This is a genomic window from Agromyces sp. NPDC056523, assembly GCF_042794545.1.
In the GTDB taxonomy this organism is placed as follows: domain Bacteria; phylum Actinomycetota; class Actinomycetes; order Actinomycetales; family Microbacteriaceae; genus Agromyces.
The window spans coordinates 54,648-111,718 of the sequence record NZ_JBHTTM010000002.1; the positions used below are offsets into that span (position 1 = coordinate 54,648).

55 protein-coding genes (2 of these 55 cut by a window edge) are annotated in these 57,071 nt (G+C 71.3%); 38 read left to right on the top strand and 17 right to left on the bottom strand.

What is annotated here, in order from left to right:
• Both ACFQ58_RS07225 and ACFQ58_RS07230 read right to left on the bottom strand, forming a co-directional pair.
• On the bottom strand, positions 1–545 hold the 5' portion of the coding sequence (locus ACFQ58_RS07225; protein WP_376951102.1) for a GTP pyrophosphokinase family protein. The gene continues 97 nt to the left of window position 1, outside the view; the window shows 545 of its 642 coding nt (coding positions 1–545); its start codon is at positions 543–545; its stop codon lies off the left edge, out of view.
• A 184-nt stretch (positions 546–729) separates the two neighbouring features.
• Positions 730–1,140 (bottom strand): YchJ family protein, encoded by a 411-nt coding sequence (locus ACFQ58_RS07230; RefSeq protein ID WP_376950405.1) that lies wholly within the window; start codon positions 1,138–1,140, stop codon positions 730–732.
• Between the two features lie 174 nt (positions 1,141–1,314).
• Between ACFQ58_RS07230 and ACFQ58_RS07235 the strand changes: the two genes are divergently transcribed.
• Positions 1,315–2,160 (top strand): hypothetical protein, encoded by an 846-nt coding sequence (locus tag ACFQ58_RS07235; protein ID WP_376950406.1) that lies wholly within the window; start codon positions 1,315–1,317, stop codon positions 2,158–2,160.
• A gap of 21 nt (positions 2,161–2,181) precedes the next feature.
• On the opposite strand, the gene ACFQ58_RS07240 is transcribed toward ACFQ58_RS07235, so the two are convergent.
• The 9 genes from ACFQ58_RS07240 to idi are packed head-to-tail and all read right to left on the bottom strand — an operon-like array spanning position 2,182 to position 8,624.
• A complete protein-coding gene (locus tag ACFQ58_RS07240; RefSeq protein WP_376950407.1) occupies positions 2,182–2,475 on the bottom strand; it encodes a GNAT family N-acetyltransferase in 294 nt (97 codons plus the stop codon).
• A 23-nt stretch (positions 2,476–2,498) separates the two neighbouring features.
• Complete coding sequence (locus tag ACFQ58_RS07245) at positions 2,499–2,870, bottom strand: RNA-binding S4 domain-containing protein (RefSeq protein ID WP_376950408.1); 372 nt, start codon at positions 2,868–2,870, stop codon at positions 2,499–2,501.
• Between the two features lie 31 nt (positions 2,871–2,901).
• The gene (locus ACFQ58_RS07250; RefSeq protein WP_376950409.1) at positions 2,902–3,807 is read right to left on the bottom strand and encodes a prenyltransferase; all 906 of its coding nucleotides are present in this window, start codon (positions 3,805–3,807) and stop codon (positions 2,902–2,904) included.
• Complete coding sequence (locus ACFQ58_RS07255) at positions 3,804–4,151, bottom strand: lycopene cyclase domain-containing protein (protein ID WP_376950410.1); 348 nt, start codon at positions 4,149–4,151, stop codon at positions 3,804–3,806. The genes ACFQ58_RS07250 and ACFQ58_RS07255 overlap by 4 nt, the downstream gene beginning before the upstream one ends.
• A complete protein-coding gene (locus ACFQ58_RS07260) occupies positions 4,148–4,534 on the bottom strand; it encodes a lycopene cyclase domain-containing protein (protein ID WP_376950411.1) in 387 nt (128 codons plus the stop codon). Before ACFQ58_RS07260 ends, ACFQ58_RS07255 begins: the two co-directional genes overlap by 4 nt.
• Positions 4,531–6,156: a phytoene desaturase family protein gene (gene crtI, locus ACFQ58_RS07265; RefSeq protein ID WP_376950412.1), complete on the bottom strand. Its 1,626-nt coding sequence runs from the start codon at positions 6,154–6,156 to the stop codon at positions 4,531–4,533. The genes ACFQ58_RS07260 and crtI overlap by 4 nt, the downstream gene beginning before the upstream one ends.
• Entirely contained in the window at positions 6,153–7,046 is an 894-nt protein-coding gene (locus ACFQ58_RS07270) for a phytoene/squalene synthase family protein (RefSeq protein ID WP_376950413.1), read from the bottom strand. The genes crtI and ACFQ58_RS07270 overlap by 4 nt, the downstream gene beginning before the upstream one ends.
• Positions 7,043–8,089 (bottom strand): polyprenyl synthetase family protein, encoded by a 1,047-nt coding sequence (locus ACFQ58_RS07275; RefSeq protein ID WP_376950414.1) that lies wholly within the window; start codon positions 8,087–8,089, stop codon positions 7,043–7,045. Before ACFQ58_RS07275 ends, ACFQ58_RS07270 begins: the two co-directional genes overlap by 4 nt.
• The gene (gene idi, locus ACFQ58_RS07280; RefSeq protein WP_376950415.1) at positions 8,082–8,624 is read right to left on the bottom strand and encodes an isopentenyl-diphosphate Delta-isomerase; all 543 of its coding nucleotides are present in this window, start codon (positions 8,622–8,624) and stop codon (positions 8,082–8,084) included. Before idi ends, ACFQ58_RS07275 begins: the two co-directional genes overlap by 8 nt.
• Before the next feature lie 173 nt (positions 8,625–8,797).
• Here idi and ACFQ58_RS07285 point away from each other — a divergent pair, with 173 nt between their 5' ends.
• The 5 genes from ACFQ58_RS07285 (at position 8,798) to ACFQ58_RS07305 (ending at position 11,779) form a co-directional block, all read left to right on the top strand.
• Positions 8,798–9,265, top strand: a complete 468-nt coding sequence (locus tag ACFQ58_RS07285; protein WP_376950416.1) for an NUDIX domain-containing protein — start codon at positions 8,798–8,800, stop codon at positions 9,263–9,265.
• 9 nt (positions 9,266–9,274) lie between these two features.
• Positions 9,275–9,895 carry a CDP-alcohol phosphatidyltransferase family protein gene (locus ACFQ58_RS07290; protein ID WP_376950417.1) on the top strand — a complete coding sequence of 207 codons (621 nt, stop codon included), beginning with the start codon at positions 9,275–9,277 and terminating at the stop codon, positions 9,893–9,895.
• Positions 9,896–9,912: 17 nt separating this feature from the next.
• A complete protein-coding gene (locus tag ACFQ58_RS07295) occupies positions 9,913–10,413 on the top strand; it encodes an FHA domain-containing protein (protein WP_376950418.1) in 501 nt (166 codons plus the stop codon).
• Positions 10,410–11,102, top strand: coding sequence for a MerR family transcriptional regulator (locus tag ACFQ58_RS07300; RefSeq protein ID WP_376950419.1), 693 nt, complete (start codon positions 10,410–10,412; stop codon positions 11,100–11,102). Before ACFQ58_RS07295 ends, ACFQ58_RS07300 begins: the two co-directional genes overlap by 4 nt.
• A 122-nt stretch (positions 11,103–11,224) precedes the next feature.
• Positions 11,225–11,779, top strand: a complete 555-nt coding sequence (locus ACFQ58_RS07305; RefSeq protein WP_376950420.1) for a MerR family transcriptional regulator — start codon at positions 11,225–11,227, stop codon at positions 11,777–11,779.
• A gap of 76 nt (positions 11,780–11,855) precedes the next feature.
• On the opposite strand, the gene ACFQ58_RS07310 is transcribed toward ACFQ58_RS07305, so the two are convergent.
• Complete coding sequence (locus ACFQ58_RS07310; protein ID WP_376950421.1) at positions 11,856–12,698, bottom strand: ParA family protein; 843 nt, start codon at positions 12,696–12,698, stop codon at positions 11,856–11,858.
• 79 nt (positions 12,699–12,777) lie between these two features.
• On the opposite strand from ACFQ58_RS07310, the gene ACFQ58_RS07315 reads away from it, so the two are divergent.
• The 3 genes from ACFQ58_RS07315 (at position 12,778) to def (ending at position 18,167) form a co-directional block, all read left to right on the top strand.
• Positions 12,778–16,182 (top strand): pyruvate carboxylase, encoded by a 3,405-nt coding sequence (locus ACFQ58_RS07315; protein ID WP_376950422.1) that lies wholly within the window; start codon positions 12,778–12,780, stop codon positions 16,180–16,182.
• Between the two features lie 35 nt (positions 16,183–16,217).
• On the top strand, positions 16,218–17,588 hold the full coding sequence (locus tag ACFQ58_RS07320) for a MinD/ParA family protein (RefSeq protein WP_376950423.1): 1,371 nt from the start codon (positions 16,218–16,220) through the stop codon (positions 17,586–17,588).
• Positions 17,589–17,675: 87 nt separating this feature from the next.
• Positions 17,676–18,167: a peptide deformylase gene (gene def, locus ACFQ58_RS07325; RefSeq protein ID WP_376950424.1), complete on the top strand. Its 492-nt coding sequence runs from the start codon at positions 17,676–17,678 to the stop codon at positions 18,165–18,167.
• Between the two features lie 91 nt (positions 18,168–18,258).
• Here def and ACFQ58_RS07330 read toward each other — a convergent pair whose 3' ends face one another.
• The gene (locus ACFQ58_RS07330) at positions 18,259–20,127 is read right to left on the bottom strand and encodes an AMP-dependent synthetase/ligase (protein ID WP_376951103.1); all 1,869 of its coding nucleotides are present in this window, start codon (positions 20,125–20,127) and stop codon (positions 18,259–18,261) included.
• Positions 20,128–20,246: 119 nt separating this feature from the next.
• Here ACFQ58_RS07330 and ACFQ58_RS07335 point away from each other — a divergent pair, with 119 nt between their 5' ends.
• From ACFQ58_RS07335 to ACFQ58_RS07345, 3 genes are all read left to right on the top strand, one after another.
• Complete coding sequence (locus tag ACFQ58_RS07335; protein WP_376950425.1) at positions 20,247–21,200, top strand: ROK family glucokinase; 954 nt, start codon at positions 20,247–20,249, stop codon at positions 21,198–21,200.
• A 52-nt stretch (positions 21,201–21,252) separates the two neighbouring features.
• Positions 21,253–21,942 carry a lysophospholipid acyltransferase family protein gene (locus tag ACFQ58_RS07340; protein ID WP_376950426.1) on the top strand — a complete coding sequence of 230 codons (690 nt, stop codon included), beginning with the start codon at positions 21,253–21,255 and terminating at the stop codon, positions 21,940–21,942.
• 122 nt (positions 21,943–22,064) lie between these two features.
• Entirely contained in the window at positions 22,065–23,393 is a 1,329-nt protein-coding gene (locus tag ACFQ58_RS07345) for a class II 3-deoxy-7-phosphoheptulonate synthase (protein ID WP_376951104.1), read from the top strand.
• 55 nt (positions 23,394–23,448) lie between these two features.
• Here ACFQ58_RS07345 and pknB read toward each other — a convergent pair whose 3' ends face one another.
• Together pknB and ACFQ58_RS07355 are read right to left on the bottom strand one after the other, a co-directional pair.
• Positions 23,449–25,362, bottom strand: a complete 1,914-nt coding sequence (gene pknB, locus ACFQ58_RS07350; RefSeq protein ID WP_376950427.1) for a Stk1 family PASTA domain-containing Ser/Thr kinase — start codon at positions 25,360–25,362, stop codon at positions 23,449–23,451.
• A 97-nt stretch (positions 25,363–25,459) separates the two neighbouring features.
• On the bottom strand, positions 25,460–26,560 hold the full coding sequence (locus ACFQ58_RS07355) for a LysM peptidoglycan-binding domain-containing protein (RefSeq protein WP_376950428.1): 1,101 nt from the start codon (positions 26,558–26,560) through the stop codon (positions 25,460–25,462).
• 135 nt (positions 26,561–26,695) lie between these two features.
• Between ACFQ58_RS07355 and ACFQ58_RS07360 the strand changes: the two genes are divergently transcribed.
• The gene (locus tag ACFQ58_RS07360) at positions 26,696–27,034 is read left to right on the top strand and encodes an Rv2175c family DNA-binding protein (RefSeq protein ID WP_092670357.1); all 339 of its coding nucleotides are present in this window, start codon (positions 26,696–26,698) and stop codon (positions 27,032–27,034) included.
• 15 nt (positions 27,035–27,049) lie between these two features.
• Here ACFQ58_RS07360 and ACFQ58_RS07365 read toward each other — a convergent pair whose 3' ends face one another.
• Positions 27,050–28,162 (bottom strand): polyprenyl synthetase family protein, encoded by a 1,113-nt coding sequence (locus ACFQ58_RS07365; protein WP_376950429.1) that lies wholly within the window; start codon positions 28,160–28,162, stop codon positions 27,050–27,052.
• Positions 28,163–28,237: 75 nt separating this feature from the next.
• Here ACFQ58_RS07365 and ACFQ58_RS07370 point away from each other — a divergent pair, with 75 nt between their 5' ends.
• The 24 genes from ACFQ58_RS07370 to ACFQ58_RS07485 all read left to right on the top strand — a co-directional run bounded on the left by ACFQ58_RS07370 (position 28,238) and on the right by ACFQ58_RS07485 (position 55,257).
• A complete protein-coding gene (locus ACFQ58_RS07370; protein ID WP_376950430.1) occupies positions 28,238–28,630 on the top strand; it encodes a DUF3040 domain-containing protein in 393 nt (130 codons plus the stop codon).
• A 370-nt stretch (positions 28,631–29,000) separates the two neighbouring features.
• Positions 29,001–29,432 carry a division/cell wall cluster transcriptional repressor MraZ gene (mraZ, locus tag ACFQ58_RS07375; protein WP_376950431.1) on the top strand — a complete coding sequence of 144 codons (432 nt, stop codon included), beginning with the start codon at positions 29,001–29,003 and terminating at the stop codon, positions 29,430–29,432.
• A 103-nt stretch (positions 29,433–29,535) separates the two neighbouring features.
• The gene (rsmH, locus tag ACFQ58_RS07380; protein ID WP_376950432.1) at positions 29,536–30,489 is read left to right on the top strand and encodes a 16S rRNA (cytosine(1402)-N(4))-methyltransferase RsmH; all 954 of its coding nucleotides are present in this window, start codon (positions 29,536–29,538) and stop codon (positions 30,487–30,489) included.
• A complete protein-coding gene (locus tag ACFQ58_RS07385) occupies positions 30,486–31,103 on the top strand; it encodes a hypothetical protein (protein ID WP_376950433.1) in 618 nt (205 codons plus the stop codon). Before rsmH ends, ACFQ58_RS07385 begins: the two co-directional genes overlap by 4 nt.
• A gap of 37 nt (positions 31,104–31,140) precedes the next feature.
• Positions 31,141–32,949, top strand: coding sequence for a peptidoglycan D,D-transpeptidase FtsI family protein (locus tag ACFQ58_RS07390; RefSeq protein ID WP_376950434.1), 1,809 nt, complete (start codon positions 31,141–31,143; stop codon positions 32,947–32,949).
• Positions 32,950–32,961: 12 nt separating this feature from the next.
• Positions 32,962–34,506, top strand: a complete 1,545-nt coding sequence (locus ACFQ58_RS07395; protein ID WP_376950435.1) for a Mur ligase family protein — start codon at positions 32,962–32,964, stop codon at positions 34,504–34,506.
• Positions 34,503–35,915: a UDP-N-acetylmuramoyl-tripeptide--D-alanyl-D-alanine ligase gene (gene murF / locus ACFQ58_RS07400; protein ID WP_376950436.1), complete on the top strand. Its 1,413-nt coding sequence runs from the start codon at positions 34,503–34,505 to the stop codon at positions 35,913–35,915. The genes ACFQ58_RS07395 and murF overlap by 4 nt, the downstream gene beginning before the upstream one ends.
• Complete coding sequence (gene mraY, locus ACFQ58_RS07405; RefSeq protein ID WP_376950437.1) at positions 35,912–37,006, top strand: phospho-N-acetylmuramoyl-pentapeptide-transferase; 1,095 nt, start codon at positions 35,912–35,914, stop codon at positions 37,004–37,006. Before murF ends, mraY begins: the two co-directional genes overlap by 4 nt.
• Entirely contained in the window at positions 36,991–38,547 is a 1,557-nt protein-coding gene (gene murD, locus ACFQ58_RS07410) for a UDP-N-acetylmuramoyl-L-alanine--D-glutamate ligase (protein WP_376950438.1), read from the top strand. The genes mraY and murD overlap by 16 nt, the downstream gene beginning before the upstream one ends.
• On the top strand, positions 38,504–39,760 hold the full coding sequence (gene ftsW, locus ACFQ58_RS07415) for a putative lipid II flippase FtsW (protein WP_376950439.1): 1,257 nt from the start codon (positions 38,504–38,506) through the stop codon (positions 39,758–39,760). Before murD ends, ftsW begins: the two co-directional genes overlap by 44 nt.
• Complete coding sequence (locus tag ACFQ58_RS07420; RefSeq protein WP_376950440.1) at positions 39,757–40,857, top strand: glycosyltransferase; 1,101 nt, start codon at positions 39,757–39,759, stop codon at positions 40,855–40,857. Before ftsW ends, ACFQ58_RS07420 begins: the two co-directional genes overlap by 4 nt.
• Before the next feature lie 43 nt (positions 40,858–40,900).
• The gene (gene murC / locus ACFQ58_RS07425) at positions 40,901–42,307 is read left to right on the top strand and encodes a UDP-N-acetylmuramate--L-alanine ligase (RefSeq protein WP_376950441.1); all 1,407 of its coding nucleotides are present in this window, start codon (positions 40,901–40,903) and stop codon (positions 42,305–42,307) included.
• 10 nt (positions 42,308–42,317) lie between these two features.
• On the top strand, positions 42,318–43,358 hold the full coding sequence (locus tag ACFQ58_RS07430) for an FtsQ-type POTRA domain-containing protein (RefSeq protein WP_376950442.1): 1,041 nt from the start codon (positions 42,318–42,320) through the stop codon (positions 43,356–43,358).
• 182 nt (positions 43,359–43,540) lie between these two features.
• The gene (ftsZ, locus tag ACFQ58_RS07435) at positions 43,541–44,749 is read left to right on the top strand and encodes a cell division protein FtsZ (protein WP_376950443.1); all 1,209 of its coding nucleotides are present in this window, start codon (positions 43,541–43,543) and stop codon (positions 44,747–44,749) included.
• A 31-nt stretch (positions 44,750–44,780) separates the two neighbouring features.
• Positions 44,781–45,452, top strand: a complete 672-nt coding sequence (locus tag ACFQ58_RS07440; protein ID WP_376950444.1) for a YggS family pyridoxal phosphate-dependent enzyme — start codon at positions 44,781–44,783, stop codon at positions 45,450–45,452.
• A gap of 32 nt (positions 45,453–45,484) precedes the next feature.
• Positions 45,485–45,964, top strand: coding sequence for a cell division protein SepF (locus ACFQ58_RS07445; RefSeq protein WP_376950445.1), 480 nt, complete (start codon positions 45,485–45,487; stop codon positions 45,962–45,964).
• A gap of 10 nt (positions 45,965–45,974) precedes the next feature.
• Positions 45,975–46,292 (top strand): YggT family protein, encoded by a 318-nt coding sequence (locus ACFQ58_RS07450; RefSeq protein ID WP_376950446.1) that lies wholly within the window; start codon positions 45,975–45,977, stop codon positions 46,290–46,292.
• Positions 46,293–46,410: 118 nt separating this feature from the next.
• Positions 46,411–47,088 (top strand): DivIVA domain-containing protein, encoded by a 678-nt coding sequence (locus tag ACFQ58_RS07455; RefSeq protein WP_376950447.1) that lies wholly within the window; start codon positions 46,411–46,413, stop codon positions 47,086–47,088.
• Positions 47,078–47,689 carry a signal peptidase II gene (gene lspA, locus ACFQ58_RS07460; protein ID WP_376950448.1) on the top strand — a complete coding sequence of 204 codons (612 nt, stop codon included), beginning with the start codon at positions 47,078–47,080 and terminating at the stop codon, positions 47,687–47,689. Before ACFQ58_RS07455 ends, lspA begins: the two co-directional genes overlap by 11 nt.
• A gap of 1 nt (position 47,690) precedes the next feature.
• Positions 47,691–48,611, top strand: a complete 921-nt coding sequence (locus ACFQ58_RS07465) for an RluA family pseudouridine synthase (RefSeq protein WP_376950449.1) — start codon at positions 47,691–47,693, stop codon at positions 48,609–48,611.
• 229 nt (positions 48,612–48,840) lie between these two features.
• Positions 48,841–52,311 (top strand): DNA polymerase III subunit alpha, encoded by a 3,471-nt coding sequence (gene dnaE, locus ACFQ58_RS07470; protein ID WP_376951105.1) that lies wholly within the window; start codon positions 48,841–48,843, stop codon positions 52,309–52,311.
• Between the two features lie 44 nt (positions 52,312–52,355).
• Positions 52,356–53,663: a histidinol dehydrogenase gene (gene hisD, locus ACFQ58_RS07475; RefSeq protein ID WP_376950450.1), complete on the top strand. Its 1,308-nt coding sequence runs from the start codon at positions 52,356–52,358 to the stop codon at positions 53,661–53,663.
• A gap of 30 nt (positions 53,664–53,693) precedes the next feature.
• A complete protein-coding gene (nrdR, locus tag ACFQ58_RS07480; RefSeq protein WP_376950451.1) occupies positions 53,694–54,167 on the top strand; it encodes a transcriptional regulator NrdR in 474 nt (157 codons plus the stop codon).
• A 34-nt stretch (positions 54,168–54,201) separates the two neighbouring features.
• The gene (locus ACFQ58_RS07485) at positions 54,202–55,257 is read left to right on the top strand and encodes a quinone-dependent dihydroorotate dehydrogenase (RefSeq protein ID WP_376950452.1); all 1,056 of its coding nucleotides are present in this window, start codon (positions 54,202–54,204) and stop codon (positions 55,255–55,257) included.
• 48 nt (positions 55,258–55,305) lie between these two features.
• On the opposite strand, the gene ACFQ58_RS07490 is transcribed toward ACFQ58_RS07485, so the two are convergent.
• On the bottom strand, positions 55,306–56,364 hold the full coding sequence (locus ACFQ58_RS07490; protein ID WP_376950453.1) for an App1 family protein: 1,059 nt from the start codon (positions 56,362–56,364) through the stop codon (positions 55,306–55,308).
• A gap of 104 nt (positions 56,365–56,468) precedes the next feature.
• Here ACFQ58_RS07490 and ACFQ58_RS07495 point away from each other — a divergent pair, with 104 nt between their 5' ends.
• Positions 56,469–57,071, top strand: the 5' portion of a protein-coding gene (locus ACFQ58_RS07495) for a TetR family transcriptional regulator (protein WP_376950454.1). Its footprint extends 51 nt past the window's final position; 603 of the gene's 654 nt are visible here — the first part of the coding sequence; the start codon lies at positions 56,469–56,471; its stop codon lies beyond the right edge, outside the window.

A 57,071-nucleotide genomic window follows, 5' to 3' on the forward strand; every position in this document is an offset into this window, starting at 1 on the left:
GCGGCGTCCGTGAGCTGGTCGAGCAGTTCGCCGGGGACGACCCGGTCGTACTTGTAGTAGATCTTGTGCTCGAGGCTCGCCCAGAAGTCCATCGCGATCGTGCGGATCTGCACCTCGACGCGGACGGGATGCGCGCCGGTCGACAGGAACACGGGCACCTCGACGATCAGGTGCAGGCTCTGGTACCCGTTCGCCTTGGGCTCGGCGATGTAGTCCTTGACCCGGATGACGCGAACGTCCTCCTGTGCGGTGAGCAACTCGGCGATCCGGTAGGCGTCCGAGACGAAGCTGCACGTGACCCGCACGCCGGCGATGTCGGTCACCGTCTCGCGGATCGCGTCGAACGAGGGTTCCACGCCCTTCCGGCGCATCTTGTCGACCACGCTGTCGAGGCTCTTCAGCCGGCTCGAGATGTGCTCGATCGGGTTGTAGGCGTGCGCCTGGCTGAACTCCTCGCGCAGGATCGAGAGCTTGGTGATCACCTCGTCCATGCCGAACTTGTAGCGCAGCATGAACCGCTCCGTCTCGTCGCGGAGTGCTCGCATCTCGTCGAGCGTGCTGCCGTCGATGCGGTCGAGCGTGCGCTGCGCTCGGGCCGTCAGCATCGAGGGCGACGGGTGTCGGGCGGGCGGGGTTCCGTCGAGCGGCGTCACGGCGTCCACGGTACGTGGCCAACCTCGGGGTTGCCTCTGTGCCGCCGATGCGTCCGCCATGACCGGCTGCGCCCGTTCAGGCGATCCCGTCGACGTACTGCCATCGATCACGGCGGACGAACCGGCTGGTCTCGTGGAGCACGCCGCGCTCGCCCTCGTCGGCGTACCGTGCGGCGAACTCGACGACGCCCTCACGATCGAGGGGACCGCCCCCTTCGGTACGGATGATCTCGAGCGAGCGCCACGTGAGGTTCGGGTCGAGCTCGAGCGATGCCGGCCGGGTCGACGGATGCCACGTGGCGAGCAGGTACGCCGTGGCGCCGACCACGTACGCCGTGTACCTGGGTCGCATGAGCTGCACCGCGGTGGGTGCCGGTGCGCCGCCGAGGAACGGGGCGCAGCACTCGGCGAAGGGGTGTCCTGAGCGGCACGGACAGCGTTCGGCGGGCTGGAGGACCGGGAAGCCGGAGCGGTCGGGGAGGGGCATGCACCCAGTGTGGCGCACGGCATGGCGATCACCGTCTGCCCAGCCGAAGCCGAGGATTCATTCAGAATCATGGGGCAGGGTGGTGGGCTTGTGTGCCAGGGCGTCCTCGCCCGGGCCCGTCCATGCCCCTGCTCGGAGGGCCCCCGACCCCCGGATCCGAGCCCTTCGAACGCTATGCAGATCGACGCTCACACCACCCCCATCACCCCCACCACCCCCCGGCCCCGAGTCTCCGCGCCCACCCCCGCCGCCTCACGGCGAACGCTGCGCCGCCGTCGCAACGGCCGCCGTCGCCTCGTCGTCGGCGCCGTCCTCGCGACCGGCCTCGTCGCGGGGACCGGCCTCACCGTGCAGTCCGCGCTCGCCGGGCAGCGCGTCGCCGAGACCACCGCGATGACGGAGGCCACCGGCCTCGCCACCGACCAGCTCGGCGCGTACGCGGGCATCGCCGCCGCGAAGACCCACGCCGAGGCAGAGGACACCCTCACCCTCGCGGAGGACACCCTCGCCGCGGTCGAGGGCAAGGTCGATGCCGGCGACCTCGCTTCGTCCGTCGCCTCGCTGGGCGACTACGAGGCACTGCCGCTCGACGACGTCCGCACGCTGACCGCCGAGACCGAGGCGAAGATCCAGGCGGCGATCGACGGAGCCGCCGCGCACGACCGTGCCGCTGCCGCACGTGCCGCCGCCGACGCGCTGGCGCGTGCGAACACGCCGGAGGGCGCGAAGCAGACCGCCCGGGAGATGGGCGCCGCCCAGTACGGCTGGGGCGAGGGCGAGTTCCAGTGCCTGGTGCAGCTGTGGACCAAGGAGTCGGGCTGGAACTACCAGGCGACGAACGCCTCGAGCGGTGCCTACGGCATCGTGCAGGCCTGGCCCGCCGAGAAGCTCGCGACCGCCGGCGCCGACTGGCGCACGAACGCGGCCACCCAGATCAAGTGGGGCCTCGACTACATCTCGCGCGGGTACGGCTCGCCGTGCGCCGCGTGGGGCCACTCGCAGTCGCTCAACTGGTACTGATCGGCTCGTACTGATCCACGCTCACGCCGTGCGCGGGTCGAGCAGGTGGCGCCGGTCGGGATGCCGGTCGAACCACTGGTCCACGTACCAGCAGCTCGGCACGATGCGCAGCTGCGTGCGCTCCTCGACGTCGTCGACGGCGAACCGCACGAGCTCGGCGGCGAGGCCGCTGCCGCGGTAGGGCGGGTTGGTGAAGGTGCGGACGAAGGCGACGGTGTCGCCCAGCTCCCGGTAGTCGAGCACGCACGCGACCTGGCCGTCGAGCCTGAGGACGTACCGGCGGAGTTCGGGTTCGTGGGCGAGGTCCTTGGTCACGGTCTCAGGCTAGCCCTGCGCCGTCACCGTCCGCGCAGGCGGTCCAGGTCGCGGCGCTCGCGCTTGGTCGGGCGTCCGGCGCCACGGTCGCGCACCGCGACGGTCGGCACCGCGTCGCGCGGCGGGGGAGGCGGGGTCCGGTCCTCCGCGGCGGTCGATGCGACCTCGGCCGAGACGCGCTTCACGAGCGGGCGTCGCACGATCAGGATCCGGTCGAACCCGTGCAGGCGCACGCGCACCTCGTCGCCCGGGCGGACCGGCTGCGCGGCCTTGGCTCGATCGCCGTTCACGCGCACGTGGCCGGCGCGGCACGCGGCGGTCGCGGCCGACCGCGTCTTGCACACGCGCACGGCCCACAGCCACGCGTCCACCCGTGCCGACTCGAGCTCCGCCATCCCACCAGCGTAGGCCGGGTCGGGTGGCCGCTCAGCGGATCAGCGCCCACCAGATCATGAGCATCGTCACGGCGAAGCCGACGAAGTAGTTGATCAGGATGAAGGACCGCCATCCGCGGTTCGACTCGCCCGATGCGGCATCCGTCACCGAGCGGTACGGCCACGCCGCCCAGAGATACGGCAGCACGAGCAGGGCCGCGAGCGGACCCGGCCACGGCGTCGCGAGCATCAGCAGGCTCGCCGCAGCCCACAGGCCGAGCGCGAGCCGGACCGTCGCCGCAGCGCCGAACGCGGTGGCCACCGAGGCGATGCCCGCCGCACGATCGGGCACGACGTCCTGCACCGCGCCGAAGGCATGGCTGGCCATGCCCCAGCAGAAGAACGCCGCGAGCAGAGCCACGAGCGGCCACGTGAACTCCGCGCCCGCGACCGCGAGTCCGTAGACGGCCGGGCTCACGAAGTGCGTGCTCGAGGTGATCGAGTCCAGCAGCGGGCGTTCCTTGAATCGGAGACCCGGCACGGAGTAGGCGAACACGGCGAACAGGCTGACCGCCAGCACGACCCACGACCATGGCTCGCCCGTCCCCGCCAGCCACAGCATCGCGATGAGCAGCGGCGCGGACGTGAGCACGCCCGCCCACACGACGGCGCGATGCAGGCTCGGATCGAGCAGGGCGCCCTCGGCGCCGCCCTTGCGGGGATTGCGCAGGTCGGACTCGTAGTCGAAGACGTCGTTGATGCCGTACATGAGCAGGTTGTACGGGATGAGGAAGAACAGCGTGCCGACCACGAGGAGCGCGTCGACCTCGCCTGTGGTCAGCACGTACGCGGCTGCGAACGGGAACGCCGTGTTGATCCAGCTGATCGGACGCGACGAGAGCAGCACCTGCCCGGCGCGATGGCGGAGGCCGCCACCATGCGTCGACGCGCCGCTCACCGGTCGGCGTCCGCTCGATCGGAGGTGGGGCGGCGCGGCGCCCATCGACGTGCAGCGCGGTCGAACAGCCCCGGCAGCAGGAGCACGCCGGCCAGCGGGTACAGGAAGTCCTCGATCGGCGCGAGGCCGATGGCGAGACCCAGTCGATGCGCGTCGTCGTAGGCGACGATCCCGGTCGCGACGATCAGTGAGTCGAAGACGGCGGTCAGCACGACCAGCACCACGGCGGCGATCAGCATCGCGAGCAGGCGGCTGCGCCTCGCGGTGCGCTCGCGAGGGCGCCACGCCCACGCCCCGGCGCCGGCGAGCCCGAGGAAGGGCAGGCTCATGAGGAGGTAGGTCATGGGCGGCGCTGCTCCTCCTCGCGGGGCGCGACCGTGGTCGAGCCGGATGCCTCGTCCGCGCGGACCGCGCGGGCGCGCAGCATCTGCTCGACCCCCAGCACCAGCACCAGCGTCAGGTAGCACAGGAAGGCGAGGAACACGGGCTCCTCGAGCGGCAGTTCGGGTGCGAGCTCGATCCCGGTCACGATCTCGGAGCGGCCCCGGAAGAACACGCCGAGCAGGATGCCCGCCGCGTCCCACGCCAGGAAGTACACCACGCCCGACACGATGGTCACCGCGGCCGCGATCGGCGCCCGCCAGAACGCCAGCCGCCAGCGGGCGTCGATGAGCGCCATGCACGCGATGGCGACGAGCAGGCCCCCGAGGTAGGCGAATCCCGTCATGCGCGCGCCGTGCCCGAGGTCGCGCTCCGCGCGGCGACCTCGAGCGTCGCGTCGGGCGACGGCTCGGCCACCGGCCCGGCGGAGCGGTCGCCGCGCACGCGCTTCAGCACGTTCTCGGCGCTGATCAGGCACATCGGCAGGCCGATCCCCGGCACCGACGACCCGCCCGCGTAGTACAGGCCGTCGACGCGCCGCGAGCGATTGGTCCCGCGCAGGAACGCGCTCTGCCGCAGCGTGTGCGCCGGGCCGAGTGCGCCGCCCTGCCACGAGTTCAGGTCCTCGGCGAAGTCGGCAGGCCCGACGGTGCGGCGCACCACGATCCGATCGGCCAGCGCGTCGCCGCCCGCCGCCTCGGCGATCCGCGCGATCGCCCGGTCGACCGCCTGCTCCACGAGGCGGTCGCCCGCGCCGTCCAGCCCACCCCGGCCGATCGCGGGGTCGGCCGGCACGGGGACGAGGACGAACAGGTTCGAATCGCCCTCGGGCGCGACGGTCGGATCGGTCGCGCTCGGCATGCACACGTAGAACGAGGCCGGATCGGGGATGTGCGGGTCGGAGCCGAAGATCGCGCCGAAGTTGCGCGTCCAGTCCTCGGTGAAGAACAGCGTGTGATGGGCGAGCCCGGGCACGGGCCCTCGGATGCCGAGCATGGCGAGCACCGCCCCCGGGCCTGACGTGCGGCGGTCCCACCACGTCTCGGGATAGGTCTGCGCGGCGCGGGGGAGCAGCTCGGTCTCGGTGTGGTGCAGGTCGGCGGCTGAGATCACGCGATGCGCCGGTGCGACGACCGCACGCCCGGTCGCATCGCGGAAGCGCGCACCCGCCACGGCGGGCCGCGCGTCGCCCGACAACTCGATCGCCTCGACGCGCGCGCCCGTCACGATCTCGACGCCGGCGCCGATCGCGATCGCCGTGATGCGTTCGATGAGCGCCGAGAACCCGCCCCGCGGGTAGAACACGCCCTGTTCGAGGTCCATGTGGCTCATCAGGTGGTACATGGCCGGCGTCGCATCGGGCGACGAGCCGAGGAACACCGCGGGGTAGCCGAGCACCTGGCGGAGCCGCCGATCGTGCACGGCGTGCGCGGCGAACCGGTCGAGCGGCGTCGCGAGCAACCGGGCCAGCCGGCCCGAGCGGCGCAGCACCTCTCCGGTCAGCAGGGTGCGCGGATCGTCGAAGTTCGTGTACAGGAACCGGCGGCGCGCGATGTCATAGGTGGATGCCGCGGAGTCGAGGTAGCGCTCGAGCGCCGCGCCGGCGCCCGGCTCGACCGACTCGAACAGCGCGACGTTCTCGGCGCGCGTGGGCCGGAGGTCGAGCGGGTCGTCGTAGCCCTCGGCGTGGACCCGGTAGCCCGGATCCAGCCGGACCAGGTCGAGCTGCTCGGCTGCGCTCGTGCCGAACAGGCGGAAGAAGTGGTCGAAGACCTCGGGCATGAGGTACCACGACGGGCCGGTGTCGAAGCGGAACCCGTGGCGCTGCCAGCTGCCCGCCCGGCCGCCGAGTTCGTCCCGCGCCTCGAGGAGCGTCACCCGGTGCCCGTCGCGCGCGAGCAGTGCGGCCGTCGCGAGGCCGGCGATGCCCCCGCCGATCACGACCATGCGCTCGGACGCGCCGATCATCGCCTGCCTGCTCCGGTGCCGAGCGCCGAACGCACCGCGATGGCGAGCTTCTCGCCGTCGGGCACGCGGATGCGCGTCGCCATGATCTCCGCCGCGGGGGTCGCTCGGCATCGCGCGGTGAGGCTCGCGAAGAGGCCGTGCGCCGCCGACACCGCCGCTCGTGCGCGACGCGGCAGGTCGGGGAGGCTGCGACGCGCGACCTCGAGGTCGCGATCGATGTCGTCGAGGATCGCCGTCTTGTCGGCCTCGGTGAACGCGTCGGGGTCGATGGCGGGGAAGTAGTTGCGGCCGAGTGTCTGCCAGTCGACGGCGAGGTCGCGCAGGAAGTTGATCTTCTGGAACGCGGCGCCGAGGTGGATCGCACCCTGCTCGAGCCGTGCACGCCGGGCGTCATCGGGACGAGCGGGCTCGCCGACGAGGAAGACCGCGAGGCACATGAGGCCGATCACCTCGGCGGACCCGTGGATGTACGGCCCGATCTCCGAGTCGGAGAAGGGCGCGGGATCGAGGTCGCGCCGCATCGACGCGAAGAAGGGCTGCGTGAGCTCGGAGCCGAAGCCGGCCTCGCGGGCGACAGCGGCGAAGGCGTGCACCACCAGGTTGGCGGAGTACCCCGATGCCACCGCCTGCTCGACCTCGGCCTCGAGTCCGTCGAGCACCGCCTGCTGCTGCTCGGGCGAGAGCCCGGCCTCGGCCGCCGCACCGTCGACGATCTCGTCGGCGACGCGCACGAGCGCGTAGATGGAGCGGACCCTGCGCCGCGCGTCCGGATCGAGCAGGCGCGCCGCCGCGCCGAACGAGGTGGAGTAGCGCGCGATCACGGTCGCCGAGCTCGCCGTCGCGGCATCCGAGTACCGTGCCAGCGTCGACCCGCGCTCGTGCCGGTTCATCGCACCCGCTCCACGGCGCGCTGGGCGAACTCGCCGAGCTCTGCGCGGAGCCCGTCCGGCAGGCCGGCGGCGTCGAGTTCGTGCCGCGCCAGCGTCACGTGCTCGCAGGCGAGCGCGATCGCGGCGTCGAGCGCTCCGCAGCGGAGCAGCTCGTCGCGGATCGCGTCGGCTTCAGCCTCGGCGAGAGCGGGATCGCCGAGGCGGTCCGAGATCGCGGTCCACGACGGCGTGGTCGCCGCGTGCGCGATGAGGGCCGTGCGCTTGCCCTCGCGGAGGTCGGCCGACGACGACTTGCCCGTGACCACCGGATCGCCGAAGACGCCGAGCACGTCGTCGGCGATCTGGAAGGCCACGCCGACCAGGCGGCCGAAGCGGCAGAGCGCGGCGACGGACTCGTCGTCGGCACCGGCGAGCACGGCGCCCGCCGCGAGCGGCGCCTCGCAGGAGTACACGGCGGTCTTGTGCTCGAGGGTTGCGAGGACCGACTCGATGGCCGGCGTCGTGCCCCGCAACGAGGACACCACGTCGGACAGCTCGCCGGCCGCCGAGACGAACACGGCGTGATCGAGGATGTCGAGCAGCGCCTCGCGGCACTCGCGCGCGACCGGCAGCATCGCCAGCTCGCGATGTGCGCGGCTCAGGGCCAGGTCGCCCGCGAGGACCGCCGCGGTCTCGCCCCAGACGGCGCTCGCCCGTTCGTCGGCGCCGTGCGCGAGCGCGCGTGCCGCGAATCGCCCTGCCACGTTCGGCGCCCCTCGGCGCACGAGGTCGCGGTCTATGAGATCGTCGTGGATCAGGAACGCCGTGTGGAGCAGCTCGAACGCCAGGGCCACCCTCGTGACGAGGCCGCGGTCATCGCCCCCGAACCCGCGGTACGCCGACCAGACGAGCCGTGGCCGGACCCGCTTGCCGCCCGTGCTCTGGTGCTCGATCGACTCCCACAACGCCGCGTAGTGTCCGCCGTAGGGGCCTGCACGCACGCGGGCCTCGGCGAAGAAGGCGCGAAGCTCCTCGTCGATCGCCGAGTCGAGCAGTTCAGGCACGGAAGAGCTCCAGCTCCTTGGCCTGGAGGACGAGCCAGGGGCTGAACGCCCAGGGCGTCGCCTCGACCGCGGTCGCGAGCGCACGCGGCTCGACCCACCTGTACTCGACGACCTCACGTGGGTTGGGATCGGGCTGGCCCGACGCCACCGCGACGTACACCGGGCACACCTCGTTCTCGACGACGCCGTTGGCGTCCGTCGCGCGATACCGGAAGAGGGGGAGTGCGAGCTCGACGGACTCGAGCTCGAGTCCGAGCTCGTGGTCGGCGCGCCGGTGCACCGCGTGCAGCAGGGGTTCGGCGGGCTTGGGGTGCCCGCAGAACGAGTTCGTCCACACCCCCGGCCACGTCTGCTTCGTCGTCGCGCGGCGGGTGACCAGGACTTCGCCGATGGGGTTGACCACGTGGCACGAGAACGCGAGGTGGAGGGCGGTGTCGGGGCCGTGCGCGGCGCTCTTGGGCGCGCGACCGATCGGGGTGCCCGACTCGTCGAGGAGCACGACCTCGTCTTCGACGGTCTCGGTCGTCTGCTGCATGGTGGCTCCCTTGTCGCTGCCTGCCGGTGCCGGACTCGCGGTCCGTTCCATGAAGCTAGCAGCGGGGGTGGGCACCGGGAACAACCGAAAGTTGGACCGGTCGGCCCGGCACCGCACCGCGATGCCGCGGCGCGAGGGGCGCCCGGCGCGGCGGCGTGCGGCATGCTGGAACGATGACGGGCGAGAGCGGCGACGGATGGGTCCACGGTCCGGACGGGGCCCGCTACTGGGGCCGGTACGGCGCTGCCGGCCTGCTGGTCGTGGAGCCGAGCGGCGCGGTGCTGCTGCAGCATCGCGCCGCGTGGAGCCACTTCGGCGGGACCTGGGGAATCCCCGGCGGCGCACGTCACCTCGGCGAGTCCGCGTTCGAGGCCGCGCTGCGCGAGGCCACGGAGGAGGCGGGGCTGCCCCAGGGGCTCGTGGTCGCCCGCTTCGAGAGCGTGCTCGACCTGGGCTACTGGTCGTACACGACGGTCGTCGCCGACGCCGCGCAGCGCTTCGAGCCGCGACTGGCCGACCCCGAGAGCATCGCGCTGCGGTGGACGGCGGCCGACGACGTGGACGCGCTGCCGCTCCATCCCCGCTTCGCCGAGGCCTGGCCCGCGTTGCGCGCCCGGCTCGAGCGGGGTGCCGCTGGATAGGATCGACCCGTGGGTGGGCAGAACACGGGGGTGTCGACGCGGATCTGGACGGTGCCGAACGTCCTCAGCATGCTCCGCCTGCTGCTCGTGCCGGTCTTCCTCGTCCTCGTGGTGGCCGGCGAGTACGTGCCAGCGCTGGTCGTGCTCGTGGCGGCGAGCCTCACCGACCTGCTCGACGGGTTCCTCGCGCGGCGATTCGACCAGGTCACGCGGCTCGGCCAACTGCTCGATCCGGCCGCCGACCGCCTCTACATCTTCGCCGCGCTGATCGGGCTCGCCGCGAACGAGCTCGTGCCATGGTGGATCGTCATCGTCATCGTGGCGCGCGACGCCCTGATCGTCGTGCTCGGCGTCGTGCTGGCCAACCACGGCTACGGTCCGCTCCCGGTGCACCAGCTCGGCAAGGCCGCGACCTTCGCACTGTTCACCGGGCTCCCGGTGATCATGCTCGGACTGGCGTTCCCGGCGGTGCAGCCGGTGAGCGAGCCCTTCGGCTGGGCGGTCACGCTGTGGGGCGCATTCCTCTACTGGTGGGCGGGCATCATCTACGCGATCGAGACCGCCCGCGTCGTGCGTGTTGCTCGGGTGTCGGGCCCACCCGCATCCGATACGCTTGAGCAGGGAGGTTAGCGGTGGCGGATTCCGACATGAACCAGGCCGGTGCGGGCGACGAGGTGCGAGAGCCCTCCACGCAGACCTCCGCGCACGAGATGAACGCGGCGAACGACACCACGATGGGATTCAGCCGCGAGGCGGCGGCCCAGCTCAGTGCGCTCGACAGCGACGTCTCGGCCGCCGAGCAAGAGGCGATCGCCGCGCTGCCATCCGGGTCGGCACTGCTCATCGTGCGCCGCGGGCCGAACGCCGGAGCGCGATTCCTCCTCGACACCGATGTCACCACAGTCGGCCGCCATCCCGACGCCGACATCTTCCTCGACGACGTGACGGTCTCCCGCAAGCACGCCGAGTTCGTGCGCCACCGCACGGCGTTCGAGGTCCGCGACCTCAATTCGCTCAACGGCACCTACTTCGACGGCGTGCGCATCGACACCGCACTGCTCAGCGACGGCGCCGAGGTCCAGATCGGCAAGTACCGCCTCACGTTCTACGCCTCCCGACGCGACCTCTCGCCGGCGGGCACCGGGTGACCGAGGGCGCCGCCGCGCGGCGTCCGGCCCACGCCCCGCCGCTGCTCGGCATCGGCCAGGTCCTGGCGAAGCTCCAGCCGGAGTTCCCCGACCTGACCCCGTCGAAGCTGCGGTTCCTCGAGGAGCAGGGGCTCGTCACCCCATCGCGTACGGCCGCGGGGTATCGCAAGTTCTCGCCGGCCGACGTCGAGCGGCTGCACCTCGTGCTCGCCATGCAGCGCGATCACTACCTCCCGCTCAAGGTGATCCGTGCCCATCTCGAGGCGGTCGACGCCGGGTCGGCGCCGGCGCTGCCGGGCGCGGTCAGCGCCGCGGCCGTCCAAGCTACCGCGAACCGCTACTCCCGCGACGAGCTCATCCGCGAGGCGCGAGCCACGCCGAACCTGCTCGACGACGCCATCGCGGCCTCGGTGATCCGCCCGGCCGACGTGTACGGCCGTGACGCGCTCGACGCGTTGCGGGCGCTCGCCGCCCTGCGCGCGGTGGGCATCGAGCCGCGGCACCTGCGCGGCCTGAGGGCGGCCGCCGAGCGCGAGGCCGCGCTGATCGAACAGGCCATCGCGCCCGAGCGGCGCCCCGACGCAGCCGGCCGCGCGCGCACCGCAGAACGCGCGCGAGAGCTCGCCGACCACCTCGCCGTGGTCCACGGGAGCGTCCTCCAGCGCGCCCTCGACGGCCTCTCGCGCTGAGCCGATCGACCGACCGGCGACACGCCGTGACGTTCGGCCCGATGTCCTCGACTCCGATGCCGCGCGTGGGTAGCGTGGGACCCGCGCCGTCGAGGCGCCGACGAGAGGTGAGGGGCGATCGGATGAGCGAGCTCGATCGGAGCGAACGCACGCGCTACGACCTCGGATTGCTCTTCACCGACGGGCTTCCCGAGCACGACGACGGCACCGGCTACCGGGGCGCCGTGGCGGCTCGGGCGGCGGGCATCAGCTACCGCCAGCTCGACTACTGGGCGCGCACCGAACTCGTGGAACCCACCGTGCGCGGTGCGGCCGGCTCCGGTTCGCAGCGGCTGTACGGATTCCGCGACATCCTCGTGCTGAAGCTCGTGAAGCGGCTGCTCGACACCGGCATCTCGCTCCAGCAGATCCGCGTGGCCGTCACCCAGCTCCGCGAGGCCGGCATCGACGACCTCGCCCAGACGACGCTCATGAGCGACGGCGCCAGTGTCTACCTCTGCACGTCCGATGACGAGGTCATCGACCTCGTCAACCGCGGCCAGGGCGTGTTCGGCATCGCCGTCGGCAAGGTGCTCCGCGAGGTGGAGTCCACGCTCGTCGAGCTCGACACCCAGCAGGCCGACCACGTCGACGAGCTCGCCGCCCGCCGCGGTCGGTCGAACCGCAAGATCTCCTGAACGCGTCGCCGTCGCGGCATCCGCTCGCCTGACGACCGCGTCGTGTGACGCCGCGTGACGCCGCCCGAGCGGATCGTCAGCGGCTGCCGGAATCGAGCTCGAGTCGCGCGCCCGGAGCCGGCGCGTAGTCGCCGATCCGTGCGGTGCGGAGGACGCGCTCGAGCAGCTGGTCGAAGTGCGCCGACATCTCTTCTGCGCTCTCGCCCGGCCACATGTGAAGCGGCTTCGCGGCGCCCTGCGCCTGCTGCAGCGACGTGCGCTCGGGCAGCTGCGGGCTCAGCACGAGCGGGCCGAACATGTCGCGCAGCTCCTTGATGCGGAACTGGTGCTCGAGCGACTGCACCCGCGCCCGGTTCACGATGATGCCGAGCGGCTGCAGCCGGGGGGAGAGGCCGCGGCGGATCTCCTCGATCGCGCGCAGCGCGCGGTCGGCGGCGGCCACCGAGAACAGGCCCGGCTCGGTCACGACGGCGACGCGGTCGCTGGCGGCCCAGGCGGTGCGGGTGAGCGCGTTGAGGGACGGGGCGCAGTCGATGAGGACCAGCTCGTAGTCGGTCTCGACGTTGGCCAGCGCCTCCTCGAGCTTCCAGATGTCGCGGATCGACGGGTGCGGCCCGTCGTAGTTGATGGCGGACGGGCTGCCGATCATGACGTCGATGGTCGACTGCGGGTTCGATCGGGCCCAGCCGCTGGGCGCGATCGCCGAGCGGACGATCTTCTCCTTCGGCGACGCGAGCACGTCGGCGACGTTGAGGTGACCGCTGACCTGGATGTCCATGCCGGTCGAGACGTCGGACTGCGGATCGAGGTCGACGACCAGCGTGCGCACGCCGCGGGCGAAGGCGGCCGACGCCAGTCCGAGGGTGACGGTCGTCTTGCCGACACCGCCCTTCAGGGAACTGACCGAGAGAACGTGCACGAGCGAATACGTTACCGTTACTCGCAACGCGATACCTAAATGTTCGCTGTGCGGAAGTCCCCCATTCGGAAAGGCCTGCATGTTCTCGAAGATCCTGGTCGCCAATCGCGGTGAGATCGCCATCCGGGCGTTCCGTGCCGCCGTCGAGCTCGGTGCAAAGACCGTCGCCGTCTTCCCGTACGAGGACCGCAACTCGCTGCACCGCCTGAAGGCCGACGAGGCGTACCAGATCGGCGAGCCGGGCCATCCGGTGCGCGCCTACCTCGACGTCTCCGAGATCATCCGGGTGGCGAAGGAATCGGGCGCCGACGCGATCTACCCCGGCTACGGCTTCCTCTCCGAGAACCCCGAGCTGGCGCAGGCCGCGGCCGACGCGGGCATCACGTTCATCGGGCCGCCCACGCGCGTGCTCGAGATGGCCGGAAACAAGGTCACCGCGAAGGAGCAGGCGATCGCGGCGGGGGTGCCCGTGCTGAAGTCCACCGAGCCCTCGCGCGACGTCGAGGCTCTCCTGGCGCAGGCCGATGGGATCGGCTTCCCGATCTTCGCGAAGGCGGTCGCGGGCGGCGGCGGGCGCGGCATGCGACGCGTCGACCGGCCGGAAGACCTGCGCCGTGCGCTCGAGGAGGCCATGCGCGAAGCCGACAGCGCGTTCGGCGACCCGACCATGTTCCTCGAGCAGGCCGTGCTCCGCCCCCGTCACATCGAGGTGCAGGTGCTCGCGGATGCCACGGGCGAGACCGTGCACCTGTTCGAGCGCGACTGCTCGGTGCAGCGCCGCCACCAGAAGGTCGTCGAGATCGCACCGGCACCCAACCTCTCCGACGAGATCCGGCAGTCGCTCTACCGCGACGCGGTCGCGTTCGCGAAGTCGATCGACTACGTCAACGCGGGCACGGTGGAGTTCCTGCTCGACACCGCGGGCGAGCGCGCAGGGCAGCACGTCTTCATCGAGATGAACCCCCGCATCCAGGTCGAGCACACGGTCACCGAGGAGGTCACCGATGTCGACCTCGTGGTCGCCCAGATGCGCATCGCGGCCGGCGAGACGCTCGCCGACCTGGGCCTCACGCAGGACCGCATCCAGCTGCGCGGTGCGGCCCTGCAGTGCCGCATCACGACCGAGGATCCGACCGCGAACTTCCGCCCCGACACCGGCAAGATCACGACCTATCGCTCGCCGGGCGGAGCGGGCATCCGCCTCGACGGCGGCACGGTGAATCCGGGCGCCCAGATCAGCCCGCACTTCGACTCGATGCTCGCCAAGCTCATCTGCCGCGGGCGCGACTACCCGCAGGCGGTCACGCGGGCCAAGCGCGCGCTCGCGGAGTTCCGGATCCGAGGCGTCTCCACCAACATCCCGTTCCTGCAGGCCGTGCTCGACGACCCGTCGTTCATCTCGGGCGACCTCAGCACCTCGTTCATCGACGAGCGCCCGCAGCTGGTGCGCGGCCGGGTCTCGAAGGACCGCGGCACGAAGATCCTGAACTGGCTGGCGGATGTCACGGTGAACCAGCCCAACGGGCCGGCGCCGACCTCGGTCACCCCGGTCGAGAAGCTGCCCGACATCGACTTCACGCAACCGGCGCCGGCCGGCTCCCGCCAGCGGCTGCTCGAGCTCGGGCCCGCCGGGTTCGCGTCGGCCCTGCGAGCCCAGACGCCCCTCGCGGTGACCGAGACCACGTTCCGCGACGCGCACCAGTCGCTGCTCGCGACCCGGGTGCGCACCCGGGACCTCGTCGCGGTCGCGCCGTACGTCGCGCGCCTCACACCCGAGCTGCTCTCGGTCGAGGCATGGGGCGGGGCGACCTACGACGTCGCCCTCAGGTTCCTCGGCGAAGACCCCTGGGAGCGGCTCGCCTCGCTGCGCGAGGCCCTGCCCAACATCAACATCCAGATGCTGCTGCGTGGCCGCAACACGGTCGGCTACACGCCGTACCCGACCGAGGTCACCGACGCCTTCGTCGACGAGGCGGCCGCCACCGGCGTCGACATCTTCCGCATCTTCGACGCGCTCAACGACGTCTCGCAGATGCGGCCCGCGATCGACGCGGTGCTCGCCACGGGCAGCTCGATCGCCGAGGTGGCCGTCTGCTACACGGGCGACCTGCTCGACCCGGCCGAGGACCTCTACACCCTCGACTACTACCTCCGGCTCGCCGACGACATCGTCGCCGCCGGCGCTCACATCCTCGCCATCAAGGACATGGCCGGCCTGCTGCGCCCCGCGGCCGCCGAGAAGCTCGTCGCCGCGCTGCGGGATCGGTTCGAGCTGCCGGTGCACCTGCACACCCACGACACCGCCGGCGGACAGCTCGCGACGCTGCTGGCCGCCAGTCGCGCCGGGGTCGACGCGGTCGACGTCGCCAGCGCGCCCATGGCGGGCACGACCAGCCAGCCATCCGCCTCGTCGCTCGTGGCCGCGCTCGCGCACACCGAGCGCGACACGGGCATCTCGCTCGACGCCGTCTCCGACCTCGAGCCGTACTGGGAGGCGGTGCGTCGTCTCTACCGGCCGTTCGAATCCGGTCTTCCCGGTCCCACCGGCCGCGTGTACCACCACGAGATCCCGGGCGGCCAGCTGTCGAACCTCCGCCAGCAGGCCATCGCGCTCGGCCTGGCCGACGACTTCGAGCTCATCGAGGACATGTACGCCGCCGCGAACGAGATCCTCGGCCGCGTTCCCAAAGTGACGCCCTCGTCGAAGGTCGTCGGCGACCTCGCCCTGCACCTCGCGGCCGTGAAGGCCGATCCGGCGGACTTCGCCGCAAATCCCGACAAGTACGACGTGCCCGACTCCGTCATCGGCTTCATGGCCGGCGAGCTCGGCGACCTCCCGGGCGGGTGGCCCGAGCCCTTCCGATCGAAGGTGCTCGCAGGACGCGACATCCGCGTGGGGGTCACCGAGCTGACGCACGCCCAGCGTCGCGGACTCGAGGAGGCCGGCGACGAGCGTCGCGCATTGCTGAACGCGCTGCTGTTCCCCGCACCGACCCGGCAGTTCGAGCAGATCAGAGAGCTGTTCGGCGACCTCTCGGTCATCGACACCGCCGACTACCTCTACGGGCTGCGGCCGGGGTCCGAGCACGTGGTCGAGATCGCCCGCGGCGTGCGGCTCTACGCCGGCCTCGAGGCGATCGGCGAGGCCGACGACAAGGGCATGCGCACCGTCATGACGATCCTCAACGGCCAGTTGCGTCCGGTGTTCGTCCGCGATCGCAGCATCACGGTCGAGAGCCGTGCCGCAGAGAAGGCGGATGCATCGCAGCCGGGCCAGATCGCCGCTCCGTTCTCGGGCGTGGTCACCCTGCAGGTCGAGCCGGACGCCGAGATCGCGGCCGGCCAGGCCGTGGCATCCATCGAGGCGATGAAGATGGAGGCGGCGATCACGTCGCCCGTCGCGGGCGTCGTCGAGCGCGTCGCGATCCCGAAGACGCAGCAGGTGGAGGCGGGTGATCTGCTCGTCGTCGTGCGCCCACGATAGACTCGGGAGCGTTCCGCACCCCCGAGGAGGAATCGGTGGCTGAACACGATGACGAGACGGGCCCGGTTGCCCGCCGCCCACGTTCCCGCAGCACCGAGCGCTCCGCCGACGCCGGAGGGGCGCACGCCGCCGACCGCGAGCCGGTGGATGTCCGCGTCGACCTCCCGCCCGCGCCGGCCCCGCAGATGCCCGACGACGAGGTCGCCGTGGCCATCGACGACGTGGCGATCGACCCTGGCGACTTCGGGGCCGTCACCACGGGAACGACCTCGGTCGAGGTGCTCGCGGCGTCCACCTCGCACGGCGGCTATCGGCGTACGGCGGGTCGCGATGCCTCGCCGTACAGCGCGCTGCTCGCCTCCGACGCCTCCCGGCTGCGTCGCGAACGCGTGACCACCGACACCGGTGCCCACGTGGCGATCGTCGAGGAGACCGGCACCGACCTCCTCCCCGCCGAGGTTCCCGAGACGCCCGACTCGTTGACGCCCGACCGGCTCATCGACCTCAACCGCACGACGCGCCCTGCGCCTCAGGGCGGACTCAACCGCTTCCTCTATGAGGCGACGCTGCACGTCGTGAACCTCGGGGATTCGGCGAAGGTCCGAGCCCACAAGGCGATGAACGAGCGGATCAGGCGTCGCTTCGAAGGCGGAGCGCGGTTCGTGCCGGTGCTCACTCGCAAGGGCGGGGTCGGGAAGACCACGGTGACGGCACTCCTCGGCATGGCACTCGCCGATGCGCGCGACGACCGGGTGATCGCGATCGACGCCAATCCCGATCGCGGCACGCTCGCCGAACGCGTCGACCGCCAGACGCGCGAGACGGTGCGCGACGTGGTCGCGAAGGCCTCGTCGATCGGCGGCTACACCGACTTCTCGAAGTTCGTCTCCCGCGACGAGACGCGCCTGGACATCCTCGCCTCCGACACCGACCCGACGCTCAGCGAAGCGTTCGACGCCGACGACTACAACGTCGTCGCCGGGCTCGCCGCCCGCTACTACTCGCTAGTCCTCACCGACTGCGGCACGGGCATCGTGCACTCCGTCATGCGGGCCACGCTGCAGCGAGCCGACTCGATCGTCGTCGTCTCGGGCGGCAGCGTCGACGAGGCGCGACTGGCGAGCGAGACGCTCACTTGGCTCGAGGCCAACGGATTCGGCGAACTCGTCCGCAACGCCGTGGTCGCCATCAACCTGGCCACGCAGGGCACGCATCTCGTGAAGGTCGACGAGATCGAGGCGCACTTCCAGTCCCGTGTGCGCGAGATCGTGCGGATGCCGTACGACCCGCAACTCGCGGCCGGATCGGTGGTGCACTGGAGCGACCTCCGGCCCGTGACGCAGCACGCGGCCCGCGAGCTCGCCGCCCTGGTGGTCGAGGGCCTGCCGGTCGAGCGCGGGCACTGAGCCCATCCGTCACGTACGATGATCCCCGCCCGTCGAGCACGGGCTCGAACCCTGCCCGACGTGCTCGGGCCCGAACACGGAGCAGCATTGCCGGAACGTCCCATTCGCCTGTTCGGCGACCCCGTCCTGAAGACCGTCTCCGCACCCGTCGAGCAGGTCGACGACCGCGTGCGCGGCCTCGTCGACGACCTCGTCGACAGCGTCCGGCTGCCCGGCCGCGCCGGCGTCGCCGCGCCCCAGATCGGCGTGAACCTGCGCGTGTTCAGCTACAACGTCGACGGCGAGGTCGGGTACGTGATCAACCCCGAGATCGTCGAGGCCTCCGGCGACGTCGAACTCGTCGACGAGGGATGCCTCTCGGTGCCGGGCCTCTGGCACAAGACGCCGCGGCGCCCCTTCGCCCGGGTGCGCGGCATCGACCTCGGTGGCAACGTCGTCGAGATCGCGGGGGAGGGACTGATGGCCCAGGCGCTGCAGCACGAGGTCGACCACCTCGACGGGATCGTCTACCTCGACCGGCTCGAGAAGGACGAACGCCGTGCGGCCATGCGGGCCGTCCGAGAATCCGACTGGTTCTGAACGCGCGGCGCGCGGATGCGACATCCGCTCGCCGCACGACGACGACGGGGCTCCGCGATCATCGCGGAGCCCCGTCGTCGTGCGGGAATCGTCAGCTGACGATCGAGTGGCCCTCGGTCGCGGGCGCGCCCGAGTACATGCCATCGATGTCTGCCCCGAAGTCCTCGAGGATCACGTTGCGCTTGATGCTCATCTTCGGCGTCAGGTGACCGCTCGCCTCGGTGAACTCGATCGGCAGGATGCGGAACTTGCGGATGGACTCGGCCCGCGAGACGTGCTCGTTGGCCGTATCGATCGCGCGCTGCACCTCAGCGAGCACGGCCGGGTTCGTGGTGGCCTCGTCGAGGCTCATCCCGGCGTCCTCGTGATGGTTGTTGAGCCACACCGGCAGCATCTCGGGGTCGAGCGTCACGAGCGCGGAGATGAACGGCTTCTGGTCGCCGACCACGACGACCTGGCCGACGAGCGGGTTGGCACGGATCGGGTCCTCGAGCGCGGCGGGGGCGACGTTCTTCCCGCCCGCCGTGACGATGATCTCCTTCTTGCGGCCGGTGATCGTGAGGAACCCGTCGGCGTCGAACGTACCGATGTCGCCGGTCTTGAACCAGTCGCCGTTGAAGGTGTCCGCCGTCGCCTCGGGGTTCTTCCAGTACTCCTTGAAGACGTTGATGCCCTTGACCTCGATCTCGCCGTCGTCGGCCAGGCGGACCGAGACGCCGGGGAGCGCGGGGCCGACCGTGCCGATCTTCGACTTCGTCACGAGGTTCACGGTGGCCGGAGCCGTGGTCTCGGTCAGGCCGTAGCCCTCGAGGATCGTGATCCCGAGCGCGTGGTAGAAGTGGCCCAGGCGCGGACCGAGCGGGGCCGAACCCGAGACGGCGTACTTGACGTTGCCGCCCATCGCGTGACGCAGCTTGGTGAACACCAGGCGGTCGAACAGGGCGAACTTGAGTCGCAGGCCGAGCGGGATCTTGCCACCGGCCTCTTGGGCGGTCGAGTAGGCGACCGCGGTCTCGGCCGCGGCGTGGAAGATCTTGCCCTTGCCGCCGGCCTCGGCCTTCTGCTCGGAGACGTTGTAGACCTTCTCGAACACGCGGGGCACCGCGAGCAGGAAGGACGGCTTGAAGCTGCCGAGCGACGGCAGGAGCTGCTTCGTGTCGGGTTGGTGGCCCACGCGCACGCCGGCGTGGACGCACAGCACGGAGATGAAGCGCGCGAACACGTGCGCGGTCGTGATGAAGAGCAGCGTCGACGCGCCGTCGGGGTCGAGCACGACCTCCTGGAGCGCGACCGCGGCGTTCCGGGACAGCTCGACGAAGTTGGAGTGGGTGAGCACGCAGCCCTTGGGCTTGCCGGTCGAGCCCGAGGTGTAGATCAGGGTCGCGATGTCGCTCCCGACCGCGAGGTTGCGGCGGCGCTCGATCTCGTCGTCGGGCACGTCGGCGCCGGCGGCGACGAGCTTGTCGAGGTCGCCGAGGTCGATCTGCCACGCGCTGCGGATGGCCGGGAGGTCGGGGTGCACCTCGTCGAACCGCGCGAAGTGGTCGGCGGTCTCGAGGATCACGGCCACGGCGCCCGAGTCGCCGAGGTTCCAGCGCACCTGCGCGGGGGAGCTCGTCTCGTAGATCGGCACCAGGACGGCGCCCGCAAACCACGCCGCGAAGTCGATGAGCGTCCACTCGTAGCGGGTCTTGCACATGAGGCCCACCTTGTCGCCCGGCTGGATGCCGGCCGCGACGAAGCCCTTCGCCAGGCGGACGACCTGCTCATGGAACTCGCGCGTGGTGACCGGGCTCCACCCGCCGTCGGACGTCGGCAGCGAGAACAGCACCGAGTCGGGGGTCGCCTTCGCCCGCTCGACCAGCAGGTCGGTCGTGTTGGCGTCGGGGTCGGCGGCCACGAGTGGGGCTGTGGCGAATTCGGTCACGGTAGCTCCTTCGGCACCGGGAGGGTCGCACATGCGTCGGGGCGGCACGAACCTCGGCATTGGGGTTGACTACACTCTAGTCGGTGCGCCCCCGGCAGCCTCGGGACGCTTGTGCACCCCCTCCAAACGATCCCACTCCGAAAGGCCCCCAATTGGCGCTTGCGATCGGTATCGACATCGGCGGCACCAAGATCGCGGGTGCCGTGGTCGACGAGCTCGGCGCGATCGTGCGCTCGGAGCGCGTGCCGACCCCCGCCGGCGACGCCGCCGCGCTCGAGGATGCGGTGGTGAAGATGATCCGCACGCTCTCCCACGAAGCGGATGTCTCGGCGGTCGGCGTCGCGGCGGCCGGCTTCATCGACGCCGCGCAGTCGACGGTCTACTACGCGCCCAACATCGACTGGCGCAACGAGCCCTTCCGCGAGAAGCTCGAGGCGCGCGTCGGTGCCTCCGTGGTCGTCGAGAACGACGCCAATGCGGCGGGGTGGGCCGAGTTCCGCTTCGGCGCGGGCCGGATGGTGAGCGACATGGTCATGCTCACGATCGGCACCGGGGTCGGCGGCGCGATCGTCGCCGGCGATCGCCTCTTCCGCGGCGGATTCGGCGCAGGAGCCGAACTCGGCCACCTCCGGGTCGTGCCGAACGGCATCGCCTGCGGGTGCGGCCAGCACGGATGCCTCGAGCAGTACGGGTCGGGGAGGGCGCTCCTCCGGATGGCGAACGAGATCGCCGATGCCGGCGGGATCGGCCAGGCGCTCGCCCGCGCGCGCGAGGAGCACGGCGCCCTGGACGGCGCCATCGTCGGCGGTCTCATCGGAGCCGAGGACCCTGGCGCGGTGGCCGCCCTGCGCCAGCTGGGCCAGTGGCTCGGCCAGGCGTCGGCGAGCCTGTCGGCCGTGCTCGATCCGCAGCGGTTCGTCTTCGGCGGCGGCGTCGCGGTCGCCGGGGAGCTGCTGCTCGCGCCGATCCGCGAGGCCTTCCTCGAGCACCTTCCGGCGCGGGGCTACCACCCCGAGCCCGACTTCGTGATCGCCGAGCTCGTCAACGACGCCGGCGTGGTGGGCGCGGCCGACCTGGCGCGGCTCTGGGTCGAGGAACACGCCTGAGCGGTCGCGCACTAGGCTGGCTGCCGGGCGTTCGGCGAGACGGAGGACACCGGTGTTCTACTGGATCATGAAGCACATCGTGGTCGGCCCGATCCTCCTCGCGATCTTCCGGCCCTGGGTCGTCGGCCTCGAGAACGTGCCCAAGGACGGGCCCGTGATCCTCGCCTCGAACCACCTGTCCTTCATCGACTCGATCTTCCTGCCGCTGGTCGTCGATCGTCCGGTCGTCTTCCTCGCCAAGAGCGAGTACTTCACCGGCAAGCGCCTCAAGGGGTGGGCGACGCGCGTCTTCTTCCAGGCGGCCGGCCAGCTTCCGATCGACCGATCGGGCGGCAAGGCGTCGGAGGCCTCGCTCAACACCGGCCTGCGCGTGCTGGGCGAGGGACGCATCCTCGGGATCTACCCCGAGGGCACGCGCAGCCCCGACGGTCGCCTGTACCGCGGTCGCACCGGCGTGGCGCGGATGGTGCTCGAGGCCGGCGTGCCGGTCGTGCCCGTCGCGATGATCGGGACGGCCGAGGTCATGCCGATCGGAACCCGGCTGCCGAAGGTGCGGCGCGTGGGCATCGTGTTCGGCGACGCCCTCGACTTCAGCCGCTTCCACGGCATGGAGGGCGATCGGTTCGTGTTGCGCTCCGTGACGGACGAGCTCGTCTACGACCTGCGGGCGCTCAGCCGCCAGCCGTACGTGGACGTCTACGCGAGCACCGTGCGGGAGCAACGCGCTCCGCAGTCGCGGTAGGCTGGCCGGTACGGCGTCGCCCCGTGCGGCGCCCGTTCCCATTCCCCGCGCGCACTGCGCCCGAACTCCCAGGACACCAAGTGGTACAGCTCGTCGAGCCCATCGTGAACGCAGATCCCTCCGTGATCGCGGGCCTCGACTATTGGCGCACGCTGCCGATCAAGCAGCAGCCGGCCTGGCCCGATCCAGAGGCGGCGCACGCGGCGTCCGCCGAACTGGCGACGCTGCCGCCCCTCGTGTTCGCGGGCGAGGTCGACATGCTGCGCGACCGGCTGGCCGCCGCCTCGCGCGGTGAGGCATTCCTGCTGCAGGGCGGCGACTGCGCCGAGACCTTCGCGGGGGCGACCGCCGACCAGATCCGCAACCGGGTGAAGACCGTGCTGCAGATGGCGGTGGTGCTGACGTACGGCGCGTCCATGCCGGTCGTGAAGATGGGCCGGATGGCGGGCCAGTTCGCCAAGCCCCGCTCCAGCGACACCGAGACGCGGGGGGATGTCACGCTGCCGGCCTACCGCGGCGACATCGTGAACGGGTACGACTTCACGCCCGAGTCCCGCGCTGCCGACCCGTCGCGCCTGCTGCAGGGCTACCACATGGCGGCGTCCACGCTGAACCTGATCCGCGCCTTCACCCAGGGCGGCTTCGCCGACCTGCGACAGGTCCACGCCTGGAACCAGGGTTTCGCCGCGAATCCGGCCAACGTCCGCTACGAGAAGCTCGCGCGCGAGATCGACCGCGCCGTGAAGTTCATGGATGCGTGCGGGGCCGACTTCGACGAGCTCAAGCGCACCGAGTTCTACACGGGTCACGAGGGCCTGCTCATGGACTACGAGCGCCCGATGACGCGCATCGACTCGCGCACCGGCACGCCCTACAACACCTCGGCGCACTTCATCTGGATCGGCGAGCGCACCCGCGAGCTCGACGGCGCACACGTCGACTTCCTCTCGCGCGTGCGCAACCCGATCGGGGTCAAGCTCGGCCCGACCACGACGCCCGAGGTCATGCTCGAGCTGGTCGAGAAGCTCGACCCGAATCGCGAGCCCGGGCGACTCACGTTCATCACCCGGATGGGCGCGGGGAAGATCCGCGATGCGCTGCCTCCGCTGCTCGAGGCGATCACGCGCAGCGGCGCGAACCCCCTGTGGGTGACCGACCCCATGCACGGCAACGGCATCACGACGCCCACCGGCTACAAGACGCGTCGGTTCGATGACGTGGTCGACGAGGTCAAGGGCTTCTTCGAGGCGCACCGCGCCGCGGGCACGCACCCGGGCGGCATCCACGTCGAGCTCACGGGCGACGACGTCACCGAGTGCCTCGGCGGCTCCGAGCATATCGACGAGGAGACGCTCGCCACTCGGTACGAGTCGCTGTGCGACCCGCGGCTGAACCACATGCAGTCGCTCGAGCTGGCGTTCCTGGTGGCCGAGGAGCTCGCGGCGCGCTGAGCGCGTCGGCCGTTCCGGCCGGAGCGTTGCCCGCTCCGGCCGGAACGCTCCGCCCCTACGGCTGGAAGTTGACCGTGATCTCGGTGCCGCGCGCGACTTTCTCGCCGGCCGCCGGGCTCTGCGCCGACGCGACCACCGCGCCCTCGAGGAAGGGCGGCACGTTCGACGCGACGGCGAAGCCGGCGGCTTCGAGCTGCGCTCGCGCCTGTGCGATGGTCTGGCCGGTGACCACGTTCGGGACCTCGACGAGGTCGGGGCCCTTGGAGACGGTCAGGCGAACGGTGTCGCCCGGATTCATGGGATCGTCGAGCCAATCGGCCGTGATGACCACGTCGACTGCGACGTCGTTGCTGAACTGCGGATCGGCGAACTCGACGACGAGTTCGGCAGCCTTCAGGCGCGTCTCGGCCTCGCCCACCGCGAGGCCCTCGACGGGCGGGACGCGCCCGACCGAGACCACGAGCGTGATGGCCCCGCGCTCGGGATAGGTCGCGGGCACCGGCGCTCCACCGCCGTCGAGCACGGCGATCACCGCGCCCGCTTCGACGTCGGGCGAGAACTGCCTCGTCGAGTCCTCCGCGACGGCGAAGGCCTCGAGCGCCGTGCGCGCGTCGGCCTCGGGCAGGCCCACGACCTGCGGCACGTCGAGGATCTGCGGCCCCAGGGAGACGAAGAGCTGTACGGTCGATCCGCGGCGTGCCAGCGCGCCGTCCTCGGGATCGGTGCCGGAGACCTGCCCCGGGGGGATCAGCGGATCGTTCCGTTCGGCGGGCTCGACCTCGAAGCCCGCTTCCTGGAGCACCTGGGTCGCCGTGTCGGGCAGCATGCCGGTCGTGTCGGGAACCGTGGCCAGCGAGCCCGGGCCGGCGCCGAAGTACCATCCGGTGCCGGCCGCGAGCCCGGTCAGGAGCAGCACCAGGGCGAGCAGCCAGTACCCGCGGCGGCGTCGGGCACTCGAGGAGCGCGCGAGCGTCACCGCATCGCCCGCCTCGTCGTCGTCGACCACAGTCGCGGTCGGAACGACCATGCCGCCGTTCGGTGCGAGCACGCGCGTCTCTGCGGTCGGTGCCGCGTCGATCGCGCCGATGATGGCAGTGTCACCCGCCGCCGTTCGCGGATGCGCGGGCCGGAGCGCGGGCTCGAGCTCGCGGAGCCGCTCGAGCATGATGCGCGCGTCGGCCGGCCGCTCGTCGGGATCGCGCGAAGTGGCCCACAGCACGATCCCGTCGAGCTCGGCGGGGACGGCGGGATTGCGAGTGCTCGGGGCGGGCACCGACTCGTTCGCGTGCTGGTACGCGATCTGCATCGGCGCCTCGCCGACGTACGGCTGCTCGCCGGTGAGCATCTCGTACGCCATGATGCCGAGCGCGTAGATGTCGCTCCGGGCATCCGCGACGCCGCGCGTCACGAGCTCGGGGGAGAGGTATGCGATCGTGCCGAGCAGCGCCTGTCCGGTGGCCGTGTTGGCGCTCGCGGCCCGAGCGAGCCCGAAGTCGCCGAGCTTGATGCGCCCGTCGTCGGCGAGGAGCACGTTCTCGGGCTTGAGGTCGCGGTGCACGATGCCGGCCTTGTGCGCGGCGGCGAGCCCTGCGAGCACGGCGTCGAGGATGTCGACCGTCTGCTCGGGGGTGAGGCGCTTGTAGTCCTTGAGGAGGTCGCGAAGGGTGATGCCGGGCAGGTACTCCATGACGAGGTACGCCATGTCGGCGTCCTGGCCCTGGTCGAAGACGTTCACGACGTTGGGATGCGCGAGGCGGGCGGCCGAGCGCGCCTCCTGCACGAAGCGCGTCTTGAAGGTGTTGTCGTCGGCGAGGTGTCCGTGCATCACCTTGATCGCGACGCGACGCTCGAGGCGGAGGTCGGTGGCGAGGTACACCGTCGCCATGCCGCCGCGCGCGATGCGCGAGCGCACCTGATACCGGCCGTCGATGAGACGGCCGATCATCGGGTCGGCTGGCGCAGTGGTCACCGTACGAGTCTACGAAGGAGCGTATGCCGTCAGATGAGCAAACGCCGGGCGGCTGCGGATCGCAACGCCATCGTGACGATGGATGGTTCGGGTCGCGTCATCCGAGTTCGCCGAGCCAGCGCTGCGCCGACGCCTCCCACTTGGCGTAGTGCTCGGGATGGCCGCTGTGCTGGACCGACTGCGCGGCATCGGTGAGCGTCATGGACGACCAGCTGGGCACGTCGAGCAGCCCCGGCGCGGTGCCGACGGTCGGCGACGATGGGCCGCCGTAGAACGCGGCGGCGGCGTGGACCGGATCGAGCACGTCGTCCACGGTGCCCCAGCCCTGGCTCGGACGCTGCTGGAACAGTCCGAGCGAGTCGCGATCGCCGTGGTCGAGGTTGCGCAGGCCGGACTCCTGTGCGGCGACGGCCAGGGCGATCACGATGCCGCTGTCCGGTATCCCGAGGCCTCGGCCGATGTCGACGATGATCCGAGCGTTGACGCGCATGGCATCGTCCAGGTGCACGTCGAGCATGGCGGCCGGGGCTTCATCGTCGGCCGATTCGACGGCAGGCGGACTCACCGTCGGCGGCTCGGCGGCATCGGCCGTGGCGTCGCCGCCGGCGGGTAGCACGATCGCCTGGCCCGGGAAGATGAGGCTCGCCCGGCTCAGCCCGTTCGCGCTCAGCACGACGTCGACGTCGAGTCCGTATGCGGCGGCGATCCCGCTCACGGTGTCGCCCGGACGCACGATGTGGCGTGCGATCTCGGGCCGTGGCACGGGAGGTGCGGTCGAGGCCGCTGCGGTCCCACCGGGCATCGCGAGCCGCTGTCCGGGGAAGATGAGGCTCGACCAGCTCAGCCCGTTCTCGGCGAGCACCTCGGCGGTCGACAGGCCGTACCGGGCGGCGATCGCGCTCACCGTGTCGCCCTCCTGCACGGTCACCTCCGCTGGGACGTCTGAGGCCGCAGCACTGCTCGGCACCTCGACCGCGACCGGCGCACCCGAGACCGCCCTGGGCTTCGGGTGGCGCTTGACGGTCTGCGGCGCAGCCGCGGCCGGCTGCACGATCCCGAGGGTCACCGCGACGGCGCCGGCAACGGCGACGGGAAGCGTGAGCAGGCGGCGGATGCCACGACGGCGAGCTCCGCGGGAGGCGGCGTCGGGGCGTCCGGCCTGCCGGCCGGCGGACGTCGCTTCCAGGTGCTGGTCCATGGTCCCCCTCCGCATCGAGCGGATGCGGTCACCGTCTCACCGAGGTGCGGGCGAGTCAAACACATCCGCGCGCGTCGCCGCGCCTCGCCGTCGAGGCGGTTCCCTCCGGATGCGGCTGCGTGGCAGTCTGTACGCGTGACCGACGCCCAGCAGACCGAGTGGCTGACCGTTCCCGACCTCGTCGAGCGCCTCGGGCAGACCCCGAGCCGCATCCGTCGCCTGATCGACGAGCGCTACCTGCTCGCGACCCGGGTCGACGGCGTGCTGAAGGTGCCCGCCGCGTTCCTGCGCGACGACGCGCCGTTGCCCGAGCTCCACGGCACCGCGATCGTGCTCGCCGATGCCGGGTTCAGCGACGCCGAGGCGCTCGAGTGGCTCCTCGCGGAGGAGGACAGCCTCGGCACCACGCCGATCGCGGCGCTCCACGCCGGGCGCAAGTCCGAGGTGCGGCGCGTGGCCCAGGCGCTCGCCTGACGGCTGGGGCGGGGCTCAGCTCGCCCGCCGGGTGACGGCCTCGGCCAGGCTGGCCAGCGCCGCCGACGCGTCGCGATCGATCGCCGCCGACTCCAGCGCACGCGTCCCGTCCTCGGTGTGCATCGCGATGAGTCGTTCGACCTCGTCGACCGCGCCGCACTCCCGCAGCGTCTGCTGCAGCACGCGCACCTGGTCGTCGTCGAGTTCGGGATCGCCGAGGAGTTCGTCGAGCAGTCGACGCTGGGGCGATGCCAGGCGTTCGCGCGCGATCGCGATGAGCACCGTGCGCTTGCCCTCACGCAGGTCGTCGCCCGCGGGCTTGCCGGTCAGCGCGGGGTCTCCGTAGACGCCGAGCAGGTCGTCGCGGAGTTGGAAGGCGATGCCCAGCGGCAGCCCGAACGCGCGCAGCGCGTCGAGCTCGGCGGCGGAGGCGCCCGCGATCGCACCGCCGATCACCAGCGGCGCCTCGATGCTGTACTTGGCGGACTTGAACACCACCACGCGCTCGGCACGCGCGCGCTGCGCGTCGTCGGGCATCGCGATCCATGCGCGTTCCTCGAGGATGTCGAGGTACTGGCCGACGGTGACCTCGGTGCGCATGCGGTTGAACTCGAGCCGGGCCGAGCGTGCCGCCGGGCCGGCCGGGAGTCCGGCCAGCCCGTCGTCGAGCAGCTCGTCGCTCCAGCCGAGGAGCAGGTCGCCGAGGAGCACCGCGGCGGCGCGGCCGTACTCGGGCGCACTCCCAGCCCAGGCCGATTCGGCGTGCTGCGCCTCGAAGACGCGATGGGCGGATGGCGCGCCGCGACGCGTGTCGGAGTTGTCGATGAGGTCGTCGTGCACGAGTGCCGCCGCGTGGAACACCTCGAGTGCCGCGGACGCGGACACCACGGCAGCCCGCTCGGCCGTCGCGGCGATATCGGCCGGCTCGCCCGCCGTGCCGCGGACCGCCTCCCACCCGCGCACGCAGAACTGCGCCCGGAAGCGCTTGCCACCGCTGAGAAAGCGCTTGGAGAATTCCGACAGCGGGTCGAGGTCGGGTGCGATGGAGCGGAGAATGGAGGCACGGCCGGAAAGGAATTCCTCGAGGCGTTCGTTCACCAGATCGACGAGTCGGGGAGCCGGGACCATCGTCCTAGCCTAGCGACGACGCAGCAGACTAGAATGGCGTCACGAAGCGTCGGTCCCGAGCATGAGGGGAATGAGATGCCGCTTTCAGAGCAGGAGCAACGCCTTCTCGAAGAGATGGAGCGGAACCTCTACAAGAACGACGCCGACTTCGTCGCGACGGTCGGAGGTGCCGGTCGTGGGCGACCCAATTACCGGGCCATCGTCCTCGGCGTACTGCTCGCCGTCGCCGGCGCCGGCGCGCTCATCGGCGGCGTCGCATCGCAGCTGCTCATCGTCGGCGTCCTGGGCTTCGCGCTCATGTTCGTCGGCGTGCTCGTCGCCATCACGCCGTCCAAGCGCTCGGCCGCGTCGAACCCGGTCTCCGGCGTGGCCGGCCCGGCCGGGCCGTCCCGACAGTCGAAGCCGCGTGCCGGCTTCATGGACCGGCTGAACGAGCGGTGGGACCGCCGCCAGGACGGGCACGACTGACCGCAGCTCACTGAAGACCGACTGACGGGCCGATCGGGGATCGGCCCGTTTCTCGTGTCCGAGGGCGATCCTCCACCGCCTGCGCCTCGAGCCCTCCACTTCCCTCCCTGCGCCGCACGCGATGCGCCACCGGCCGACGCGACTCCGTCTCACGACCGCGTTCCACTGGCGGCTCATACGCCCGATCGGCAGATCCCGTCAACCCCATGCGCTGGTCCATCCACTTCCCTCCACCTGCAGAATCCCCGTGGATCCGGGGCTGCACTGAGGCGAATGGGTCGCAAACCGGCCAATGTCGTTGTTTGGTGGAGGACAGTGGAGTAAAGTGGAGCCTGCACCTGGTTCCTGGCCGGAGGATGGGGGTGACGCGATGTTCCTCGGAAGCTATGAACCGAAGCTCGATGAGAAAGGCCGCGTCATTCTTCCGGCGAAGTTCCGGGAGGAGCTGTCGAACGGCCTCGTGCTCACGCGAGGTCAGGAGCGCTGCATCTACGTGTTCAGCGCGCGGGAGTTCGAGAGCATGAGCGAGAAGATCCGCCAAGCCCCCGTCACGAGCAAGCAGGCGCGCGACTACATGCGCGTCTTCCTCTCAGGGGCCTCTGCGGAGACCCCCGACAAGCAGCATCGGGTCACCATCCCCGCGAACCTCCGCACGTATGCGGGGCTCGACCGCGACCTCACGGTCATCGGAGCGGGCACGCGGGTGGAGATCTGGGATGCGGCGGCGTGGCAGAGCTACCTCGCCGAGCAGGAGGCGGCCTTCGCGGAGACGGCGGAGGAGGTGATTCCCGGACTCTTCTGAGTCCACGGGTCGCGACTCCCAGCCGTGCGAGCCTGCTGCACTTCCCCGCAGCAGGACGAACGGATGGGGATCGGGACCCGGAGGACCGGGAGCGGGAGGCATCATGGACATCGAACGGATCCACACCCCGGTGATGCTCGAGCGCACGCTCGAGCTCCTGGAGCCGGCGCTCGGGCGCGAAGGCGCGGTCTTCGTCGATGCCACGCTCGGCATGGGCGGCCACACCGCCGCGGTGCTCGAGCGGTTCCCGGGCGCCACGGCGATCGGGCTCGATCGCGATCCCGACGCGCTCGGGATCGCGGGAGAACGGCTCGCGGCCTTCGGTGGTCGCGCGCGATTCGTGCACACCGTGTACGACGGCATCGCCGACGCCGTGCGCGGCGAGGGATTCGACGAGGTGCACGGCATCCTGTTCGACCTCGGCGTCTCGTCGCTGCAGCTCGACCGCGCCGAGCGCGGTTTCGCCTACGCGAAGGATGCGCCGCTCGACATGCGCATGGATGCCACGCGTGGCCGCACCGCGGCCGACGTGATCGCCGAGTATTCCGAAGAGGACCTCCGCCGTATCTTCCGCGACTACGGCGAGGAGAAGCTCGCCGCTCGCTATGCGCGCGCGATCGTCAAGGCGCGTCAGTCCGAGCCCATCACGCGGTCGGGACGGCTCGTCGAGGTGCTGCACGATGCGACGCCCGCCGCGGTGCAGCGGGCGGGCCATCCGGCCAAGCGCGTCTTCCAGGCGTTGCGCATCGAGGTGAACGAGGAGCTCGCGGTGCTCGAACGAGCGCTGCCCGCCGCGCTCGACCTCGTCGCCGTCGAGGGCCGCATCGTGGTCCTCGCGTACCAGTCGCTCGAGGACCGGCTCGTCAAGCGCGTCCTCGCGGCGGCATCCAGTTCCACGGCACCCCCCGGGCTGCCGATGGAGCTTCCCGAGCATCGCCCGCAGTTCCGGCTCCTCGTCAGGGGTGCCGAGCTCGCGAGCGAGGCCGAGCAGGCGGAGAACCCGCGTGCCAAGCCGGTGCGCCTGCGCGCCGCAGAACGAGTGAGGAGGCCGTCGTGAGCGCACTGCCGGCCCAGACACGACCCGCACGCCGCGCTGCGCCCGGCGTGGCGCCCGAGCGCACGAGACGGCTCCGCCCCGCGCCCGAGACCGTGCGTCGCGCGAGGCCGAGGCTCGCCTACGGCGTCGTCGCGCTCGTCTCCATCGGCGTCATCGCCATGGCGCAGCTGCTGCTGTCGGTCGCGATGACGCAGGGCGCCTACGAGCTCGACGCGCAGCTCCTCCGCCAATCCGAGCTGCAGCGCGAGCAGCAGAAGCTCTCGGACGACCTCGACCGGCTCGAGTCGCCGCAGTACCTCGCCATGAACGCCGAGGCGCTCGGCATGGTCCCGAACTCGGATCCCGTGTACCTGCGCCTTTCCGACGGCGCCGTGCTCGGCGCACCGACCGCGGCGGCAGGTGCGGCCGGCGCATCCTCGTCCCTCGTGCCGAACGCGCTCATCGACGGCGTGCCGCCGATCACCGAGCAGGCCGCGGAGGAGACTGCCGGCAACGGCAACGGCAACGGCAACGGCAACGGCAACGGCAACGGCAACGGCAACACGCCCGGCGCCGGCACGCCGGCCGCGCCACCGGCCCTCCAGGGCGGACTGCCGACGCCCGCCACGCACTGACCGACCGACCGAGCCGCGAAGGGAGCGGACCCGACCGATGAACCGTGTGAGCCGGCGGCCGGTGCGCCGCGTCGTCGCGGCGGGCCTCGCGCTCGTGCTGATGGTGGGGTGGTTCGTCATCCGGCTCGTCGACATCCAGGTGGTGCGCGCCGCCGAGCTCAACGCCGCGTCCGAGGACGTGCGGTCCCGGGTCGCGACGATCTACGGCGAGCGCGGCGAGATCCTCGACGCGAACGGGATCGTCCTCGCCGACAGCGTCATGCGCTACGACATCGCGCTCTCGCCGAAGCAGGCGATGCTCGGTCCGGTCGTCCGGGAACAGCCCGATCCGGCCGACGCATCCAAGACCGTCGACGTCGAGGTGCCGCTCGAGCAGGTCCTGTCCGAGCTCGGCGCGGTCATCGGACGCTCACCCGAAGAGCTGCGCGGCGTCATCGACGCATCGCTCGAGGAGGACCCCGACTCCGACTTCGCGTACGTCGCGAAGCTGGTCGACACCGAGACCTACGAGAAGGTCGAGGCGCTCGACATCCCGTGGGTCGTGCCGTACGAGCACCCCAGCCGTCGGTATCCCAACGGCGCGGTCGCAGGGAACCTGCTCGGCTTCATGGACCCCGACGGCCTCGCCGTCGCCGGGCTCGAGTACTCCGAGGATGCGTGCCTCGCCGGCGAGAACGGCCAGCGCACGTGGCTGCACAGCCTGAAGGACTGGGTCGAGATCCCCGGCTCCGAGCGCGTCCTCTCCGAGGCGCGCCAGGGCGGCGACCTGCAGTTGACCATCGACGCCGACCTGCAGTACTTCGTGCAGCACGTGGCCGCCGCGCAGGTGCAGGCGACGGGCGCGCAGTGGGCGACCGTCTCGGTGATGGAGGCGAAGACCGGTCGCCTCCTCGCGGTCGCCGACGTCCCCACGGTCGATCCCAACTCGCCGTCGGCGGTCGACTCCGACGACCGCGGGTCGCGCGCGTTCACGGCGCCGTTCGAGCCGGGCTCGACCTTCAAGACGCTCACCTCGGCCTCCGTCATCGACGCCGGGAAGGGCGACCCGACTGCGGGCGTCACCGCGGACTACCAGTACCTGCCATCGAACGGTGCGGACATCACCGACAGCCACGGTCACGGGCCGACCAACTACACGATGACCGGCATGCTCATCGACTCGTCGAACACGGCGATGTCGCTGTTCGGCGAGCGCGTGAGCGACGAGCAGCGCTACGAGGACATGCTCGACTTCGGGCTGGGATCGGTGAGCGAGGTCGGATTCGCCGGCGAGGCATCCGGCGACCTGCACGGCGGGCCCGAGGCCTGGGACGCCCAGACGAAGTACGCGACGATGTTCGGCCAGGGACTCTCGACCACCGCCATCCAGATCGCCAGCGTGTACCAGACGATCGCGAACGGCGGCGTCCGGATGCCGGTGACGCTCGTCGAGGGGTGCCGGACGGCCGACGGGGCCGTCACCGACGTCGCGTCCACCGAGGGCAGCCGAGTGGTCTCCGAGAAGGCGGCCGACCAGACCGCCCAGATGCTCGAGCAGGTCTACCTCGAGGGATGGCTCGCCGACGACTGGGAGATCCCCGGATACCGGGTGGCGGCGAAGACCGGAACCGCGCAGGTCGCCGACGGGAACGGCGGCTACCAGAGCGGCCACCTCGTGTCGGTGTCCGGGTTCGCCCCGGCCGACGACCCCGAGTTCGTCGTTTCGGTCAGCATCATGGACCCGGTTAAGATGAATTCGTCCGCCGCATCCGCTCCCGTCTTCCAACAGGTGATGAGCCAGGTGCTGAAGAAGTATCGGACGATTCCATCCGGCGCTCCGGCGCCCGAATTGCCAGCCACCTGGTAGAAAGTTGGGTTCGTGACCGGAACGCCTCCGACGGCACTCCGGCCGCTGCACCCGAGTCCTCGATCGCTCCGCGGCCTCGCGGAGGCGTTCGGATTCGAGGTGCGTGGCGGGATCGACGAGATCGACGTGACGGGCGTCGCCATCGCCTCAGGGGCGGTCCACGGCGGCGACCTGTACGTCGGCGTCCCGGGTCGCAACGCGCACGGCGCCGACTTCGCGGCGCAGGCTGCGGCCAACGGCGCCGTGGCCGTGCTGACGGATGACGCGGGCGCCGAGCGCGCGGCCGCGTCGGGTCTTCCCGTGCTGGTGACGCCCGACGCGCGCGCCGCACTCGGCGAGGTCGCCGCCTGGATCCACCGGACCGCCGACAATCCGGCGACGCTGTTCGGGGTGACCGGCACCAACGGCAAGACGAGCGTGGTCTACCTGCTCGACGCGCTGCTGCGCCGGCTCGGCGTGACCGCCGGCCTCACCTCGACGGCGGAACGGCGGATCGGCGACATGGCGGTCACCAGTTCGCTGACGACGCCCGAGGCGAGCGAGCTGCACGCCCTGCTCGCCCGCATGCGCGAGGTCGACGTACGCGCCGTCGGCATCGAGGTGTCGGCACAGGCCCTGAGTCGGCACCGCGTCGACGGCATCGTCTTCGACGTGGTGGGGTTCACGAACCTCAGCCACGACCACCTCGACGACTACGCCTCGCTCGAGCAGTACTTCGAGGCCAAGCGCGAGCTCTTCACACCCGAGCGTGCGCGCCGCGGCGTGGTCGCCGTCGACTCGGAGTGGGGGCGCCGACTGGTCGCCGAGTCGAGGATCCCGGTCACCACGCTCGCGACCGAGCCCGGGGTCGATGCGGACTGGACGCTCGAGGTCCTCGATGAGGCGCCGACCCACACCGCGTTCCGGCTCGTCGCGCCCGACGGCCGCGCGCTCGAGACCCGCGTGCCGCTCATCGGGCGCTTCATGGCGGCCAACGCGGCGCTGGCCGTCGTCATGCTCGTCGAGGCGGGCCACGACCTCGACCTGATCGCGCACGCGGTGGCCGAGCACGGCATCGAGGCGTACATCCCCGGCCGTGCGGAGCGCGTCTCCGGCGAGCGGGGCCCCGTGGTGTACATCGACTACGGCCACACGCCCGACGCCTTCCGGCAGACCCTCGACGCCATCCGCCGGACCACCGACGGACGCATCGTGATGGTCTTCGGCGCCGACGGCGATCGTGACGCGACCAAGCGCGGCGACATGGGAGCCATCGCGGCGCGCGGGGCCGACGCCCTCGTCATCACCGATTTCCACCCGCGCTGGGAGGATCCGGCGGCGATCCGGGCCGCGCTCATCGCCGGGGCCCGCGCGGCGGTGCCCGAGCGGGAGATCCACGAGATCGCGGATCCGCGAGCCGCCTTCCGGCGCGCGCTCGCACTGGCCGGCGAGGGCGACGCGATCCTGTACGCCGGCCCCGGACACGAGGACTACCAGGAGGTCGCAGGCGTGAAGCATCCCTACTCGGCGCGAGACGACGCGCGGCTGGCGCTGCGCGAAGCGGGGTGGCTCGCATGATCGCGCTCACCCTTGCCGAGGTCCTGGCGGCGACCGGCGGCCGCCTGGAGACCGCCGGCACGTCGACGACCGACTCGACCGTCGTGGACGGCCCGGTCACGACCGACTCCCGCGAGGTCGTCCCCGGCGGCATCTTCGTCGCCAAGCGCGGCGAGTTCGACGACGGGCATCGCTTCGCGCCGGGCGCGGTCGAGCGCGGCGCCGCCCTGCTCATCGTCGAGCGTCCGCTCGACCTGGCGGTGCCGCAGGTCGTCGTCGCCGACTCGGTCGACGCGCTCGGCGCGCTCGCGACCGAGGTCGTGAGCCGCGTGCGCGCGCTCGGGCGGCTGAGGATCGTGGGGGTCACGGGCTCGAACGGCAAGACGACCACGAAGAACCTGCTCCGCACGGTGCTCGAAGCGGTGGGTCCGACGGTCGCGGCGCGCAAAAGCTACAACAACGAGGTCGGCGCGCCGACCACCATGCTCGAGCTCACCGAGCAGACGGAGTACCTCGTCGCCGAGATGGGCGCATCGGGCGTCGGCGAGATCGCCCGCCTGATCCGGATGGCGCGACCCGACGTCGGCATCGTGCTCAAGGTCGGCCTCGCCCACGCCGGCGAGTTCGGCGGCATCGAGAAGACCGTGCAGGCCAAGTCCGAGATGGTGACCGACCTGCTGGCGACCGATGTCGCGGTGCTGAACGTCGACGACCCGCGCGTGGCGCCCATGGCCGAGCTGACCGCCGCGCGCGTCGTGTGGTTCGGGCTCGGCGAGCGGGCCGATGTGCGGGCCACCGAGGTGGTCGTGCATGCTCGCGGCACCGAGTTCACCGTGACGGTGCCCGGCGGCGAGTCGGCCCGCGTGCGCTTCTCGGTGCTCGGCGAGCACCACGTCATGAACGCGCTGGCCGCGATCGCGGCGTCGCTCGAGCTCGGCGTCCCCCTGGCCACCGTCGTCGCAGGACTCGAGCGCGTGACGCTCGCCGAGCAGTGGCGCATGCAGGTGATGGGCGGCCGCGACGAGATCACGGTCATCAACGACGCCTACAACGCGAGCCCCGACTCGGTCGCGGCGGCGCTGAAGACGCTCGCGCAGGTCAAGCGGCCCGAGGGGCGCACGATCGCCGTGCTCGGCGAGATGAGCGAGCTCGGCGAGTTCTCCGGCGAGGAGCACGATCGCATCGGCCTGCTCGCCGTGCGCCTCGGCGTCTCCCAGCTCGTGGTCGTCGGCGAGGGCGCGCGGCGGCTGCACATCACGGCGATCAACGAGGGTTCGTGGGACGGCGAGTCGGCCTACGTCGAGACGGCCGACGAGGCGTTCGAGCTCGTCACGTCGACGGTGCGCCCGGGCGACACCGTGCTCGTGAAATCGTCGAACTCGGCGGGCCTCCGCCACCTCGGAGACCGACTGGGAGAATGGTTCGCGTGAGAGCACTTCTGACCGCCGGAGCTTTGTCGCTCTCCTTCACCCTGTTCCTGACGCCGCTGTTCATCCGGCTGTTCACGAGGCTCGGCTGGGGCCAGTTCATCCGCGACGACGGGCCGAAGACCCACCACGTCAAGCGCGGCACGCCGACCATGGGCGGCATCATCTTCATCCTGGGCACGCTGTTCGGGTACTTCGCCGCGACGCTGCTCATCGGCGACGGCCCCACGGCGTCGGGCCTGCTCGTGCTGTTCATGATGGTCGGCCTCGGCATCGTGGGCTTCGTCGACGACTTCCTGAAGACCCGCAAGAAGCAGAGCCTCGGCCTCGGCGGCTGGGCCAAGATCGCCGGCCAGACGCTCGTGGCCGCCGCGTTCGCCCTGCTCGCGCTGCAGTTCCCGAACGAGGAGGGCGCGACGCCCGCGACGACGAAGATCTCGTTCATCCGCGACCTGCCGCTGGACTTCATGGTGCTCGGCACGGTCGTCGGCATCATCGCGTACGTCGTGTGGATCGTGCTCATCACCGCGGCGGCGTCGAACGGCGTGAACGTGACGGACGGGCTCGACGGCCTGGCCTCCGGCGCCTCGATCCTCGCGATCGGGTCGTTCATCATCATCGGCTTCTGGCAGTTCAACCAGTCGCGCTTCAGCGAGAACCTCAACCCCGACGACCTCTACCGCAGCTACGACGTGCGGGATCCGCTCGACCTGGCGATCGTGGCGACCGCGATCGTCGGGGCGGTCGTGGGCTTCCTCTGGTGGAACACCAACCCCGCGCACATCTACATGGGCGACACGGGCTCGCTCGGCCTGGGCGGCGCGCTGGCGGCCCTCGCGGTGACGAGCCAGACCGAGCTGCTGCTGCTCATCATCGGCGGCCTGTTCGTGATCGAGGCGGGCTCGGTGATCGTGCAGCGCGCGTACTTCAAGGCCTCCGGCGGCAAGCGCATCTTCCTGATGAGTCCGATCCACCACCACTTCGAGTTGAAGGGGTGGGCCGAGGTCACGATCGTGGTCCGGTTCTGGATCATCGGCGGACTGTTCGTCGCAGCGGGTGTCGGCGCGTTCTACTTCGAATGGCTGCAGAGTTGACCGATGACGCAGCGCGCGCCGCGCGCCTCGACGGGCTGACGAGCTGGCATGCCGACGGATGGCGCGGCCTGCGCGTCGCGGTTCTGGGCCTCGGCGTCACGGGGTTCGCCGTGGCCGACACGCTCGCGGAGCTCGGCTCCGAGGTCACCGTGTATGCGCGCGACCGCGATGAGGACCGCGAGCGGATCCTCGAGGTGATCGGGGTGCGATTCGCGCAGCATCCGCTCGATGACGTGCCCGACGAGCTCGTTGCATCCGCCCCCGACCTCATCGTGGTCTCGCCGGGCTTCCGGCCCGACCATCCGGTGCTCGCCTGGGCCGCGGACCATGCCGTGCCGGTGTGGGGCGACATCGAGCTGGCGTGGCGCGTGCGCGACAAGGTGAAGGCCGCGGAGTGGATGCTCGTCACGGGCACGAACGGCAAGACCACGACCGTGCAGCTCGCGGCGACGCTGATCGCCGCGAACGGCGTCAGGGTCGCGCCGTGCGGGAACATCGGCGTGCCGGTGCTCGACGCCGTCCGCGACCCGCTCGGCTACGACGTGCTCGTGGTGGAGCTGTCGAGCTTCCAGCTGCACCACCTGCCGACCGTCGGACCCGGCGCGATCCATCCGTATTCGAGCGTCTGCCTCAACGTCGCCGACGACCACCTCGACTGGCACGGCTCGGCCGACGCGTACCGGGGTGCGAAGGGCAAGGTGTACGCCAACACCAAGGTGGCCTGCGTGTACAACCGCGCCGATGAGGCGACGCGCACGATGGTCGAGGAGGCCGAGGTCGAGGAGGGGGCCCGCGCCATCGGCTTCGGGCTCGACACGCCCGGCCCGAGCGACTTCGGCGTCGTCGACGGCATCCTGTGCGACCGGGCGTTCCTCGAGGATCGGCGCACCGCGGCCCTCGAGATCACCACGCTCGACGAGCTCGAGCCGCACGGACTCGCCGCGCCGCACATCGTGGCGAACATCCTCGCGGCGTCGGCGTTCGCGCGCTCGTACGACGTGCCGGTCCGGGTCATCCACGATGCGCTCGCGACGTTCCGCCTCGACGCGCACCGGATCGAGACCGTCGCGGTGGCCGGCGGCATCCGCTGGATCGACGACTCGAAGGCGACGAATCCGCACGCCGCGGAGGCCTCGCTGCGCGCCTTCGGCCGCGTGGTCTGGATCGTGGGCGGCCTGCTCAAGGGCGTCGACGCCGATGCGCTCGTCGCGCGTCACGTGGCGCGACTGCGCGCCGCGGTCGTGATCGGGCGCGATCGCACGGCGCTCGTCGAGGCGTTCCGCCGACACGCGCCGGGACTACCCCTGTTCGAGGTGCTCGCGGATGACACTGAGAACGTGATGCCCGACGCGGTCGCCCTGGCGGCCTCGGTCGCGGAGGACGGCGACACCGTGCTCCTCGCCCCGGCCGCGGCATCGATGGACCAGTTCGCGGACTACGCCGACCGCGGCCGGCGCTTCCACGACGCCGTCCGCGAGCGGCTCGGAGGGGAGGCGCATGACGAGCCCGCCTCGGACGAGCCGCCCGCCGAAGCGCCCTGAGTCGTCGGGCCTCGCCGCCCGCATCCGCCTCGGCGCGTTCCGGCCCGAGTCGAAGGACTACTTCCTCCTGCTCGGCACGACGCTCTTCCTCGTGCTGCTCGGGCTCATCATGGTGCTGAGCTCCTCGATTGTCGAGTCCGGGCTCGAGAACGACGGCGACTTCACGTGGCGCGCGCTGCAGCAGGCGACGTACGCGCTGATCGGCGTGCCGGTCATGCTGCTCGCCGGCCGCATGCGCGAGGGCTTCTGGATGCGCATCGCCTGGCTCGTGCTCGCCATCGCGTGCGCCCTGCAGCTGCTCGTCGTCGCGACGCCGCTCGGCGTCGAGGTCGGCGGCAACACCAACTGGCTGCGGATCGGCCCGGTGCAGTTCCAGCCGTCCGAGCTCATCAAGGTGGCGCTGGTCCTCTGGCTCGGCCTCATCGTGACGAAGAAGCAGGAGCACCTGCACGAGTTCGGGCAGGGCATCATGCCGATCCTGCTCGTCGGCGGGGGCGCGATCGGGCTCGTGCTGCTCGGCGGCGACCTCGGCACCGTCATGGTCATGGCCGCCATGCTGCTCGGCACGCTGTTCCTCATCGGCGTGCGGCTGCGGCTGCTCGTCATCCCGCTCGTGGTGGGCGCGATCGCGTTCTGGCTCGTCGCCATCTCCAGCGAGAACCGGATGCGTCGCATCACCGCCTTCCTGCACGAGCACTGCACGCAGTACGACACGGCCGACTGCTGGCAGATCCAGCACGGCACGTTCGCGCTCGCGAACGGCGGGATCTTCGGCGTCGGGCTCGGCAACTCGGCCGCGAAGTGGTCGTGGCTGCCCGCTGCCGACAACGACTTCATCTTCGCGATCATCGGCGAGGAGCTCGGACTGATCGGCGCGGTCGTCGTGATCGGGCTCTTCGTCGTCCTCGCGATCGCGCTCGCGCGGATCCTCCGCACGGCCCCGACGCCGTTCGGCCGGACCGTCGCCGCCGCGGTGCTCGTGTGGGTCGTCGGGCAGGCATGTGTCAATATCGGTGTCGTGCTCGGCGTCTTCCCCGTCCTCGGCGTTCCGCTGCCGCTCGTCTCGGCCGGCGGCACCGCGCTGCTGACCACCCTGTTCGCCATCGGCGTCGTCCTCTCGGTCGCCCGCGATCCCGGCGCGCCCGCGCGTGCCGCGGCGCGCGCCGAGCAACGCCGCGCGACGCGTGCGACCCGGACGGCCCGCGGGCGATGACGACGTACCTCCTGGCCGGCGGCGGCACCGCCGGCCACGTGAACCCGCTGCTCGCGGTCGCCGACCGGCTCCGCGATCGCGACGCCGACGCGATCGTCCTGGTGCTCGGCACCGCGGAGGGCCTCGAGTCGCGTCTCGTGCCCGCGCGCGGATACGAGCTGCTGACCATCGAGAAGGTGCCGTTCCCGCGGCGCCCGAACGGCGCTGCGCTCCGGTTCCCCTCGCGCTTCCGCCGCTCCATCACCGACGTCGCGGAGATCATCGGCGAGCGCGGCGTCGACGCGGTCGTGGGCTTCGGCGGGTACGTGGCGACGCCCGCGTACCTCGCCGCGCGTCGCGCCGGCGTCCCCGTCGTCATCCACGAGGCGAACGCGCGTCCGGGCTTGGCGAACCGGCTCGGGGCTCGGTTCGCGGCCCGCGTCGGCGTCGCGTTCCGCGGCACCCCGCTCCCGCACGCGGAGTTCGTGGGCATGCCCCTGCGCCGCGAGATCGAGACGCTCGACCGTCCGGCGCGGCGCGCCGAGGCGGCGGCGCTCTTCGGCCTCGACGCCGCCCGCCCCGTGCTCCTCGCGACGGGCGGCTCTCTCGGTGCGCGCCGCATCAACCGCACGATGGTCGCGAGTGCTCCGGCGATCGTCGCCGCCGGTTGGCAGGTCCTCCACGTCACCGGGGCCAAGTCCGACGTCGAGGACCCGGGCCTGCCTGACTACCGCATGGTCGAGTACGCCGACCGGATGGACCTGGCGTTGTCGGTCGCGGACGCAGCGGTCTCGCGGGCCGGTGCCGCGACGGTGAGCGAACTCTCGGCCCTCGGCATCCCGGCCATCTACGTGCCGTATCCCGTCGGCAACGGCGAGCAGCGCTTCAACGCCGCCGACGTGGTCGGCGCGGGCGGCGGGGTCCTCGTCGACGACGCCGCGTTCCTGCCGGAGTGGGTGGAGCGCGGGCTCGTCCCGCTCCTCGCCGACCGCGACCGCCTCGACGCCATGGCGCGCGCCGCGGCATCCGTCGGGGCGCTGGACGGCACCGACCGCACCGTCGCCCTGATCGACGCCGCGCTGCGCCCGGCGGGCCGACCCCCAGGCGCAGGCGCGTAACGTTGAACCGACCGATCATCCGACCAGGAAGCACCGCGACACCGTGACGATCAAGCCCGACCTCTCCACCCCGATCCCCGCCGACCTCGGCGCCGTGCACTTCGTCGGCATCGGCGGCTCGGGCATGAGCGGCATCGCCCGGCTCGTGCTCGGCGCAGGGCACCGCGTCACCGGGTCCGACGTGCGCGACTCCGACAACATCGCGGCGCTCCGCGCGCTCGGCGCCGAGATCGCGATCGGGCACGCCGCAGAGAACCTGCCCGATGACGTCGACACGGTCGTGGTGACCGGTGCGCTCTGGCAGGACAACCCGGAGTACCAGTCGGCGCTGCAGCGCGGCATCCCGGTGCTGCACCGCTCGCAGGCACTGGCTTCGGTGATCGCCGGCCAGCGGCTCGTCTCGGTCGCGGGCGCGCACGGAAAGACCACCTCGACCGGCATGATCATCACCGGCCTGCTCGCCCTCGGCGAGGATCCGAGCTTCGTCAACGGGGGAGTGATCGAGGAGCTCGGCGTGAGCTCGGCCTCCGGCTCGGGCGAGTTGTTCGTGGTCGAGGCCGACGAGTCCGACGGCTCGTTCCTGCTCTACGACACCGCCGTGGCGCTCATCACGAACGTCGACCCCGATCACCTCGACCACTACGGGTCCCTCGAGGCGTTCGAGCAGGCCTTCGTCGACTTCGCGGATCGGTCCCGCGAGCTGGTCGTGATCTCGTCCGACGACCCCGGCGCGACGCGCGTGCGCGAGCGGCTCTCGCACGCTCGCGTCCTGACCTTCGGCGAGGCGCCGGATGCCACCGTGCGCGTGCACGACATCGTGACCGACGGTCCCGTGGCCTTCGCCGTCACGCACGAGGGGCACGAGTACCGCGCGCAACTGCGGATCCCCGGACGTCACAACGCGATCAACGCGGCGGGCGCGTTCGCCGTGCTCGTCGGGCTGGGCTTCGACCCGCAGCGCGCCCTCGACGGCATCGCGCGGTTCGCCGGCACGGGCCGCCGCTTCGAGCTGCACGGCACGGTCGACGGCGTGAGCGTGTACGACGACTACGCCCACCACCCCACCGAGGTCGCCGCGGCGCTCTCCGCGGCGCGCACGGTCGTGGGCGACGGACGCATCATCGCCGTCCACCAGCCGCACCTCTACAGCCGCACGCGGCTCTTCGCGAAGGAGTTCGCCGAGGTGCTCGAGCAGTACGCCGACGAGACCGTCGTGCTCGACGTCTACGGCGCGCGCGAGGACCCGGAGCCCGGGGTCACCGGTGCGCTCGTCAGCGAGCGGTTCGAGCATCCCGAGCACGTGGCGTACATCGCCGACTGGCAGGAGGCGGCCGACCACACCGCGCGCATCGCGCGACCCGGCGACTTCGTGATCACGCTGGGCTGCGGCGACGTGTACCGCATCGTGCCGCAGCTCCTCGGATCGCTCGAGCACGAGCGGCGCGGCTGAGCGGGGCGACGTGAGGCGGCCGCAGGGATTCGATCGCGCGCGGACCGTGCGGACGCCTGCGGCGCCGCCCGCGGCCGCACGCGAGACATCCGAGCCGGCAGGCACCGCTGCCCGCACGGTCGCGACCGCGGCATCGCGTCGCGCGGGGGAGGGTCACGACGCGAACGTCACCGAGCCGATTCCCCACGCGGCGGTGCGGCCGCCCGCGACCGAGGCGAGCCGGGTCGCACCGCGTCCGGCGCAGGCCCCGAACGGATCCGGCGAACGCACTCCGTCGGGCCGCGACGAGCGCGCCGCGCGGCGCGCGATCGCCGCGGCCGAACGCGAGCGCCGGCGCTACGAGCGCCAGGAGGTTCGGCGGTTCACGCGTCGCAGCCGCATGCGCCGCATCGCCTGGATCGTCGGGATCGCGTCCGTCGTGGGACTCGCGGTGCTCGCGGTCGCGGTCGCCTACTCGCCGCTCATGGCACTGCGCGACGTGCGCGTCGAGGGAGCCTCCCGCATCCCGGCCGCCGACATCCAGGCGGCGTTCGACGAGCGGATCGGAACCCCCCTCCCGCTCATCTCGGCGGACGATATGCAGGCGACGCTGTCGGCGTTCCCGCTCATCGAGACGTACGCGACCGAGACGGTGCCGCCCGGCACGCTCGTCGTCCGGATCGTCGAGCGCACGCCCGTCGGCGTGGTGGAGGGCCCCTCGGGCTACACGTCGGTCGACGCGGCGGGCGTGGTCATCGCACGCTCCGACGAGCAGCCGGAGGCCCTGCCGCTGATCACGGTGGTGGGCGGTGTGGATGGCGATGCGTTCCATGCCGTCGGCGCCGTGCTGCGGAGCCTGCCCGCCGACCTCCTGGCCCGCGTGACGACCGTCACCGCACGCACGCCCGACGACGTGGAGTTCGAGCTCGCGGAAGGCGCCGCGGTCGCGTGGGGGAGCGCGGAGGACTCCGCGCTGAAGTCGGCCGTCCTCGTCCGGCTCATGACGGCCGCACCGCCCGAGGACGTCGATCGCTACGACGTATCGGCTCCGCTCAGTCCCGTGACGCAGTGATCGCGCACGGGCGGTCGTCGCGACATCCTGCCCGGCCCGCCCATCGGATCGCGACACGCGGGAGCGCCTTGCGGGATGCCTCGGATGCGGCACCTACCTTCGAAATCAGGAATTGCATACTCGGCAAAACTTTAACCTTCGAGTAGAGGTTCAAGGTTCAGAGTTCGCAGAGAGGGCCGGACATGTCGACAAACCAGAACTACCTCGCCGTCATCAAGGTGGTCGGTATCGGCGGCGGCGGCGTCAACGCCGTCAATCGCATGATCGAGCTCGGCCTGCGCGGGGTCGAGTTCATCGCGATCAACACCGATGCGCAAGCGCTGCTCATGTCCGACGCCGACGTCAAGCTCGACGTCGGACGCGACCTCACGCGAGGCCTCGGCGCAGGCGCCGATCCCGAGGTGGGCCGCCGGGCAGCAGAGGACCACGCGGAGGAGATCGAGGAGGCGCTCGCGGGGGCCGACATGGTCTTCGTCACTGCGGGTGAGGGCGGCGGGACGGGCACCGGCGGCGCGCCCGTCGTCGCACGCATCGCGAAGTCGATCGGCGCGCTCACGATCGGCGTCGTGACCAAGCCGTTCAGCTTCGAGGGCAAGCGCCGCCAGACCCAGGCCGAACAGGGCGTCGCACGCCTGAAGGAAGAGGTCGACACCCTCATCGTCGTGCCCAACGACCGCCTGCTCGAGATCAGCGACCGCGGCATCTCGATGCTGGAGGCGTTCGCGACGGCCGACCAGGTGCTCCTCGCCGGTGTCCAGGGCATCACCGACCTCATCACCACGCCGGGCCTCATCAACCTCGACTTCGCCGACGTCAAGTCGGTCATGCAGGGTGCGGGCTCGGCGCTCATGGGCATCGGCTCCTCGCGCGGCGCCGACCGGGCGATCAAGGCGGCCGAACTCGCCGTCGCGAGTCCGCTGCTCGAAGCGTCCATCGACGGCGCCCACGGCGTGCTGCTCTCGATCCAGGGCGGGTCGAACCTCGGCATCTTCGAGATCAACGACGCGGCGCGGCTCGTGCAGGAGGCCGTGCATCCCGAGGCGAACATCATCTTCGGCGCGGTCATCGACGACACGCTCGGCGACGAGGTGCGCGTCACCGTCATCGCTGCCGGGTTCGACGGAGGCGACCCGATGCCGAAGCCCGTCGAGGTCAAGCGCCCCACCGTGGTCCCGGCGACCGTCGGGGCGGCTGCGATCGGCGGCGCCGGCATCGGAGGCGCATTCGGCAGTGACGCCGCCGGCGAGCCCCTCGCCGAGATCGACATCGAGGAACTCGTCGAGACGGCCAACTGGGGCGAGGCGACGAGCAGCTCGGCCGACCAGATCGTCACCGATCCCGCGTTCGGCGACGACTCCGACGACCTCGACATCCCCGACTTCCTCAAGTGACGTCAGTGGACCCCGGCCGGGGGCGAGTCGCGTGAGCGAGCTCGCCACCCGGCTGTCGGCCGTGCGCGGCGGGATCGCGGAGGCGGCTGCCGAGGCAGGACGCGACGCCGAGGACATCACCACCGTCGTGGTCACGAAGTTCCAGCCCGCCTCGCTGGTCCGCGAGCTCGCCTCGCTCGGCGTGCGCGACATCGGCGAGAACCGGCACCAGGAGGCGCAGGCGAAGGCGCGCGAACTCGCCGACCTCGGGCTGACCTGGCACTTCGTCGGACAGCTGCAGGGCAAGAAGGCGCGGCAGGTCCGCGCCTACGCCTCGGTCATCCACTCGGTCGACCGGATGTCGCTGGTCGACGCGCTGCGCTCGGACGAGGCATCCGTCGACTGCTTCGTGCAGGTCAACCTCACGGACGATCCGGGCCGTGGCGGCGTCGAGTCCGCCGACCTCGAGCGCCTCGTCGAGCACGTGCTCGGCACGCCCGGGCTGCGACTGCTCGGGCTCATGGCGGTCGCCCCGCTCGACGCGGCGGCGCGACCGGCGTTCGCGCGCGTCCGGTCGCTCTCCGATCGCATCAGGCCGCTCGCGCCCAAGGCGACCGCACTGTCCATGGGGATGTCGCACGACTATCGCGACGCGATCTTGGAGGGTGCGACACACCTGCGGATCGGGACCGCAATCACGGGGAATCGGCCGGCCCCGGGCTAGCCTCGAACCACGAACGACTGACGGAGGCAGCGATGTCGAACCCGCTCAAGAAGACCATGGTCTACCTCGGACTCGCCGACGAGGAGCTCGAGGCCGAGACGCCGCCCGCAGCGGCCGCCTCCGCGCCGATCGTGCATGCCGCGCCCGCGCCGGTGGCGACCAAGGGCGGAGCGGCCGTGACCCCACTTCGAAAGCACCACGTGCAACCGACACCACCGCAGGCGGAGATGAACGAGATCCTCACGGTGCACCCGCGCCAGTACCGAGACGCCCAGATGATCGCCGAGTCGTTCCGCGACGGCGTGCCGGTGATCATCAACCTGTCGCAGATGTCCGACGCCGACGCGCGCCGGCTCATCGACTTCGCCAGCGGCCTCTCGCAGGGCCTGTACGGCAAGATCGAGCGCGTGACGAGCAAGGTCTTCCTGCTCTCTCCGGCGCACGTCGTGGTCTCCGGAGAGGCCGGCGACGCCGAAGGCGACGTTGACGCGTCGTTCTTCACGCACGCGTAGACTCCCCGTCGTGAGCGCCCTCTCCGTCGTCTGGAACCTCCTCTACACCCTCCTCCTCATCTACTTCTTCATCATGTGGGCGAGGTTCGTCCTGGACCTCGTTCGCACCTTCAACCGGTCGTGGCGCCCCAAGGGATTCGTGCTCGTGCTCGTGGAGGGCGTGTACACGGTCACCGATCCGCTCGTGCGATTCTTCCGCCGCCTCGTGCCGCCGATCCGCCTCGGGCAGGTCGCACTCGACCTCGGCTGGAGTATCGCGATGCTCGTGGTGATCATCGCGATGACGGTCGTGTCGTGGCTCGCCGCGGCATCCGCCGCGACCGCCTGAACCCCGATGACGCGGGGTGGCGCGCCGTTGTGTCGCCGCTCTGCATCCCCGAGGTTCTCTTTGCTACCGTTAGCTGAACGTGATCGAACGGTTCGACAGATTCAAGGGATGGGAAGCCATGGCGCTAACTCCGGAAGATGTGGTCAACAAGCGCTTCCAGGCGACGAAGTTCCGGGAGGGCTACGACCAGGACGAGGTCGATGACTTCCTCGACGAGGTGGTCGTCGAGCTTCGCCGGCTCAACCAGGAGAACGAGGAGCTGCGCCAGCGCCTCGCCGCCGCCGAGGCCCGTGCCGGCGAGGGCGGTGGTTCCGCACCTGCGGCCGCCCAGTCGCCCGTGTACGCCGAGCCGGCCTCCGCACCGCCCACCGTCGCGGTGCCGACTCCGACCGCCTCCGCGCAGTCCGAGATCGACGAGCAGACCAGCACCACGAACCTGCTGCAGCTGGCCCGCCGCCTCCACGAGGAGCACGTCCGCGAGGGCGTCGAGAAGCGCGACGCGCTGATCGCCGAGGGTCATGCGACCGCGGCTCGCATCGTCGCCGAGGCCGAGGCCAAGCAGCGCGCCCAGATGGGGATTCTCGACCAGGAGCGCGTGGCGCTCGAGAAGCGCGTCGACGAGCTCCGCATCTTCGAGCGCGAGTACCGCCAGAAGCTGAAGAGCTACATCGAGGGCCAGCTCCGCGAGCTCGACACCGCCCAGCCGGTGCAGGTCTCGGGCGGCGCCGGCTTCTCGGCCCCGGTCGGCGCGAGCAGCGAGCAGCCCGCCCCGACCTTCCAGGGCTTTGCCGGCTGAGCGCGCGGCGAGGGTCGGCACCACCGCGCTGCTCATCCTGGTCGGCGTCGCGATCACGGTCTACGGCGTCGACCAGCTGAGCAAGTACTTCGTCGTCACCACTCTCGCCGAGGGCGAGGTCGTCCCGGTGCTCGGCAACGTGCTGCAGTGGCAGTTCGTGCGGAACCCGGGCGCGGCCTTCTCGATCGCGAGCGGCATGACCTGGGTCTTCACGATCCTCGCGGCCGGCGTGATCACCTTCATCGTGTGGTTCGCCCGTCGCATCCGATCGATCGCGTGGGCGCTGGTCTTCGGCCTGTTGCTCGGCGGCGTGCTCGGCAACCTGACCGACCGCCTGTTCCGCGAGCCGGGCTTCGGCATCGGGCACGTCATCGACTTCATCTCGACGCCGTGGATGCTGCCGGCCATCTACAACGTGGCCGACATCGCGATCGTCTCGAGCATGGTGCTGTTCATGATCCTCACGATCCGCGGCGTCGGGCTCGACGGGTCGCGTCCGTCGCGCAGCGACGACGAGATCACGGAGGCGGCGGATCCCGGTGACGAGCCGCGGGACGAGCCCCGCGGCGGTACGCCCGCCGCGCTCGCGCGCGAGTCCTGAGGTGGAGCACCGCGCACTGCCCGTCCCCGACGGGCTCGAAGGGTCGCGGGTCGACGCCGGCCTCGCGAAGCTCCTCGGGTTCTCGCGGACCCAGGCGGCCGAGGTCGCCTCGGCCGGCGGGGTGCTCCTCGACGGTGCCGTCGTCGACAAGGCCGATCGGCTGCGCGCCGGCGCCTGGCTCGAGGTGAGCTGGTCGCCCCCGCGGACCCTCGAGGTCGAGGCCATCCCCGTGCCGGACCTCGGCATCGTCCACGACGATGACGAGATCGTCGTCGTCGACAAGCCCGCGGGCGTGGCAGCGCACCCCTCGCTCGGCTGGGACGGGCCGACCGTCGTCGGCGCGCTGGCCGCGGCCGGCTATCGCATCTCGACGTCGGGAGCACCCGAACGACAGGGCGTCGTGCACCGGCTCGACCAGGGCACGAGCGGGCTGATGGTCGTGGCGAAGTCCGAGCGCGCGTACACCGACCTCAAGCGCAAGTTCCACGACCGCGAGGTCGAGAAGATCTACCACACCGTCGTGCAGGGCCATCCCGACCCGCTGGCGGGCACGATCGACGCGCCCGTCGGACGTCACCCGCGGTCCGAGTGGAAGTTCGCGGTGACCTCCGACGGCAAGCACGCCGTGACGCACTACGAGACGATCGAGGCGTTCCCCTACGCGTCGCTGCTCGAGGTGCACCTCGAGACGGGTCGCACGCATCAGATCCGCGTGCACATGGCCGCGCAGCGCCATCCGTGCGCCGGCGACACCATGTACGGCGCCGACCCGACGCTCAGCGCGCGGCTGGGACTGGCGCGGCAGTGGTTGCACGCGAAGGAGCTGTCGTTCGTGCACCCGGGCACGGGGGAGTGGACGACGTACGAGTCGGACTACCCGGCCGACCTGCAGCACGCGCTGGACGTCCTGCGGGGCGACTAGTTCTCGGGGCGCGGCGGAGGATGCGTCCTCCCGCACCGCAGTCCCGAGGCCGCCTCCGGCGGCCTCCCGCCAGGCCCGATGCCTGCGACGCGGAACGGGACATCCGCCGCCGCGTGGGGCGAGTCCCAGGGTCGGTGGGCGCCCCTAGACTGGTGATTCCGAAGAGCTGGTGAGGAGTTCTGTGGCCGCCGATTCCTTCGTCCACCTGCACGTGCATTCCGAGTACTCGATGCTCGACGGCGCGGCCCGGGTCGGCGAACTGATGAAGGCCGCCGCGGCCGAGGGCATGCCGGCCGTCGCGATGACCGACCACGGCAACGTGTTCGGCGCGTACGACTTCTGGAAGCAGGCGACGGACGCCGGCGTGAAGCCGATCATCGGCACCGAGGCCTATCTCACGCCCGGCACGCACCGCAGCGACAAGACCCGGGTGCGCTGGGGCAACGGCGGCGGTGACGACGTCTCGGGGTCGGGCGCGTACACGCACATGACGCTGCTCTCCGAGACGACCGAGGGCATGCACAACCTCTTCCGGCTCTCGAGCCTGGCGTCGATCGAGGGGTACTACTTCAAGCCGCGCATGGATCGCGAGCTGCTGCAGACGTACTCGGCGGGGCTCATCGCGACCACGGGATGCCCGTCGGGCGAGGTGCAGACGCGCCTGCGGCTCGGCCAGTACGACGAGGCGGTGCAGGCCGCGGCAGAGTTCCGCGACATCTTCGGCAAGGAGAACTTCTTCGCCGAGATCATGGACCACGGCCTGGGCATCGAGAAGCGCATCATGGACGACCTGCTGCGCCTCGCGAAGCAGCTCGACCTGCCGCTCGTCGCCACGAACGACCTGCACTACACGCACGCCCACGACGCCAAGAGCCACGCGGCGCTGCTCTGCGTGCAGTCGGGGTCGACACTCGACGACCCGAACCGGTTCAAGTTCGACGCCGACGAGTTCTACCTCAAGTCTGCAGCCGAGATGCGGCACCTGTTCCGCGACCACCCCGACGCCTGCGACAACACGCTGCTCATCGCCGAGCGCTGCGACGTGCAGTTCAACACGAGCGCGAACTACATGCCCCGGTTCCCCGTTCCCGAGGGCGAGTCCGAGCAGAGCTGGTTCGTGAAGGAGGTCGAGCGCGGCCTGCACGGGCGCTACCCGAACGGCATCCCCGGCGAGGTGCGCACACAGGCCGACTACGAGGTCGGCGTCATCAGCCAGATGGGCTTCCCGGGCTACTTCCTCGTCGTCGCCGACTTCATCAACTGGTCCAAGCACAACGGCATCCGCGTCGGGCCGGGCCGCGGTTCCGGCGCCGGGTCGATGGCCGCCTATGCCATGCGCATCACCGACCTCGACCCGCTCCAGCACGGACTCATCTTCGAGCGCTTCCTCAACCCCGACCGCGTCTCGATGCCCGACTTCGACGTCGACTTCGACGAGCGTCGGCGCGGTGAGGTCATCAAGTACGTCACCGACAAGTACGGCGACGAGCGCGTCGCCCAGATCGTGACGTACGGCACGATCAAGGCCAAGCAGGCGCTGAAGGACTCCAGCCGCGTGCTCGGCTTCCCGTTCGGCATGGGGGAGAAGCTCACCAAGGCGATGCCGCCGGCGGTCATGGGCAAGGACATCCCGCTGTCGGGCATCCTCGACAAGGACCACGCCCGCTACAAGGAGGCGGGCGACATCCGCGCCCTCATCGAGACCGACGCCGAGGCGAAGACGGTGTTCGACACCGCGCTCGGGCTCGAGAACCTCAAGCGGCAGTGGGGCGTGCACGCGGCCGGCGTCATCATGTCGAGTGAACCGCTCGTCGACATCATCCCGATCATGAAGCGGGAACAGGACGGCCAGATCGTCACGCAGTTCGACTATCCCGCCTGCGAGTCGCTGGGCCTGATCAAGATGGACTTCCTGGGCCTCAGGAACCTCACGATCATCGACGACGCGCTCGACAACATCGAGGCGAACCGTGGCTTCCGGCCAGTCCTCGAGGACCTCGCGCTCGACGACGCGGCTGCGTACGACCTGCTCTCGCGCGGCGACACGCTCGGCGTGTTCCAGCTCGACGGAGGGCCCATGCGATCGCTCCTCCGGCAGATGAAGCCCGACAACTTCGAGGACATCTCGGCCGTCATCGCGCTGTACCGCCCGGGCCCGATGGGCGCGAACTCGCACATCAACTACGCCCTGCGCAAGAACGGCCTGCAGCCGATCACGCCGATCCATCCCGAGCTCGAGGAGCCGCTGCACGACATCCTCGACACGAGCTACGGCCTGATCATCTACCAGGAGCAGGTCATGGCGATCGCGCAGCGCGTCGCCGGCTTCAGCCTCGGCCAGGCCGACATCCTGCGCCGCGCGATGGGCAAGAAGAAGAAGTCCGAACTCGACAAGCAGTACGAGGGCTTCTCGGGCGGCATGAAGGCCAACGGCTATTCGGATGCCGCGGTGAAGACGCTCTGGGACATCCTGCTGCCGTTCTCCGACTACGCGTTCAACAAAGCGCACTCCGCCGCGTACGGCGTGCTCAGCTACTGGACGGCGTACCTCAAGGCCCACTACCCGGCCGAGTACATGGCCGCGCTGCTCACGAGCGTGGGCGATGCGCGCGACAAGCTCGCGCTCTACCTCAACGAGTGCCGTCGCATGGGCATCAAGGTGCTGCCGCCCGACGTGAACGAGTCCATCGGGTTCTTCGCCGCCGTCGGCGACGACATCCGGTTCGGCCTCGGCGCGGTGCGGAACGTCGGCTTCAACGTCGTGGACGCGATCCGTGCGGCCCGCGACGCCAAGGGCAGGTTCGAGTCGTTCCACGACTTCCTGAAGAAGGTGCCCTCGCAGGTGACCAACAAGCGGACCGTCGAGTCGCTCGTGAAGGCCGGTGCGTTCGACTCGCTCGGCCACACGCGCCGGGCGCTCGTCGAGATCCACGAGGGCGCGGTCGAAGCGGCCGTCAAGGAGAAGCGCGCCGAGGAGAACGGCGACATCGGCTTCGACTTCGACAGCCTCTTCGAGGAGCACGAGCGGCAGGCCGCGCCGTCACCCGTGCCAGACCGGCCCGAATGGGCCAAGCGCGACAAGCTCGCCTTCGAGCGCGAGATGCTCGGGCTCTACGTCTCCGACCACCCGCTCGCGGGGCTCGAGGCGACGCTCGCCAAGCACGCCTCGACGACCATCACCGACCTGATGTCGTCGGATGCCACGCAGGACGGCGACACCGTCACGATCGCGGGTCTCGTCACGAGCGTGCAGCACCGCGTGGCCCGCCAGAGCGGCAACCAGTACGGCATGATCCAGGTCGAGGACTTCTCGGGCGAGATCACCGTCATGTTCATGGGCAAGGCGTACCAGGAGTTCGCGCCGGCACTGAAGGGCGACTCGATCGTGGTGGTCCGTGGCCGTGTCAGCCTTCGCGACGACGGCATGAACCTCCACGCCTACAGCGTGTTCGAGCCCGAGGTCGGCCAGGGCGACGAGAACGGGCCCGTCGTCATCTCGCTGCCCGACGTCCGCGCCACGACCGACACGATCACGGCCCTCGGAGACGTGCTCATCCGGCACCGCGGCGACACCGAGGTGCGCCTGAAGCTCACCAAGGGCCGCACCGCGCGCGTGTTCGAGCTGCCGTACCCCGTGGCCGTGAGCGCCGACTTCTATGGCGAGCTCAAGAGCCTCCTCGGCCCCAACTGCCTGACGTGAGCGGCGCGGGCGCGCCGCGAGGCCGTCGGTAGGCTGGAGGCATCATGCTGCGCACCATCGATCTCCGCGGTTCACGTCCCTCCGAGAGCGAGCTGCTTGCCCTCGTGCCGCGTGCGGCGACCGATGTGGCGGCCGCGCTCGAGCCTGCGCGCGCACTCATCGACGACGTCCGGGCGCGGGGCGAGGCCGCGCTGCTCGAGCAGGCCGAACGGTTCGACCGGGCCAACCCCGGGGCGGTCCGCGTCGCCGCGAGCGAGCTCGCCGAGGCGCGCGACGCGCTTCGGCCCGACGTGCGCCGCGCGATCGAGTCGACCGTCGCCCGGGTACGCGCCGCGAGTGCCGCGCAGGTCCCCGCGTCCGAGCGCACGGTGCTCGCCACCGGTGCGGTCGTCGAACAGCGCTGGCAGCCGGTCGGACGCGTCGGGCTGTACGTGCCGGGCGGCAAGGCCGTCTACCCGTCGAGCGTCGTCATGAACGTCGTTCCGGCACAGGTTGCCGGCGTGCGGTCGATCGCGCTCGCCTCGCCGCCGCAGGCGGCGTACGGCGGGCGGATCCATCCGACGATCGCGGGCGTGGCGGCGCTGCTCGGCATCGACGAGGTCTACGCGATGGGCGGCGCGGGCGCGATCGGCGCGTTCGCGTACGGCGTGCCCGACATCGGCCTCGAGCCCGTGCAGCGCGTGACGGGTCCCGGCAACGTGTTCGTCGCGGCCGCGAAGCGGCTCGTGCAGGGCGTCACGGGCATCGACGCCGAGGCGGGCCCGACCGACATCGTCGTGATCGCCGACGATGCCGCCGACGCCGACTTCGTGGCATCCGACCTGGTCAGCCAGGCCGAGCACGACGAACTCGCCGCCGCCGTGCTGGTCACCGACTCGATCGACCTCGCCGAGCGCGTGCTCGAGCGCGTGACGATCCGCTCCACCGAGACCCGGCACTCCGCGCGCGTGCGCGCCGCCCTCGAGGGGCCGCAGTCGGCCGTCGTGCTCGTCGACGACCTCGACGTGGCGACCGACTTCGCGAACGCCTTCGGCGCCGAGCACCTCGAGATCCAGGTGCGCGATCCCGAGGCCGCGCTCGCGCGCATCGAGAACGCCGGCGCCATCTTCGTCGGGCCGTACTCGCCGGTGAGCCTCGGCGACTACGCCGCCGGCTCGAACCACGTGCTGCCGACCGGGGGGATGGCACGACACGCCGCGGGACTCTCCGCCGCGACCTTCCTGCGGCCCCAGCAGGTCGTGCGGTACGACGAGGCGGCGCTGCACGAGGTCGCCCCGATCATCGCGACCCTGTCGGCCGAGGAGGACCTCCCGGCGCACGGCGAGGCCGTCATCGCACGCTTCGGCGATTGACGCCTCGGCCGCCGGTACGCTGAGACCACCATGTACTGCCCGTTCTGCCGCCACCCCGATTCGCGCGTCATCGACTCCCGCACGAGCGACGACGGGCTCTCGATCCGTCGCCGCCGGCAGTGCCCCGAGTGCGGTCGCCGCTTCTCGACGACCGAGACCGCGAGCCTCGCCGTGATCAAGCGGTCGGGCGTCATCGAGCCGTTCAGTCGCGAGAAGGTGGTCGCCGGCGTCAAGAAGGCGTGCCAGGGCCGACCGGTGACCGACTCCGACCTCGCGGTGCTCGCGCAGAAGGTCGAGGAGACCATCCGCTCGACGGGCGCGTCGCAGATCGAGGCCAACGACATCGGGCTCGCGATCCTGCCGCCGCTGCGCGAGCTCGACGAGGTGGCCTACCTGCGGTTCGCGAGCGTGTACCAGGCGTTCGAGTCGCTCGACGACTTCGAGATCGCGATCGAGACGCTGCGGGAGGAGCACGGCCGGCTGCCCGCACGTCCGGTCGAGTAGCGCCGCCACGCGCTCCGGTAGCCTGATCGACGGCATGTATCGACTCCTCTTCTCCCTGGTCTTCGCCCGCATGGACCCGGAGCGCGCGCACCACCTCGCGTTCCGCGTCATCCGCACCCTCCCGGCCATCGGTGTCGGCCGGCTGGTCGAACGATGGACGGCCCCGTCGCCCGAGCTCGCGGTCGAGGCACTCGGCCTGCGCTTCCCGTCGCCGTTCGGCCTCGCCGCGGGCTTCGACAAGGACGCCGTCGGCGTCGTCGGCCTCGGCGAGCTCGGCTTCGGCCACGTCGAGGTCGGCACGATCACGGCGCAGTCGCAGCCCGGCAACGACCGGCCGCGACTGTTCCGCCTCATCGCCGATCGTGCCCTCGTCAATCGCATGGGCTTCAACAACGGCGGCGCGGATGCCGCAGCCGGGCGCCTCTCACGGCTCGCTCGCCGCACGAGCCGACCGGTGCTCGGCGTGAACATCGGCAAGAGCCGCGTGACGCCCGTTGAACGCGCCACCGACGACTACGTCCGCAGCGCGAAGGTGCTCGCGCCGCACGCGGACTACCTCGTGGTCAACGTCAGCTCGCCGAACACGCCGGGACTGCGCGGCCTGCAGGAGCTCGACGCGCTCGCGCCGCTGCTCGAGGCCGTGCAACGCGCTGCCGGGCGCACCCCGCTGCTCGTGAAGATCGCGCCCGACCTCGACGACGAGGAGGTGATCCGGATCTGCGAGCTCGTCGTGCGGCTCGGGCTCGACGGCATCATCGCCACCAACACGACGATCTCACGCGACGGACTCGTCACGCCCGCCGCCGACGTCGCGGCGATCGGCGCCGGCGGGCTGTCGGGAGCGCCGCTCGCGGCGCGGTCGCTCGCCGTCCTGCACCTGATCCGCGACCGTGTGCCGGCGTCGCTGTGCGTGGTCTCGGTGGGCGGTGTCGAGACCGCGGAGCACGTGCAGGAGCGCCTCGACGCCGGCGCCACGCTCGTGCAGGGCTACACCGGGTTCATCTACCGCGGGCCCCTCTGGGCGAGGCAGATCAACCGGGGGCTCGAGCGCATCCGGCGCGAGCGTCGCGCCGCGCCATCCGTGGCCTGACGACGCGCTCGCGTCACGGCCCGGCGATGCGTCGGGCATGCCGACGCGTCAGAGCATCCCGACGTCGGAGAGGCGATCGGCGAGCGTCGCGCCGTCGCTCGCCGAGACCCACGGCACGCCGGCGCCGTGCTCCTCGGACTTCGTGCGCCCACCCGCGAGGACCGCCTCGCCGACCGACAGCTCGCGGATCGCGATCGCCGCGACCTGGCCCCGATGCTTGCGCGCGAAGTCGGCGTAGAGCTCCTCGTCGTGCTGCCCGTCGTCACCGACGAGGAGCCAGCGCATGTGCGGGAACTCCTCGGCCAGCCGGTGCAGGTTCTCGGTCTTGTGCGCTCGGCCGCTGCGGAACCAGCGGTCGTGCGTGGGTCCCCAGTCGGTGAGCAGGATGGGCCCGGCGGGGTAGAGGTTGCGTGAAAGGAAGCGCGTGAGCGTCGGGGCGACGTTCCAGGCGCCCGTGGACAGGTAGATGACGGGCGAGCCGGGATGCGCGCGGACGAGCCGCTCGTACAGGACCGCCATGCCCGGCGTGGGGCTGCGGGCGTGCTCGTCGAGCACGAACGTGTTCCAGAAGGCCACGAACGGGCGGGGGAGCGCGGTGACCATCACGGTGTCGTCGATGTCGGAGACGATGCCGAAGTCGACCTCGGGCCCGACGACCCAGACGGGCGCCTCGACCTCATCGGAGCCTTCGACCCGGAGCGTCACGCGGTTCCAACCCGGGTGCAGCTGTGCCGGGACCTTCGTGTCGACCACGCCGCCCCGGTCGGCGAGCACCTCGATGCGCTGGCCTCCGACCTCGATCACGACGGGCACGTCGCCGACCGGCACGCTCGTGAAGCTGCGCCATCCGCGGATGCCCTGCTCGCGACGTCGGCGGCGCCGCTTCGACGTCTCGTCGGCGCGGACGGGCTTGGACAGCAGCACGCGGCAGAACACCCGCACCCACTCGGTGGAGCCGTAGCCGGTGTACGGAACGACGGTCGGCACGTGTCCGCGACGTCGGGCCCAGCGCTCGCGCACGTCGTGGAACCAGTCCTCGACGCGTGCGGCACCATGCCGGACCGGCCGCTGCCGGGAACCGGCCGGGATGGGGGAACTCACCGGCATCCACTCAGTCTGTCATGCACCCCCGCGGCGAGGCGAAACCCCGGCGCCATGGTGAGGACCACTCGAAAGCGCGGGTAGAGTGGGTCGGCAAGTGAGGAGGTCCCGTGCCAAACATCGACCTGATCCTCGGGGCCGATCACGGACGGAAGCGTTCGGTTCGCACCGAGCCGACGCAGCGCCGCAGCAGCCAGCGGCTGGACGCGCTGCTCGACGCCGCCGCCGAGATCGTCGACGAACTCGGCTTCGAGCGCCTGACGACCCAGATGGTCGCCGAGCGCGCCGGCGCGTCGATCGGCACGGTCTACCGCTACTTCCCCGACCGCGTCGCCGTGCTGCACGCGCTCCGCGAACGCGGCGTGCGCCGCTACCGCGAGCGCCTCGCGGAGTCGATGGAACGCGCCGACCTGGCCGAGTGGTGGGATGTCGTCGCCCTCGCGCTCGACGTCTGCACCGACCTCTACCGTGACGAGCCCGGCTTCAGCGTGCTCCACGCCGCACCGCGCGAGCGGTCCGACCGCGACGGCGAGCCCGAGCTCGCGCACCGCGTGGCGCGACTCATGGAGCACGAGTTCGGCATCGACGACGAGGCCGAGGTCCGCTTCCGGCTCGGGGTCTCGCTCGAGATCGGCGGTGCGCTCATCCACCGGGCGTTCGAGCGCGACGCCGCGGGCGACGAGCGCTACCTCGATGAGGCCCGCCGCGTCGTT

Excerpts from the sequence above, each read along its gene's own strand:
- ACFQ58_RS07260 (WP_376950411.1), bottom strand. The coding sequence starts at position 4,534 with ATGACGGGATTCGCCTACCTCGGGGGCCTGCTCGTCGCCATCGCGTGC.
- ACFQ58_RS07245 (WP_376950408.1), bottom strand. The coding sequence starts at position 2,870 with ATGGCGGAGCTCGAGTCGGCACGGGTGGACGCGTGGCTGTGGGCCGTG.
- murF (WP_376950436.1), top strand. The coding sequence starts at position 34,503 with ATGATCGCGCTCACCCTTGCCGAGGTCCTGGCGGCGACCGGCGGCCGC.
- ACFQ58_RS07230 (WP_376950405.1), bottom strand. The coding sequence starts at position 1,140 with ATGCCCCTCCCCGACCGCTCCGGCTTCCCGGTCCTCCAGCCCGCCGAA.
- ACFQ58_RS07235 (WP_376950406.1), top strand. The coding sequence starts at position 1,315 with ATGCAGATCGACGCTCACACCACCCCCATCACCCCCACCACCCCCCGG.
- ACFQ58_RS07270 (WP_376950413.1), bottom strand. The coding sequence starts at position 7,046 with ATGAACCGGCACGAGCGCGGGTCGACGCTGGCACGGTACTCGGATGCC.
- ACFQ58_RS07355 (WP_376950428.1), bottom strand. The coding sequence starts at position 26,560 with ATGGACCAGCACCTGGAAGCGACGTCCGCCGGCCGGCAGGCCGGACGC.
- mraZ (WP_376950431.1), top strand. The coding sequence starts at position 29,001 with ATGTTCCTCGGAAGCTATGAACCGAAGCTCGATGAGAAAGGCCGCGTC.
- ACFQ58_RS07330 (WP_376951103.1), bottom strand. The coding sequence starts at position 20,127 with ATGTGCGACCCTCCCGGTGCCGAAGGAGCTACCGTGACCGAATTCGCC.
- ACFQ58_RS07420 (WP_376950440.1), top strand. The coding sequence starts at position 39,757 with ATGACGACGTACCTCCTGGCCGGCGGCGGCACCGCCGGCCACGTGAAC.
- idi (WP_376950415.1), bottom strand. The coding sequence starts at position 8,624 with ATGCAGCAGACGACCGAGACCGTCGAAGACGAGGTCGTGCTCCTCGAC.
- ACFQ58_RS07305 (WP_376950420.1), top strand. The coding sequence starts at position 11,225 with ATGAGCGAGCTCGATCGGAGCGAACGCACGCGCTACGACCTCGGATTG.
- ACFQ58_RS07485 (WP_376950452.1), top strand. The coding sequence starts at position 54,202 with ATGTATCGACTCCTCTTCTCCCTGGTCTTCGCCCGCATGGACCCGGAG.
- ACFQ58_RS07285 (WP_376950416.1), top strand. The coding sequence starts at position 8,798 with ATGACGGGCGAGAGCGGCGACGGATGGGTCCACGGTCCGGACGGGGCC.
- ACFQ58_RS07295 (WP_376950418.1), top strand. The coding sequence starts at position 9,913 with ATGAACCAGGCCGGTGCGGGCGACGAGGTGCGAGAGCCCTCCACGCAG.
- ACFQ58_RS07370 (WP_376950430.1), top strand. The coding sequence starts at position 28,238 with ATGCCGCTTTCAGAGCAGGAGCAACGCCTTCTCGAAGAGATGGAGCGG.
- murD (WP_376950438.1), top strand. The coding sequence starts at position 36,991 with ATGGCTGCAGAGTTGACCGATGACGCAGCGCGCGCCGCGCGCCTCGAC.
- ACFQ58_RS07445 (WP_376950445.1), top strand. The coding sequence starts at position 45,485 with ATGTCGAACCCGCTCAAGAAGACCATGGTCTACCTCGGACTCGCCGAC.
- hisD (WP_376950450.1), top strand. The coding sequence starts at position 52,356 with ATGCTGCGCACCATCGATCTCCGCGGTTCACGTCCCTCCGAGAGCGAG.
- ftsZ (WP_376950443.1), top strand. The coding sequence starts at position 43,541 with ATGTCGACAAACCAGAACTACCTCGCCGTCATCAAGGTGGTCGGTATC.
- crtI (WP_376950412.1), bottom strand. The coding sequence starts at position 6,156 with ATGATCGGCGCGTCCGAGCGCATGGTCGTGATCGGCGGGGGCATCGCC.
- ACFQ58_RS07255 (WP_376950410.1), bottom strand. The coding sequence starts at position 4,151 with ATGACCTACCTCCTCATGAGCCTGCCCTTCCTCGGGCTCGCCGGCGCC.
- ftsW (WP_376950439.1), top strand. The coding sequence starts at position 38,504 with ATGACGAGCCCGCCTCGGACGAGCCGCCCGCCGAAGCGCCCTGAGTCG.
- ACFQ58_RS07455 (WP_376950447.1), top strand. The coding sequence starts at position 46,411 with ATGGCGCTAACTCCGGAAGATGTGGTCAACAAGCGCTTCCAGGCGACG.
- ACFQ58_RS07315 (WP_376950422.1), top strand. The coding sequence starts at position 12,778 with ATGTTCTCGAAGATCCTGGTCGCCAATCGCGGTGAGATCGCCATCCGG.
- ACFQ58_RS07365 (WP_376950429.1), bottom strand. The coding sequence starts at position 28,162 with ATGGTCCCGGCTCCCCGACTCGTCGATCTGGTGAACGAACGCCTCGAG.
- ACFQ58_RS07490 (WP_376950453.1), bottom strand. The coding sequence starts at position 56,364 with ATGCCGGTGAGTTCCCCCATCCCGGCCGGTTCCCGGCAGCGGCCGGTC.
- nrdR (WP_376950451.1), top strand. The coding sequence starts at position 53,694 with ATGTACTGCCCGTTCTGCCGCCACCCCGATTCGCGCGTCATCGACTCC.
- ACFQ58_RS07390 (WP_376950434.1), top strand. The coding sequence starts at position 31,141 with ATGAACCGTGTGAGCCGGCGGCCGGTGCGCCGCGTCGTCGCGGCGGGC.
- rsmH (WP_376950432.1), top strand. The coding sequence starts at position 29,536 with ATGGACATCGAACGGATCCACACCCCGGTGATGCTCGAGCGCACGCTC.
- dnaE (WP_376951105.1), top strand. The coding sequence starts at position 48,841 with ATGCTCGACGGCGCGGCCCGGGTCGGCGAACTGATGAAGGCCGCCGCG.